At 67.7% G+C, this 55,761-nt stretch carries 55 protein-coding genes and 6 pseudogenes (1 of these 61 only partly in view); 36 read left to right on the forward strand and 25 right to left on the reverse strand.

The genetic code is table 11. The features are described from left to right. The 5 genes and pseudogenes from ABZ824_RS24845 to ABZ824_RS24865 all read left to right on the forward strand — a co-directional run. Positions 1-97 (forward strand): annotated as a pseudogene (locus tag ABZ824_RS24845) (cytochrome P450); the annotation flags it as partial. Continuing rightward, the gene (locus ABZ824_RS24850; protein WP_356965589.1) at positions 97-903 is read left to right on the forward strand and encodes an SDR family oxidoreductase; all 807 of its coding nucleotides are present in this window, start codon (positions 97-99) and stop codon (positions 901-903) included. The pseudogene ABZ824_RS24845 and the gene ABZ824_RS24850, both read left to right, overlap by 1 nt. Before the next feature lie 9 nt (positions 904-912). Then, positions 913-1,110 carry a ferredoxin gene (locus tag ABZ824_RS24855; protein ID WP_356965590.1) on the forward strand — a complete coding sequence of 66 codons (198 nt, stop codon included), beginning with the start codon at positions 913-915 and terminating at the stop codon, positions 1,108-1,110. 139 nt (positions 1,111-1,249) lie between these two features. Further along, positions 1,250-2,842 carry a succinic semialdehyde dehydrogenase gene (locus ABZ824_RS24860; protein ID WP_356965591.1) on the forward strand — a complete coding sequence of 531 codons (1,593 nt, stop codon included), beginning with the start codon at positions 1,250-1,252 and terminating at the stop codon, positions 2,840-2,842. Between the two features lie 65 nt (positions 2,843-2,907). Next, on the forward strand, positions 2,908-3,393 hold the full coding sequence (locus ABZ824_RS24865) for a glutathione peroxidase (protein ID WP_356965592.1): 486 nt from the start codon (positions 2,908-2,910) through the stop codon (positions 3,391-3,393). A 155-nt stretch (positions 3,394-3,548) separates the two neighbouring features. Here ABZ824_RS24865 and ABZ824_RS24870 read toward each other — a convergent pair whose 3' ends face one another. The 3 genes from ABZ824_RS24870 to ABZ824_RS24880 form a co-directional block, all read right to left on the reverse strand. Next, positions 3,549-4,913, reverse strand: coding sequence for an NtaA/DmoA family FMN-dependent monooxygenase (locus tag ABZ824_RS24870; protein WP_356965593.1), 1,365 nt, complete (start codon positions 4,911-4,913; stop codon positions 3,549-3,551). Positions 4,914-4,932: 19 nt separating this feature from the next. Continuing rightward, complete coding sequence (locus ABZ824_RS24875) at positions 4,933-5,967, reverse strand: LLM class flavin-dependent oxidoreductase (RefSeq protein WP_356965594.1); 1,035 nt, start codon at positions 5,965-5,967, stop codon at positions 4,933-4,935. Positions 5,968-6,138: 171 nt separating this feature from the next. Then, positions 6,139-7,578, reverse strand: a complete 1,440-nt coding sequence (locus tag ABZ824_RS24880) for an MFS transporter (protein WP_356965595.1) — start codon at positions 7,576-7,578, stop codon at positions 6,139-6,141. Between the two features lie 255 nt (positions 7,579-7,833). On the opposite strand from ABZ824_RS24880, the gene car reads away from it, so the two are divergent. After that, positions 7,834-11,307 (forward strand): carboxylic acid reductase, encoded by a 3,474-nt coding sequence (gene car, locus ABZ824_RS24885; RefSeq protein WP_356965945.1) that lies wholly within the window; start codon positions 7,834-7,836, stop codon positions 11,305-11,307. Positions 11,308-11,310: 3 nt separating this feature from the next. Here the strand turns inward: car and ABZ824_RS24890 are convergent, their stop codons facing one another. Next, complete coding sequence (locus ABZ824_RS24890) at positions 11,311-12,969, reverse strand: sulfatase-like hydrolase/transferase (RefSeq protein WP_356965596.1); 1,659 nt, start codon at positions 12,967-12,969, stop codon at positions 11,311-11,313. Positions 12,970-13,165: 196 nt separating this feature from the next. Beyond that, the gene (locus ABZ824_RS24895) at positions 13,166-13,855 is read right to left on the reverse strand and encodes a TetR/AcrR family transcriptional regulator (protein ID WP_356965597.1); all 690 of its coding nucleotides are present in this window, start codon (positions 13,853-13,855) and stop codon (positions 13,166-13,168) included. A gap of 149 nt (positions 13,856-14,004) precedes the next feature. Between ABZ824_RS24895 and ABZ824_RS24900 the strand changes: the two genes are divergently transcribed. After that, positions 14,005-14,946, forward strand: coding sequence for an NAD-dependent epimerase/dehydratase family protein (locus ABZ824_RS24900; protein WP_356965598.1), 942 nt, complete (start codon positions 14,005-14,007; stop codon positions 14,944-14,946). 441 nt (positions 14,947-15,387) lie between these two features. Further along, a complete protein-coding gene (locus ABZ824_RS24905) occupies positions 15,388-15,831 on the forward strand; it encodes a nuclear transport factor 2 family protein (protein WP_356965599.1) in 444 nt (147 codons plus the stop codon). Positions 15,832-15,952: 121 nt separating this feature from the next. Here the strand turns inward: ABZ824_RS24905 and ABZ824_RS24910 are convergent, their stop codons facing one another. Next, entirely contained in the window at positions 15,953-16,609 is a 657-nt protein-coding gene (locus ABZ824_RS24910) for a serine protease (RefSeq protein WP_356965600.1), read from the reverse strand. A 316-nt stretch (positions 16,610-16,925) separates the two neighbouring features. On the opposite strand from ABZ824_RS24910, the gene ABZ824_RS24915 reads away from it, so the two are divergent. Next, the gene (locus ABZ824_RS24915; protein WP_356965601.1) at positions 16,926-17,504 is read left to right on the forward strand and encodes a hemerythrin domain-containing protein; all 579 of its coding nucleotides are present in this window, start codon (positions 16,926-16,928) and stop codon (positions 17,502-17,504) included. 237 nt (positions 17,505-17,741) lie between these two features. Then, on the forward strand, positions 17,742-18,791 hold the full coding sequence (locus ABZ824_RS24920; RefSeq protein WP_356965602.1) for an FAD-dependent monooxygenase: 1,050 nt from the start codon (positions 17,742-17,744) through the stop codon (positions 18,789-18,791). A gap of 61 nt (positions 18,792-18,852) precedes the next feature. On the opposite strand, the gene ABZ824_RS24925 is transcribed toward ABZ824_RS24920, so the two are convergent. From ABZ824_RS24925 to ABZ824_RS24935, 3 genes are all read right to left on the reverse strand, one after another. Continuing rightward, positions 18,853-19,497 carry a TetR/AcrR family transcriptional regulator gene (locus ABZ824_RS24925; RefSeq protein ID WP_356965603.1) on the reverse strand — a complete coding sequence of 215 codons (645 nt, stop codon included), beginning with the start codon at positions 19,495-19,497 and terminating at the stop codon, positions 18,853-18,855. Continuing rightward, a complete protein-coding gene (locus ABZ824_RS24930) occupies positions 19,494-20,471 on the reverse strand; it encodes an NADP-dependent oxidoreductase (protein WP_356965604.1) in 978 nt (325 codons plus the stop codon). The genes ABZ824_RS24925 and ABZ824_RS24930 overlap by 4 nt, the downstream gene beginning before the upstream one ends. A 208-nt stretch (positions 20,472-20,679) precedes the next feature. Further along, positions 20,680-21,363, reverse strand: a complete 684-nt coding sequence (locus ABZ824_RS24935) for a PAS and ANTAR domain-containing protein (RefSeq protein WP_356965605.1) — start codon at positions 21,361-21,363, stop codon at positions 20,680-20,682. Positions 21,364-21,708: 345 nt separating this feature from the next. On the opposite strand from ABZ824_RS24935, the gene ABZ824_RS24940 reads away from it, so the two are divergent. Then, the gene (locus tag ABZ824_RS24940) at positions 21,709-22,404 is read left to right on the forward strand and encodes a type 1 glutamine amidotransferase domain-containing protein (RefSeq protein ID WP_355075091.1); all 696 of its coding nucleotides are present in this window, start codon (positions 21,709-21,711) and stop codon (positions 22,402-22,404) included. An 84-nt stretch (positions 22,405-22,488) separates the two neighbouring features. Here the strand turns inward: ABZ824_RS24940 and ABZ824_RS24945 are convergent, their stop codons facing one another. Beyond that, positions 22,489-23,553, reverse strand: a complete 1,065-nt coding sequence (locus tag ABZ824_RS24945; RefSeq protein WP_356965606.1) for a glycerophosphodiester phosphodiesterase family protein — start codon at positions 23,551-23,553, stop codon at positions 22,489-22,491. Positions 23,554-23,816: 263 nt separating this feature from the next. On the opposite strand from ABZ824_RS24945, the gene ABZ824_RS24950 reads away from it, so the two are divergent. Genes ABZ824_RS24950 through ABZ824_RS24965 form a run of 4 tightly spaced genes read left to right on the forward strand, consistent with a single transcriptional unit; the run spans position 23,817 to position 26,249 of the window. Then, positions 23,817-24,455: an SgcJ/EcaC family oxidoreductase gene (locus tag ABZ824_RS24950; protein ID WP_356965607.1), complete on the forward strand. Its 639-nt coding sequence runs from the start codon at positions 23,817-23,819 to the stop codon at positions 24,453-24,455. Next, entirely contained in the window at positions 24,452-25,171 is a 720-nt protein-coding gene (locus tag ABZ824_RS24955) for an SDR family NAD(P)-dependent oxidoreductase (protein ID WP_356965608.1), read from the forward strand. Before ABZ824_RS24950 ends, ABZ824_RS24955 begins: the two co-directional genes overlap by 4 nt. Positions 25,172-25,182: 11 nt before the next feature. Then, positions 25,183-25,626, forward strand: a complete 444-nt coding sequence (locus tag ABZ824_RS24960; RefSeq protein WP_356965609.1) for an SgcJ/EcaC family oxidoreductase — start codon at positions 25,183-25,185, stop codon at positions 25,624-25,626. Continuing rightward, on the forward strand, positions 25,626-26,249 hold the full coding sequence (locus ABZ824_RS24965) for an NAD(P)H-binding protein (protein ID WP_356965610.1): 624 nt from the start codon (positions 25,626-25,628) through the stop codon (positions 26,247-26,249). The genes ABZ824_RS24960 and ABZ824_RS24965 overlap by 1 nt, the downstream gene beginning before the upstream one ends. 128 nt (positions 26,250-26,377) lie before the next feature. Here ABZ824_RS24965 and ABZ824_RS24970 read toward each other — a convergent pair whose 3' ends face one another. After that, positions 26,378-26,758, reverse strand: coding sequence for a cytochrome P450 (locus ABZ824_RS24970; protein WP_356965611.1), 381 nt, complete (start codon positions 26,756-26,758; stop codon positions 26,378-26,380). 259 nt (positions 26,759-27,017) lie between these two features. On the opposite strand from ABZ824_RS24970, the gene ABZ824_RS24975 reads away from it, so the two are divergent. From ABZ824_RS24975 to ABZ824_RS24995, 5 genes are all read left to right on the forward strand, one after another. Continuing rightward, positions 27,018-27,494 carry a hypothetical protein gene (locus tag ABZ824_RS24975; protein WP_356965612.1) on the forward strand — a complete coding sequence of 159 codons (477 nt, stop codon included), beginning with the start codon at positions 27,018-27,020 and terminating at the stop codon, positions 27,492-27,494. 4 nt (positions 27,495-27,498) lie between these two features. After that, positions 27,499-28,086, forward strand: a complete 588-nt coding sequence (locus tag ABZ824_RS24980; protein WP_356965613.1) for a hypothetical protein — start codon at positions 27,499-27,501, stop codon at positions 28,084-28,086. Positions 28,087-28,547: 461 nt separating this feature from the next. Beyond that, on the forward strand, positions 28,548-29,519 hold the full coding sequence (locus tag ABZ824_RS24985; protein ID WP_356965614.1) for an ATP-dependent DNA ligase: 972 nt from the start codon (positions 28,548-28,550) through the stop codon (positions 29,517-29,519). A gap of 201 nt (positions 29,520-29,720) precedes the next feature. Then, positions 29,721-29,936, forward strand: a complete 216-nt coding sequence (locus tag ABZ824_RS24990; RefSeq protein WP_356965615.1) for a hypothetical protein — start codon at positions 29,721-29,723, stop codon at positions 29,934-29,936. A 92-nt stretch (positions 29,937-30,028) separates the two neighbouring features. Further along, positions 30,029-30,787, forward strand: coding sequence for a hypothetical protein (locus ABZ824_RS24995; protein ID WP_356965616.1), 759 nt, complete (start codon positions 30,029-30,031; stop codon positions 30,785-30,787). A 558-nt stretch (positions 30,788-31,345) separates the two neighbouring features. Here the strand turns inward: ABZ824_RS24995 and ABZ824_RS25000 are convergent. Together ABZ824_RS25000 and ABZ824_RS25005 are read right to left on the reverse strand one after the other, a co-directional pair. Further along, positions 31,346-32,593 (reverse strand): hypothetical protein, encoded by a 1,248-nt coding sequence (locus ABZ824_RS25000; RefSeq protein ID WP_356965617.1) that lies wholly within the window; start codon positions 32,591-32,593, stop codon positions 31,346-31,348. Between the two features lie 385 nt (positions 32,594-32,978). Continuing rightward, positions 32,979-33,959 (reverse strand): zinc-dependent alcohol dehydrogenase family protein, encoded by a 981-nt coding sequence (locus ABZ824_RS25005; RefSeq protein WP_356965618.1) that lies wholly within the window; start codon positions 33,957-33,959, stop codon positions 32,979-32,981. A gap of 99 nt (positions 33,960-34,058) precedes the next feature. On the opposite strand from ABZ824_RS25005, the gene ABZ824_RS25010 reads away from it, so the two are divergent. After that, positions 34,059-34,628, forward strand: a complete 570-nt coding sequence (locus tag ABZ824_RS25010) for a TetR/AcrR family transcriptional regulator (RefSeq protein ID WP_355075111.1) — start codon at positions 34,059-34,061, stop codon at positions 34,626-34,628. Positions 34,629-35,001: 373 nt separating this feature from the next. Here the strand turns inward: ABZ824_RS25010 and ABZ824_RS25015 are convergent, their stop codons facing one another. The 3 genes from ABZ824_RS25015 to ABZ824_RS25025 form a co-directional block, all read right to left on the reverse strand. After that, entirely contained in the window at positions 35,002-36,513 is a 1,512-nt protein-coding gene (locus tag ABZ824_RS25015; protein ID WP_356965619.1) for a hypothetical protein, read from the reverse strand. A gap of 210 nt (positions 36,514-36,723) precedes the next feature. After that, entirely contained in the window at positions 36,724-36,873 is a 150-nt protein-coding gene (locus ABZ824_RS25020; RefSeq protein WP_356965620.1) for a hypothetical protein, read from the reverse strand. A gap of 71 nt (positions 36,874-36,944) precedes the next feature. Continuing rightward, positions 36,945-37,910 carry a DMT family transporter gene (locus ABZ824_RS25025; protein WP_356965621.1) on the reverse strand — a complete coding sequence of 322 codons (966 nt, stop codon included), beginning with the start codon at positions 37,908-37,910 and terminating at the stop codon, positions 36,945-36,947. A gap of 280 nt (positions 37,911-38,190) precedes the next feature. Here ABZ824_RS25025 and ABZ824_RS25030 point away from each other — a divergent pair, with 280 nt between their 5' ends. Together ABZ824_RS25030 and ABZ824_RS25035 are read left to right on the forward strand one after the other, a co-directional pair. Further along, positions 38,191-38,754 carry an RNA polymerase sigma factor gene (locus tag ABZ824_RS25030; RefSeq protein WP_356965622.1) on the forward strand — a complete coding sequence of 188 codons (564 nt, stop codon included), beginning with the start codon at positions 38,191-38,193 and terminating at the stop codon, positions 38,752-38,754. After that, positions 38,751-39,122 (forward strand): hypothetical protein, encoded by a 372-nt coding sequence (locus ABZ824_RS25035; RefSeq protein WP_355075117.1) that lies wholly within the window; start codon positions 38,751-38,753, stop codon positions 39,120-39,122. The genes ABZ824_RS25030 and ABZ824_RS25035 overlap by 4 nt, the downstream gene beginning before the upstream one ends. Before the next feature lie 244 nt (positions 39,123-39,366). Here the strand turns inward: ABZ824_RS25035 and ABZ824_RS25040 are convergent. Further along, positions 39,367-39,632: pseudogene (locus tag ABZ824_RS25040) on the reverse strand (CoA transferase); the annotation flags it as partial. 233 nt (positions 39,633-39,865) lie between these two features. Then, complete coding sequence (locus ABZ824_RS25045) at positions 39,866-40,762, reverse strand: LysR family transcriptional regulator (protein ID WP_356965623.1); 897 nt, start codon at positions 40,760-40,762, stop codon at positions 39,866-39,868. 100 nt (positions 40,763-40,862) lie between these two features. Here ABZ824_RS25045 and ABZ824_RS25050 point away from each other — a divergent pair, with 100 nt between their 5' ends. Together ABZ824_RS25050 and ABZ824_RS25055 are read left to right on the forward strand one after the other, a co-directional pair. Beyond that, entirely contained in the window at positions 40,863-41,705 is an 843-nt protein-coding gene (locus ABZ824_RS25050; RefSeq protein WP_356965624.1) for a TIGR03620 family F420-dependent LLM class oxidoreductase, read from the forward strand. A gap of 51 nt (positions 41,706-41,756) precedes the next feature. Next, positions 41,757-41,870: pseudogene (locus tag ABZ824_RS25055) on the forward strand (ABC transporter permease); the annotation flags it as partial. 133 nt (positions 41,871-42,003) lie between these two features. Here ABZ824_RS25055 and ABZ824_RS25060 read toward each other — a convergent pair. Further along, positions 42,004-42,561 carry a helix-turn-helix domain-containing protein gene (locus ABZ824_RS25060; RefSeq protein WP_356965625.1) on the reverse strand — a complete coding sequence of 186 codons (558 nt, stop codon included), beginning with the start codon at positions 42,559-42,561 and terminating at the stop codon, positions 42,004-42,006. An 83-nt stretch (positions 42,562-42,644) separates the two neighbouring features. Here ABZ824_RS25060 and ABZ824_RS25065 point away from each other — a divergent pair, with 83 nt between their 5' ends. Then, on the forward strand, positions 42,645-43,862 hold the full coding sequence (locus ABZ824_RS25065) for an FAD-dependent monooxygenase (RefSeq protein ID WP_356965626.1): 1,218 nt from the start codon (positions 42,645-42,647) through the stop codon (positions 43,860-43,862). Between the two features lie 69 nt (positions 43,863-43,931). Next, on the forward strand, positions 43,932-44,402 hold the full coding sequence (locus ABZ824_RS25070) for a DIP1984 family protein (protein WP_355075129.1): 471 nt from the start codon (positions 43,932-43,934) through the stop codon (positions 44,400-44,402). Positions 44,403-44,831: 429 nt separating this feature from the next. Here ABZ824_RS25070 and ABZ824_RS25075 read toward each other — a convergent pair whose 3' ends face one another. Further along, positions 44,832-45,023 (reverse strand): hypothetical protein, encoded by a 192-nt coding sequence (locus tag ABZ824_RS25075; protein ID WP_356965627.1) that lies wholly within the window; start codon positions 45,021-45,023, stop codon positions 44,832-44,834. A gap of 41 nt (positions 45,024-45,064) precedes the next feature. On the opposite strand from ABZ824_RS25075, the pseudogene ABZ824_RS25080 reads away from it, so the two are divergent. The 4 genes and pseudogenes from ABZ824_RS25080 to ABZ824_RS25095 form a co-directional block, all read left to right on the forward strand. Continuing rightward, positions 45,065-45,189: pseudogene (locus tag ABZ824_RS25080) on the forward strand (phenolic acid decarboxylase); the annotation flags it as partial. A gap of 630 nt (positions 45,190-45,819) precedes the next feature. Further along, positions 45,820-47,040 (forward strand): helix-turn-helix domain-containing protein, encoded by a 1,221-nt coding sequence (locus ABZ824_RS25085; RefSeq protein WP_356965628.1) that lies wholly within the window; start codon positions 45,820-45,822, stop codon positions 47,038-47,040. Positions 47,041-47,322: 282 nt separating this feature from the next. Then, on the forward strand, positions 47,323-47,547 hold the full coding sequence (locus tag ABZ824_RS25090; RefSeq protein ID WP_355075138.1) for a hypothetical protein: 225 nt from the start codon (positions 47,323-47,325) through the stop codon (positions 47,545-47,547). 37 nt (positions 47,548-47,584) lie between these two features. Further along, positions 47,585-47,783: pseudogene (locus ABZ824_RS25095) on the forward strand (CoA transferase); the annotation flags it as partial. A 56-nt stretch (positions 47,784-47,839) separates the two neighbouring features. Here the strand turns inward: ABZ824_RS25095 and ABZ824_RS25100 are convergent. Further along, positions 47,840-48,454: a hypothetical protein gene (locus ABZ824_RS25100; protein ID WP_356965629.1), complete on the reverse strand. Its 615-nt coding sequence runs from the start codon at positions 48,452-48,454 to the stop codon at positions 47,840-47,842. An 80-nt stretch (positions 48,455-48,534) separates the two neighbouring features. Here ABZ824_RS25100 and ABZ824_RS25105 point away from each other — a divergent pair, with 80 nt between their 5' ends. The 5 genes from ABZ824_RS25105 to ABZ824_RS25125 all read left to right on the forward strand — a co-directional run bounded on the left by ABZ824_RS25105 (position 48,535) and on the right by ABZ824_RS25125 (position 53,644). Further along, the gene (locus tag ABZ824_RS25105; RefSeq protein ID WP_356965630.1) at positions 48,535-48,666 is read left to right on the forward strand and encodes a hypothetical protein; all 132 of its coding nucleotides are present in this window, start codon (positions 48,535-48,537) and stop codon (positions 48,664-48,666) included. Between the two features lie 218 nt (positions 48,667-48,884). Continuing rightward, positions 48,885-50,735, forward strand: a complete 1,851-nt coding sequence (locus tag ABZ824_RS25110) for an SCO2524 family protein (RefSeq protein WP_355075144.1) — start codon at positions 48,885-48,887, stop codon at positions 50,733-50,735. 10 nt (positions 50,736-50,745) lie between these two features. Continuing rightward, a complete protein-coding gene (locus ABZ824_RS25115; RefSeq protein ID WP_355075146.1) occupies positions 50,746-51,660 on the forward strand; it encodes an SCO2523 family variant P-loop protein in 915 nt (304 codons plus the stop codon). Beyond that, positions 51,661-52,671 (forward strand): SCO2522 family protein, encoded by a 1,011-nt coding sequence (locus ABZ824_RS25120; RefSeq protein ID WP_356965631.1) that lies wholly within the window; start codon positions 51,661-51,663, stop codon positions 52,669-52,671. A 1-nt stretch (position 52,672) separates the two neighbouring features. Continuing rightward, a complete protein-coding gene (locus tag ABZ824_RS25125) occupies positions 52,673-53,644 on the forward strand; it encodes an SCO2521 family protein (protein ID WP_355075150.1) in 972 nt (323 codons plus the stop codon). 12 nt (positions 53,645-53,656) lie between these two features. Here ABZ824_RS25125 and ABZ824_RS25130 read toward each other — a convergent pair whose 3' ends face one another. From ABZ824_RS25130 to ABZ824_RS25145, 4 genes and pseudogenes are all read right to left on the reverse strand, one after another. Continuing rightward, positions 53,657-54,478 (reverse strand): hypothetical protein, encoded by an 822-nt coding sequence (locus ABZ824_RS25130; protein WP_355075152.1) that lies wholly within the window; start codon positions 54,476-54,478, stop codon positions 53,657-53,659. Position 54,479: 1 nt separating this feature from the next. After that, complete coding sequence (locus ABZ824_RS25135) at positions 54,480-54,956, reverse strand: GNAT family N-acetyltransferase (protein WP_355075154.1); 477 nt, start codon at positions 54,954-54,956, stop codon at positions 54,480-54,482. 191 nt (positions 54,957-55,147) lie between these two features. Next, a pseudogene (locus ABZ824_RS25140) lies at positions 55,148-55,418 on the reverse strand (hypothetical protein); the annotation flags it as partial. Between the two features lie 57 nt (positions 55,419-55,475). Further along, positions 55,476-55,761: the 3' portion of a TetR/AcrR family transcriptional regulator gene (locus ABZ824_RS25145; RefSeq protein WP_356965632.1), read on the reverse strand. 368 nt of this gene lie beyond the right edge of the window; the window shows 286 of its 654 coding nt (coding positions 369-654); its start codon lies beyond the right edge, outside the window; its stop codon occupies positions 55,476-55,478.

Below are 55,761 nucleotides of genomic sequence, written 5' to 3' on the forward strand. Positions count from 1 at the left end.
GCGGTCCTATGACGTCCTCGATTCCGGTGTCGCCCGGGTTCATTCGTCCAATGTGCGTGGCTTCGCGCACCTACCCATCACCGTGGAGACCCGATAATGCCAAGATTCGCACCCCATCCGGAGCGCAGGCCCGCGCTCGTCGCCGGCGCCTCCTCCGGGATCGGCGCGGCCACCGCCGTCGCCCTGGCCGAACTCGGCCACCCGGTCGCGCTCGGCGCGCGTCGCGTCGAGCAGTGCGCCGAACTGGCGGACAAGATCCGGGCCGACGGCGGTGCGGCGTTCGCCCATCGGTTGGACGTCACCGAGCCGGATTCGGTGGAGGAATTCGTGCGTGCCGCCGAAGAAGCGCTCGGCCCTACCGAGATCCTGGTCTCCAGTGCGGGCGACATCGAGTTCGGGCAGGCGTACGCGATGGATCCGGAACGATTCGTGCGCCAGGTGCAGGTCCATCTGGTCGGCGCGCAGCGTCTCGTGCACCGGGTGCTGCCCGGCATGCTCCGCAGGCAGCGCGGCGACATCGTATTGATCAGTTCGGATTGCGCCTCCGAGCCGCGTCCGCGCACAGGCGCCTACAGCGCGGCCAAGGCGGGACTGGAAGCGATGGCCGCGCAGATGCGTATGGAGCTCGAGGGTAGCGGCGTCCGCCTGTCTCAGGTGCGCCCCGGACCGACCTTGACCGGCATGGGCATGGACTCCACGCCCGAGATCGTCGGCCCGGTGCTGGAGGACTGGAAAGCGTGGGGGTTCGCCAGGCATCCGTACATGTTGCGCGCGAGCGACTTGGCCGCCGCGGTGGTCGCGGTGGTATCCACCCCGCGCGGCTCGCACTTGGTGCTGGTCGAAGTGCAACCCGAGGCGCCGATACGTCCCCTCCCGGACGGCGCGGGGCCGAACGAACAGTAAGGAGTCACGATGCGAGTGCTCGCCGATCTGGATCTGTGTCAGGGGCATGCCGTGTGCCAGGACGAGGCGCCGGAGGCGTTCCACGTCCCCAAACGCGGCAAAGTCGAGATCCTCGACGCCGCCGCGGACCCGCGGGCCCGCGGCGACGTACAGCGCGCGGTCCGATACTGCCCGACCCAAGCGCTGTCGATCGCCACGGACGAATGAGCGGAATTCGTCCCTCGCGGCAGGTAGGCAGGGCGCGGCCGGGCGAATACGATGAATCCAAAATCGGAACGTGTTCTAATTCAGTCGCGCGGTCCGGCCCGGCACCTGCGGCGATGCCCGACGTCATGGAGAAGATCCGATGAGCACAGCACACACCGACAAGGCCGAGAGCACCTTGCCCGCCAGGATCACCGGGGAACTGCTCGCCCGGTTGACCGGCCTGGTCGCCGCCGACGGTGGTGCGGCGCCATATGAGATGACCGAGGTCTACACCGGCGCGCCGGTCGGTGCGCTTCCGCAGTCGTCCCCGCAGGACGTGCTGACGGCGTGCGCCGCCGCCCGGGCGGCGCAGGCGGAGTGGGCCGCACTGCCGCTGCGCCAGCGGCTTCGGGTGTTCGAGCGGCTGCACGAGCTGATCCTCGGCGAGGTGGAGACCATCGCCGACCTCATCCAGATCGGGTGCGGCAAGACCCGTCGCATGGCCGTCGAGGAATCCTGCGACGTGCCCATGGTGATCAGCCATTACCTCAAGACCGCGCGCCGGGTGCTGCGGCCGAAGCGGCGCGGCGGCGCGATGCCGCTGATCACCTCCTCGATCGAGCAGCACCGGCCCAAAGGTCTCGTCGCCGTGATCGCGCCGTGGAACTTTCCCTTCGCCATCGCCCTGTCCGACGCCATGCCCGCGCTGATGGCAGGCAACGGCGTGGTCCTGAAGCCGGACAACAAGACCGCGCTGTGCGTGCTCTTCGGCGTCGAACTGCTGCACCGCGCCGGGCTGCCCCGCGGCCTGGTCCAGGTGGTGTGCGGTGAAGGGCCCGACATCGGGCCGACCCTGATCGACAACGTCGACTTCGTCATGTTCACCGGCTCGACCGCCACCGGCCGGATCGTCGGCGAGCAGGCCGGTCGCAACCTCATCGGATGCAGCCTGGAACTGGGCGGCAAGAACCCGATGATCGTGCTCGCCGACGCGAACCTGGACGAGGTGGTTCCCGGCGCGGTGTTCGCCGCCTTCGCCAACTCGGGGCAGGCGTGCATGCACATCGAACGGATCTACGTGCACCGGTCCCTCCACGAGGAATTCCTGCGCCGGTTGGTGGCCGCGGCGGCGGAATTGAACGGAAAGATCGGCGGGGCCTACGACTACACGCCGGAGTTCGGTTCGCTGGTCTCCCCGCAGCATCTGGAACGGGTCGCCGCGCACGTCGACGACGCGCGGGCCAAAGGCGCCACCGTGCACGTCGGCGGGCAAGCGCGCCCGGATGTCGGTCCCGCTTTCTATGAGGCCACCGTGCTGACCGGCGTGACACCCGAGATGACCCACGCGACGCTGGAGACCTTCGGCCCGGTCGTCACCGTGTACCCGTTCGACGACGAGCAGGAAGCGGTGCGCCTGGCCAACGCGACCGACTACGGTCTCAACGCCAGCGTGTGGACCCGGGATGCGGCACACGGCGAGCGGATCGCCGCACAGCTGCAAGCGGGCAACATCAACATCAACGACGGCTTCGTCGCGACCTACGCCGCCAAAGGCACGCCGTCGGGTGGAGTGAAGCAGTCCGGAGTCGGCACCCGGCACGGTGACCAGGGCCTGTTGAAGTACACCGATACGGTGAACGTCGGCGTGCTCAAGAAGCAGGTGCTCGCCGCGCGGGCCGGTCAGCCTTACGACAAGCAGCTGAAGATGACCTTGATGTCACTGCGGCTGATGCGCCGGACGAGGTTGCGCTGAGCCGTCGTGGGCTGATGCGCCCGCGGCGGGTCCGAAACCCGGTGATCCGGTACCGTGACGTACCTATGAGCCTTCGAGAAGTTCCGCTACGCACGCTGTCCGGCGAATCGACGACGCTGGCCGACCTGGTCGGCGACCGCGCCGTCCTGCTGGTCAACGTGGCTTCCAAATGCGGGCTGACACCGCAGTACTCCGGCCTGGTCGAACTGCACAATTCCTACGGCCCGCGCGGTTTCAGCGTGGTCGGCGTGCCGTGCAACCAGTTCATGGGCCAGGAGCCCGGCACCGCGGAGGAGATCCAGCAGTTCTGTTCCACCACCTACGGCGTCGACTTCCCCTTGCTGGAGAAGACCGACGTCAACGGCGACCAGCGCCACCCCCTCTACCAGACCCTGGCCGACACCCCCGACGCCGAAGGCAACGCCGGCGACATCCAATGGAACTTCGAGAAGTTCCTCATCGACCGCGACGGCAAGGTAGCGGGCCGCTTCCGCCCCCGGACGACCCCCGACGCGCCGGAGTTGGTCGCCGCCATCGAATCCGTGCTCTGACCGAACGTGAAACCGGAGCCGCCGTCCATCCAGGATGGCGGCTCCGTTCGTATCCCTGACGAGTGGCGCATCGCTGCGGCGAATCGCGAGTAGACCTCTCGATGGTGTGCCGTTCGACAACTTCGGGCGCGATCCGTCGCTCGGCTGTCGTGCGATCAGGAGCGGCGGGTGAGGGGTTCGCGTAGGCCGAGGTGGGCGCGGAGGGTGGTTCCGGTGTATTCCGTGCGGTAGACGCCGCGGTCTTGGAGTTCGGGGACGAGCCAGTTCACGATTTCGTCGAGGCCGGTCGGGACCAGGTAAGGGGAGATGTTGAAGCCGTCGGTCGCGCCGTGGCGGACCCAGCGGGCCAGTTCGTCCGCGACCTGGGTGGGGGTGCCCGCGAAGCCGGAACGTTCGGTGGAGGCGATCACGACTTCGCGCAGGGAGAGGTTTTCCGCCTCTGCCCTGGCCCGCCATTCGCGGGCGATGGCGATCGGGTCCTGTCCGGAACGCGGTGCGCCTCGGGTCTCCGAGATCGGGCGTGGCTGCGGATCGTCCGCGGGCAGGGGACCGTTGGGGTCGAGGCCGGACAGGTCGCGGCCCCAGATCTGCCCGGCCAGCGACAGCGCGGTCTGGCCGGTGTACTGGCCGCTCTTCACCCAGCGCACTTTCTCCTCGACCTCGGATTCCTTCTCCGCGAGGATGATCTGCGTGCCGGGCAGGATCCGGATGTCGTCCTCGGGCCGGCCCGCCGCGCGCAGGCGTGTACGGATGTCGTTCGCGAAGGCCAGCGCGTCGTCGAAATGCGTTCCGTGCCTGGAGAAGATGACATCGGCGTGCGCAGCGGCGAAATCGCGGCCGGTGGGTGAATCACCCGCCTGGAAGATCACCGGATGCCCTTGCGCGCTGCGCGGCAGCGTGGGGGTGATCGCCACGTCGAAGTGCGGGCCGGTCCGCACCACCGGATGGATCGCCTCGGCACGCGCCCACGACGGGCTCTGCTGCGAGGTCGCGATCGCGCCGTCGTCCCAGGCGTCCCAGATCGCCCGCACCGTGGCGACGAACTCCCCGGCGCGCTCGTAACGCAGCGCGTGGTCCAGGAATCCGCCGCGCCGGAAGTTCGCGCCGGTCCAGGCGTTGTCCGTGGTGACCGCGTTCCAGCCAGCCCGGCCACCGGACAGCAGGTCCAGGCCGCCGAGTTTGCGCGCCAGGTCGGCGGGCTCGTTGTAGGTGGTGTTCTGGGTGGCCACCAGGCCGATGTGCCGGGTGACGCCCGCCAGCGCGGCGAGCTGGGTGATCGCGTCGGGGCGGCCCGCGATGTCCAGTTCCAGGATCGCGCCGTCCTGCTCGCGCAGGCGCAGGCCCTCACCGAGGAAGAACGCGTCGAACAAGCCGCGCTCGGCGGTCTGCGCGACTCGGCGGAAGGTTTCGAAGTCGATCTGCGAGCCGCTGGACGGGTCGGACCAGATGGTGGTGTGGTTCACGCCTTGGAAGAAGACGCCGAAGTGGACTTGGGCGTCGGGACGCGGGAAGTCGGTCACGGAAACGATCTCCTGACGATCAGCGGGTGGTCGCGTAGCGGTTGGCGGGGCGGTTCAACCCGAGGTTGGCGCGCAAGGTCGAGCCGGGGATCGGGCGGTGCGCGACGCCGGTGCGCAACAGCGCGGGGACGACCTCGCGCGCGAGCACTGGCAGATCCTCATCGATCACGGCGAGGTGCAGCCGCACTCCGTCCAGGTGCGCGCTGAGTTCGGTCAGCAGATCGGTCAATTCCCCGGCCGATCCGGAGAACGCCAGGCGGCCCGGCGAACCGGAGGATTCGCCGAATCGCTGTGCTGCGCGCGTGCCCGGAACGTCCAAGGTCACTTCGACTTCGGCGAAGGCGAGCGCGGCCCCGCCGGAGTCCGCCGCCACGGCCGCCGCGACGGAATCGGCGGCGACGAGCCGGACGTCGACCTCGCCTTCGGTGCCGAACACCACGGGCTGACCCTGTGGCGGCCGCGGCACGATCGCGGGTCCCTTCACCGAGAAGGTCTCGCCCTGGAAGTCGATGTAGTGCAGCTTGTTCCGGTCCAGGAATCGGCCGCTGGCGTAGTCGCGGATCACCGCGTCGTCTTCCCACGAGTCCCACAGGCGACGGGCCACCTCGATCGAATCCCGTTGCTCGCGGGCCAGATCGGCGTCTTCCGTCACCGGTCGACGTCCCCAGGTGGCGGCGGCGCGCGGATCGTCGACGCGCTCGGCGATCCATCCGGCCCGTCCCCGCGAGGCGTAGTCCAGCGACGCCACCTGCGATGCCGTGTGGAACGGTTCGGCGTAGGTGGTGGCGACGGTAGGAACCAGACCGATCGTGCTGGTCGTCGCCGCGACGAAGGACGCCCGCGTCACCGCGTCGATGCGACCGGGAATCTCCTGCCCCGGCAGGATCGAGTCGGCGAACGTGGCCAGGGTGAACCCGGCGTTCTCGGCGGCGGCCACCCGCCTGTGCACGGTATCCGCGGTGAGCAGACGGTCCGGCGCGTGTGCCGCCCGCCGCCACGCCTCGGGGCGGAACCCCTCTCCGTCGAGTTCTACACCGAGCGCGAAAACGCCCATCCCGCACCTTCTTTCATCCCGCGAACGATGACGCGACGATCGGTGGCCCGAGCCGGGCACGATGCGGCTCGGGCCACCTTCGGCGCACCCCTTGCGAGCATGCGCGCAAGGGGCGGCCGATCGCGATGGTTTGCGTCGCGATGATTCGAAGGTTGTCGAACGGAGGGTCGGCTACCGTGCCGCACGAGCCGCGAAAGCGGCCGCCAGCAGGACCGTGACGCCCTCGGCGATCGCGGTGCCGCCGAGCGCATGTGCCGCACTGCGCACCGTGCTGCCCGCGAGGCCGAGGAACAGCGACCCGAAACCGGCGATCCCGACCACCACGCCGAGTTGCACGTTGGTCACCAGGATGCCGCTCGCGTCGGCCGCCAGGCTCATCGGGACCTTGGCCAGCGTGCGAGTCATGAGCGGACTGAAGGCGATGCCGTTGCCCGCGCCGCACAGGCCGAGCAGGGTCAGCGCGAGCGGTCCGACGTCGCCGCCGTCACGTAGCAGCACGCCGAGGGCGACCATGCTCACCGCCCCGACGACCAGGCCGAGCGGGATCATCACCGGATGGAACCGGGCCGGGACGCGTTCCCAGTTCAGGCTGGCGACGGCGAAGGTCACGCCGAGGGGGACGAACAGCAGACCCGCGTGCAGCGCGCTGTAGCCCAGCGTGCTCTGTAGGTGGATCGCCATGACGAACATCCAGCCGCCGAAGGTCGCCATGGTCACGAACAGCGCGACCGCGGCGGGCACGAGGCCGGGCGCGGTGAGTACCGCCCGCGCGAACAGGGGCTCGCCGCCACGGGTGGCGACGACCCGCTCGATCGCCACGAACGAGGCGAAGCCGAGCACGCTGGCGGTCAGGGCGATCCACGACCACAACGGCCAATCCAGCTCCCGCCCCAGGACGAGCGGCAGCACCAGCAGCAGCACCGACGCGGTGAGCGTGGCCAGTCCCGGCAGATCGAGCTTGCGCTCGAGCCGCTGGGCCGAGGACGGCAGGATGCGCGGCGCCGCCGCGAGCAATACGAGGCCGATCGGCACGTTCACCAGGAACACGCCGCGCCAGCTGCTGCCGAAGAGATCGGCGTTGACGATCAGCCCGCCGAGGACCTGTCCGGCGACCATGCCGCCGGAGATGATGGCCGAGTAGACGCTCAGCGCCCGCGCGCGGGCATCGCCGGTGAAGGTGCGCTGGATGAGCGTCATGATCTGCGGCACCATGGCCGCCGCGCCGACGCCCTGGGCGAACCGGAAGACGATCAGCGATGCCTCGTTCCAGGCCAGACCGCAGGCCAGCGAGGAGAGGGTGAACAGCGCGAGTCCGGCGATGAACGCGCGGCGTTGGGTGAATCGGTCGCCGAGGCGCGCCCCGGTGACCAGCAGGACGGCGTAGGCGATGACGTACCCGGCGACGATCAGCTGCAGCGCCGCGCCGCTGGTGTGCAGGGAATTGCGGATGGAGGGAATGGCGACGTTGACGATGGAGGCATCGAGCACCGCCATGAACTGCCCGGTGAGAATGACGGCGAGGAGGGCAAGCGAACGCCGCGCTCCCAGCACGGCCGGTGCGGCCGCGGCGGCCGTCGTCGCCGCGGGCCCCGGCGATATGGTCTGTGTCATGCACCGAGCATGCGGTGCGGCGGGCACCGGTAACAGGAGCCCGATAACACTGGTACCGGCAGCACCAGGCTGAGTGTGCGGCACAACGCAATACCGAGTAGTTTCAGGACCTTCCCGGCACCGTGTCCAGTGTCACAGACGTGCGCGGCGGCTATTGCCTGACCAAAGTACTTAGTCGAGCTAACGTGTTTATGGAGGCGCGTTCAAGGACCGAAGGAGGTCGTCGTGGCACCCGAAACACGCGGGGAGCGGCTCATGCGCCGCATCACCCGGCTATATGCCGAATACGACGACATCCGCAACGCCACACCGCGTGCGGACGTCGCCGAGAAGATTCGCGACCCCGGAGCGGGGCTCGCTCAGATCGTCGAGACGGTGATGGTCGGCTACGCCGACCGGCCCGCCGTCGCCCAGCGCGCGACCGAGCTGCGCACCGACGAGACCGGACGCGCCACGCTGACGCTGCTGCCGCGGTTCGACACCATCACCTACGGCGAGCTGTGGGAGCGCGTGCGCGCGGTCGCCGCCGCATGGCACGGTGACGCGGACACACCGCTGCGGGCAGGCGACTTCTTGGGCATCCTGGGCTTCACCAGCAGTGACTACACCACGCTCGACCTGGCCTGCATCCACCTCGGCCTGGTCGCGGTACCCATGCAATCCAGCGCCCCGGTCGCCCAGCTCACCGCGATCGTGGCGGAGACCGAGCCGCGGGCGCTGGCGGCGACACCGGAACTGCTCGACGCCGCGGTGACGTGCGCGCTGTCGGAGTCCGGGCCACAACGGCTGGTCGTCTTCGACTACCACCCGGAAGACGACGACCAGCGGGCGGCGTTCGACGCGGCCCGCGCGCGGCTGGCCGACGCGGGCAGCGCGGTGCGCGTCGAATCGCTCGACGAGGTGCTGGCGCGCGGCCGGACGCTGCCGCCTGCGCCGCTGTTCGTCGCCGAGCCCGGCGAGGACCCGCTGGCGCTGCTGATCTACACCTCGGGCAGTACCGGAACCCCGAAAGGCGCGATGTACAGCCAGCGGCTGGTCGCCAGGGGATGGGTGAACCGGCCCGACGTCGCCGCGATCAACTTCAACTACATGCCGATGAGCCATGTGGCCGGTCGCGGGTCGCTGACCGGCGTGCTGGCGCGCGGCGGCACCGCGTACTTCGCGGCCGAGAGCGATATGTCGACGCTGTTCGACGACATCGCGCTGGCCCGGCCGACCGAGCTGTTCTTCGTTCCGCGCGTGTGCGACATGGTCTTCCAGCGCTACCAGAGCGAGGTGGACCGGCGCTACGGGCCCGGCGTGGACCGCGTCGCGCTGGAGGCGGAGGTGAAAACCGAACTGCGCGAACACTTCCTGGGCGGACGACTGGTCATGGCGATCTGCGGGAGCGCCCCGGTGTCGGCGGAGATGAAATCGTTCGTCGAGTCGGTGCTCGATCTGGAGTTGCACGACGGCTACGGATCCACCGAGGCGGGCGGCGTGGTCGTCATCGACGAACGGGTGCAGCGGCCGCCGGTACTGGACTACAAACTCGTCGACGTCCCCGAGCTGGGCTACTTCCGGACCGACAAGCCGCATCCGCGCGGCGAGCTGCTGTTGAAGAGCAGCACCCTGATCTCCGGGTACTACAAGCGGCCCGAGGTCACGGCCGAGGTCTTCGACTCCGACGGCTTCTACAAAACCGGCGACATCGTCGCCGAACTCGCCCCGGATCACCTGGTCTACGTCGATCGGCGCAACAACGTGCTGAAACTCTCCCAGGGCGAATTCGTCGCGGTTTCGCGCCTGGAGTCGGTCTACGCGACCAGTCCGCTGATCCGGCAGATCTTCGTGTACGGCAGCAGTGAACGCGCCTATCTACTCGCCGTGATCGTGCCCACCGAGGACGTGCTGGCCTGGGGCGATCCCGAGAAGATGAAGACGGCGCTGAGCGACTCGCTGCGACAGCTGGCCAAGGACGCCGAGCTGCAGTCCTACGAGATCCCGCGCGAGTTCCTGATCGAGCCGGAACCGTTCACCACCGCCAACGGGTTGCTGAGCGGCATCGGAAAGCTGTTGCGGCCCAAGCTCAAAGAGCACTACGAGCCGCGCTTGCAAGCACTCTACGCCGAGCAGGCCGCCGGGCAGGCGAACGAACTGCTCGACCTGCGCCGCACCGCGGATCACCTGCCCGTGCTGGAGACGGTGAGCCGCGCGGCGAAGGCCGTACTGGGCTGCGCGGACGCCGATCTGCGCCCCGACGCGCACTTCGGCGACCTCGGCGGCGATTCGCTCTCGGCGCTGTCGCTGTCGAACCTGCTGCACGAGATCTTCGAGGTCGAGGTGCCGGTGTCGGTGGTGATCAGCCCGGCCAACGGTCTGCGCGAGGTGGCGGCTTACATCGCGGCCGAGCGCGCCTCGGGGACGCGGGGCGCCACCTACGCCTCGGTGCACGGCGCCGGGTCGCCGGTGCGCGCCGCCGATCTGACCCTCGACAAGTTCCTCGACGCCCGCACCCTCGCCGAGGCGCCGAATCTGGCGCGCCCCTCCGCAACCGTGCGGACGGTGCTGCTGACCGGTGCGAACGGCTACCTCGGCCGTTTCCTTTGTCTGGAATGGCTGCGGCGGATGCACGACAGCGGAGGCACGCTGGTCTGCCTGGTCCGGGGTTCCGACGCCGCCGCGGCGCGCAAGCGACTCGACAGCGCCTTCGACACCGGAGATCCCGGCCTGGTCCAGGAATTCCAGGATCTGGCCGCCGCGCATCTGGAGGTGATCCCCGGCGACATCGGTGATCCGAACCTGGGGCTCGACGATCGGACCTGGCAACGGCTGGCCGAACAGGTCGACGTGATCGTGCATCCCGCCGCACTGGTCAACCACGTGCTGCCGTATCGGCAACTGTTCGGCCCCAACGTGGTCGGCACCGCCGAGTTGATCCGTCTCGCCCTGACCACGCGGCTCAAGCCGTTCACCTATCTGTCCACGGTCGCCGTGGCCACGCAGATCGACCCGGCCGTCTTCGCCGAGGACGGCGACATCCGCGAGCTCAGCGCGGTGCGCGCGGTGGACGACAGTTACGCCAACGGCTACGGCAACAGCAAGTGGGCAGGCGAGGTGCTGCTGCGCGAGGCCAACGACCTGTGCGGGCTTCCGGTGGCGGTGTTCCGGTCGGACATGATCCTCGCCGACCGGCGTTACACCGGTCAGCTCAACGTGCCCGACATCTTCACCCGGCTGCTGCTGAGCCTGCTCGTCACGGGGATCGCGCCGTTCTCCTTCTACCGCACCGACGCGAACGGCCAACGCTCGCGCGCCCACTACGACGGCCTGCCCGCCGATTTCACCGCCGAGGCGATCACCATTCTCGGCGCGACGGCGGGGACGGGTTTCCACAGTTTCGACGTGCTCAACCCGCACGACGACGGCCGCTCGCTCGACGAGTTCGTCGACTGGCTGATCGACGCGGGCCATCGCATCGAGCGGATCGCCGATTACGACGAGTGGGTCACCCGATTCGAGACCTCCCTGCGTGCGTTACCGGAAGCTCAGCGCCAGGCCTCCGTGCTGCCGTTGTTGCACGCCTATCGACGACCGGCCCCGGCCGTTCGTGGCTCGGCATTGCCCGCGGACAAATTCCGTGCTGCCGTCCGAGCCGCGAAAATCGGCGCCGATCAGGATATTCCGCAGATCTCCCGGGAGCTGATCGAGAAATACGTCACCGACCTGGGCGTGCGGGGCTTGCTGTAGGAGCTAGGACGGCTTCGGCACGGCATCGAGCAAGGCGTTGCCGATGCGTTCGGCTTGGACCAACACGTTCGTCTGCGCCGAGAGGTAGTCGCCGATGCCTTCGTCCTGCGCGGCCCGCAGATACGGCGGCAGCGGTTGCTGGATCTCGGTGCGAATGACGTTGTCCAGCAGCGACTCCATCTCGCCGCGCAACGGATTCCCGGTGGCGGCTTGGTTGTCGAGTTCGAGCCTGCCGCCGTCGGTGCTGTAGTCGTAGAGCTCGAATTCCTGTGCGGCCGCCGGGTCGATCTGGATCCGGCCGTGCACCCAATGGGAATAGGAGGCGAATTTCGCGTCCGGGGTGCGCACCATCGCGACGTGGCCCGGGGCGTTCTGATCGAACAGCATCGCGGCTTCCTCGATCGAAGCCTCGTCGGTGGTATGGGCGACCCACGGCCTGCCCGCGGCTCCCGGGTTGCGGCACAGCGCGGCGATGTCGAGACGCCCGCTGAGATGTTCGTAGCGTCCGTCGCCGCGCCATTCGTCGCCGCCGGTGCCGATGGTGAGCAGCAGGGGAGTGAAATCGACACTGGAAGTGAGCTGGTCCCTGGTGCTCGTCCCGTTCACCGGGCTCAAGTGGCCGCGCGGATCGTGGACGTAGAGCGGGACGCGCAGCGCCTCGTCGTAGGCGGCGCCGCCTTTGCCGTGCAGGCCGTGGGAGCCCGCGTAATCACCGTGGTCGGAGGTGAAGACGACGACGGTGTTGGCGGCGACGTCCGGACGCGACTGCAAGGTGTCCAGCACGCGGCCGATCTGGATATCGACCTGCTGCTGCGCCCACAGATACAGATTGCGCATCTCGATCCAGGCCTGCATGGCTTCCGGCGTTCCGTAGGGCGCCGCTCCGAACGCCACCGCCGAGACCTCCACCAGCGCCATCTGCAGGCGCGGTTTGCGCGAAAGTTGTTCGAGCGACTCGAAATTGGGCGGCAGCTCGTTCATCCAGCGTGGGATGTCGGCGTTGAACTGGTCGCGACGGGTCCAGCGCGGCCACCATTGGATGTCGTGCGGGTTGACCAGCGACACCGTCGTGCACCAGGGCGCATTGCCGGAATCGTTGTGGAACCAGTCGACGAATTGGTCGACGATCTTCGGATCCATTTGCAGCCCTTGACCCGGCGCGCCGTTCGGTGAGGGATAGGTGCCGCCGTGGAATCCGTAGGCTTCGAGCGCGCCCGGTGTGCGATCCGGGTAGCTGCCGAGATGCCACTTGCCCCAGTAGGTGGTGTCGTAACCGTGGTCGCGCAGCATGGACCCCCACGTCGGGAACAGCGGCGACAACGTCGACTCCGACACGACCATGACCCCGGTCTGCTGCGCGTAGAGGCCGGTCAGCAGGCAACCCCGGGCGGGCGTGCAGTCGTTGGCCGCCGTGTAGTGGTTCTCGAACGACACGCTGCCCCGGCGGATCCTTGCGATGTTCGGCAGCACGGCGTCCAGCGTCTGCTGGTCGGGAAACCATACGGGTGTCCGCATCTCGTCCACGATGATCACCAGGATGTTCGGCTTGTCCGGATCGGTGTCCGCTCGGGCCTTGCCCGGCGCGGCTCCGGTCGTGACGGCGGCCGTGGCCGAAGTCGCCGCGCTGGACAGAAACCCCCTGCGAGTGAACGAGCTCGGCAATGTTCCTCCACGAATGAGTCGTGCTCGGGCGAATGGAACGCGGAGAATCTCGGTGCTGTGTACCGTAGCGCCGCCCGGCGTGCGCTACCCGCACGCCGCTGCGGACACGCCGCCATGTCGTCGTACAGATGAGCTGGTCGGACCGGATCGAGGCCGGGCTGCGAAGAAGGCGGCGAGGAGACCGCCGGAGGCCGGGTTACGGCAGGCCGACCAGGTCGGCCATCACGTTCATGTGGTGACCGAAGTATTCGTCGCGGGCGTCGATGGTTCCGTTCAGGCGGCCGAAGATCTCGAAGCTGATCAGGCCGAACAGCTGGGTCCAGCCGACGAAGACCCGGTCGAGTACGTCTTCGGGCATGTCGGCGGGCGGCTTCTGCTCGATGAGTCGGCGCAGGTCGGTGCGGACGGGCGCGGGCAGCGGGGCCGGAAGCGGTGGCGGCGTCAGTCTTCCCGCCCCCTCCTGCGCGATGGCGACCAGCCGGAAGACCACGGCCGTGGCGGGGGCCACGGTGTCCTCGGGTGCGAAGTATCCGGGTACCGGGCTGCCGTAGAGCAGTCCGTATTCGGCCGGATGGGCCAGCGCCCAGTCCCGCACCGCCGAGCACACCGCCAGCCACCGGCCGCGTAGATCGGCGGCGGGAACCTTCGCGTCGGCGGTTTCGGCTTCGGCGGCCAGGGCGCGGTAGGCGTCGAGAATCAAGGCGGTCAGCAGGTCGTCCCGACTCGGGAAGTAGCGGTAGAGCGCGGACGGAACGATGTCCATATCCCGTGCGACCCCGCGTAAGGACAGGTTCGCGCCGTCCACGGCCAACCGTCTGCGCGCGACCTCTTTGATCTCCTCGGTCATCTCGGAGCGAATGCGGGCGCGTAGGGATCGGGCGGACATCTCCCCAGTGTAGAGAACAAGCAACCGATAACAGAACATATGTTGGTTCGGTGAACAGTGCTCTTGACTTCGCACATTGTTCTGACTTACGGTGGAGCCGCATGGAGAACACTGTTCTCTAAACGGAACGCCCGACAGGATGGATTGCCATGGTTCTGCACGTTGTCATCGGAGCCGGCCCGGTGGGCGCGACCACCGCCGCGTTGCTCGCCGCACGCGGCGCCCAGGTGCGCGTGATCACCCGGCGCGGCGTCGGCCCGGATCATCCGCTGATCGAGCGCGTCGCCGCCGACGCCGCCGACTCGGCGGCATTGATCGGGCATTGTGCGGGCGCGGAGGTGATCTTCCAGTGCGCGCAGCCTCCGTATCAGCGCTGGGCGAGCGACTTTCCGCCCCTGGCCGCCGCCGTGTTGCAGGCGGCGGAGGCTACCGGCGCCGCGCTGCTGAGCGTCGGAAACCTGTACGGCTACGGTCAGGTCGACGGTCCGATCAGCGAACAGCACCCGCTGCGTCCCAACAGCGTGAAAGGGCGCGTGCGCGCGGAGCTCTGGACCGAGGCGCTGGCGGCGCACGAAGCGGGCCGCGTCCGCACCGCCGAAGTACGCGGATCGGACTACCTCGGCGCCGGAGCGACGTCGGCGTTCACCGTCGCGGCGCTGCCCGCCGTGCTGGCCGGCCGCCGGGTGCTGTTCCCCGCCGATCCGGACGCCGCGCACAGCTGGACCGACGTCACCGACACCGCACGTACTCTCGTCGCGGTCGCCCACGACGAAAACGCTTGGGGCCGCGCTTGGCACACGCCCACCGCGCCGCCGATGTCCCTTCGCGAACTCGCCGGGCTCGCGGCGACGGTCGCGGACGCGCCGCCCGCGCGGGTGAGCCGGATGCCCGCCGCGGTGCTCTGGGTCGGAGGGCTCTTCGATCCCAACGCCCGCGAGATGCGCGAACTGCGGTATCAGTTCGATCGTCCGTTCGTGATCGACTCCTCGGCCGCGACCGCGGCCTTCGGCATCGAGCCGACGCCCACCGCGGAATCACTGCGCGCCACGATCGCCGCCCTTCGCGACGAGGCGTCCGCATCCATCGACTGACGTCCGGCGGACGATTCGTGGAAGGGGACCGCGAACACGTCGTGGCGGACGAAGGCCAGGCGGCTCGGGTCCGAGGAGTCATGAGCGGACCGGGCGCCGCGCCGCTACCGGCTGTCGGGAAGCGACCTCGTGCGACCACAGGATGATCTCGACCTGGCTGCCGGGAACCACGGCCGTCACTCAGGGTCGCGGCCGCCGCGCGAAAGTAGATCTCGGTAGTCGCGCTCGCCGTCGGCGTGCTCATGCCCACTCCTCGGGTAGTCCCTCGATCAGCCGCGATGGGGTGTCCGACGCTGTCCGGACGGCGTCGGCCGGGTAGCGTCGACAACCTCGCCTATGACGAGAGACACCGGGGGAGAGGTAACACCACCGATCCCCGGTCTATCACGATGGCTGATTCCCGCCAGCGCGGGCGGGATGGCGGTGACGAGGATCGTGCGCATGACAGCTGATGTGATGAGCACCCTGAGGGCCTTCTACGCGTCGGAGGCGGCGTATCTCACCGACGGGTCCGGGTTCGAGGAAATGGCCCGGCATCTGGCGCCGGATGTGGTCATGCGCCAGGCGTCGAGCCTGCCCTATGGCGGCGATTGGCATGGACACGACGGATTCCGGAGATTCCTCGCCGCGATGCGAGAGAACTGGGACGGCTTGTGGTTCGACGAGCAGCATTTCCTCGACGACGAGGCCAGCGTCGTGGTCTACAGCCGGGGTCGTCTACGTGCGCGGCGCACCGGACGGATACTGGAAACCTCACTGCTGCAATGGATCAGCTTTCGAGACAGCCTGATCACCGAATTCCGGCCCTACTATCACGACACTTCGGCGGTCCTGGCCGCCCTGACCGAAGGGCCGTCGGCCGCGCAGCCTCCGTCAGCCGGTTGACCGACCTCTCTGCTCAGGACAGCCAGCGCCATTGCAGAGCACACCGTTTCTCGGACCGCGCAGGCGGTTGCCGTCCTGCAATGAGCGGTGCCGAAGTTCGTCGCTGGTCACGCTGCTGGGCTCAGATGGGACGGAATCCGGCGCCTACGTCGTCGCGGGAGTCGATGTCGGCGAGGATGGCGTTGATGTCGGTTCCCACCTCGGGCCCGAGACACCCCATGCCCCAGTAGGCGTTGACCATGCCGACCAGGGTCGAACCGATCACCACCGGCGCGCCGGAATCGCCCTTGAGCACACATATTTGGGTCCAGGTGTCGCTGCCGCGGCCCATCATGTCGCCCCAGGCGACACCGCAGGTTCGGCCGGTCGTGCGGCCCTTCTTGCACACCACGTCGGGAAATCGCGCGGGTGCGCCGAGGCCGTCGATGGCGAAACCACCGACGTCGCGGGCTGGAGCGACCCGCGCGTCATCGAATTGGATGATCGCGTAGTCCAGTTCGTGATCGGCGTAGACGAACCGCCCTAGCACCCCATAGCTGGGATAGGTCACCGACGCCACCTTCGCCCCGGGCTCGCCGCAATGCCCCGCCGTCAAACCGACCAGCCTGCCGGCCGCGTCGTAGCCGATGGCGGTAAGCGTGCACTCGGCCCGGTCATCGATCACGATCCCCGATCCACCGCCGATCGGCGGCAACGGCAACTGCGGTACACCGGCCGCCGCACCGGCTCCGACGGAAACCGGGCCGCACACCAGCGCGGCCGCGGAAATCACCTTCATCAGCGAACGAGACACCGTTCCTCCCACCGAGCCGAGCGAACCTCACCACCACCGAGCTACCCACACCTACCACGCGGAAACGGAGGATCGGTCGCAAAGCTGCCGCTCCCGAGGTTCGGTCAGCCGTTTCACGGCGGGGCACTTTGTCGTTGACGATCGCGATCGGGTATCCATGCGGGTTCCGCGGCGGAATGTGAGCGTCGGGCCGCGGCTCGGTAGTACGTTGTCGTCAGGTTCCCATGGACGTTCCGGCTGCCCGCGCGGCAGTCGGTCGTCGAGTCCAATGCTTACTCGAACGCGGCGTCAGGGAGGAAATGTGGACATTACCGAGCTGATTCTCGATGACCATCACGAGCAGCGGCGGCTGTTCGCGATCCTGGAGCAGATCGATCGCGGGGAAACCGCCGCGCTGTCCGCGATCTGGGACAGACTGGCGGCCTTCCTCGAGCTGCACGCGCAGGCCGAGGAGGAGATCTTCTATCCCGAGCTGCTCCAGGCAGGGATCGCGGCCCGGCGCGCGAGCGGGACGGAGGACGAGACACTCGACGCGATCCACGACCACAACGAGATCAGGGACGCGGTCGCCGAAGTAGCGCGACACCAGGTCGGCACCGACGATTGGTACGCGGCCGTAGCTGCGGCGAACCTGGCCAACAGCGACCATATGGCCGAGGAAGAACGTGGGGGGCTCACCGACTTCCGCCGCCTGGCCGGGTTGGCGCGCCGCCACCAACTCGCCGTCGCCTTCGCCGCCTACGAAGCGAGCAATTACGCCGGCGTCGAGCCCGTAGACAAAGACCCTCTCGGCTATGTCCGCGCGGCGGAGGCGACACTGCGCACCGGGGCGAGTGGATCGCTCAGTGTCGGCAGCCTGAAGCGAATTCCACCGAGCTGAGCACCGTCGATGCGATGGGGGAGCGCATGTCTCGACCCGTGCCCACTCGGATTCTTTGCCTCGAAGAGCTTTTGGATTGGTGGCCCGCTCTTCCATCATGAGACGTGCTCTGCGGTGGCGCCATCCGCGCTCGGTCGATCAGTCCTCGGCGAAGGTTCGGCCGAGCATGGCAATGTGGATGAGTGCCCCTCCCAGCGGGTGGCCGTCGGCACGACAACGCTAGGAGATCGCAGTTACATGGTCAGTGTTGTCGGTGGTGGGATCGCGGGCAGTTGCCTGGCCGGTGGTCTCGCGCGGAAAGGTCGTCAGGTAACGGTCTACGAACAACAGCGCCCCGGTCCCGGAGCCGGGGCGTTTCTGTTCATCGATGGTCGCGGGCACGACGCGATGGAGGCGATGGGCGTCGATCGTTCGGCGCTGCACGAGGTTTCGTATCCGCTGGCGGGGCTCGACTATGAAGACAGTCGCGGTCGGCGCAGCGAAATGCCCAGTCGCGGTCATCGCTTCTGGTTGCGCCGCAACCTCATGGGTGTGTTGTCGGAGTTCGTCGCGGGCTCCGGCGCGGAGCTGCGCTACGGCGAGCCGATCACCGAGGTGACCTCGGGTGACGACGGCCACGAGATCCGGCGCGGCGCGGACGTCGTCGCCGCCGAGGGACTGGTGGTCGGCGCCGACGGTATCGACTCCGTGGTCCGCGCGGGCCTGGAACCCGGCCGCATCCCGGTCTACGCCGGTGACGTCGTGCTGTACGGGATGACCGGCACGCCATTAAATTCTCCGCCGGCCACCGCACCCGCGGTCCTGCACTTCTTCGCCGAGGTCGCCGAAGACGGCAGTGCCGGCAGTACTTTCGGGCACATCTGGCGCCCAGAGGATCCGGCGGCTCTGTGGTTCGTGCGGATCCCGCGCGAACCCCTCCCCGCTACCCGCGACGATATCGGGATGCGGCCGACCGGTGAATGGGCCGAAACCATCTTGGCCGCAACGCCTTCCATTGAGGCGCTGGTGTCGGATTTACTGTCGCACACGGAACTGGTGCACGTCAGCAACGCCCGCGACGTTCCCCTGGACGGAGCGCGCGCGCCTCAGGATTCGGTGCTCCTGATCGGTGACGCCGACCACGCCATCACTCCGGCCGCCGGAGTCGGCGCACGTGACGCGCTCGAGGACGCACGCGCGGTGTTCGATGCGATCGTCGGGGCCGGCTCACCCGCCGAAGCGATGACGCAGCGCCGCAAGCAGATCATCACCGATCGCGAGGCAGCCCAGCGGGCCCGACGGCGATGATCCGGCATTCGGTCCGCCTCGGTACGGTCGCTCGGCAGCCTTGCCCACAGTGGCGCTGCACTCAGCGACCGAGATTCGCCGCCAGTATCGCGTCGAGGAGCGCCGGGAGTCGCCGCCCGGGGCCCGCGCTGGAGAACAGGCCCGAGGTGGTGAATGTGCCGACGATCCCCAACTGGAGCTGGTCGGCGAAGGAATCGGGGTCGGGCACGGCAAGGCGTCGACCTAGCCTGCGAAGGCGCATGCCCAGTTCCCGCTCGTGCTGGAGGCAGCGGTCACGGATCTCGTCATGGCTCTCGGAGAATTCGGCCGCCGTGTTGACGAAGGCGCAGCCTCGGTACCCAGGTGATGCCGCCATGTCGGTCATCCACGTGATCTGGGTCCGCAGCTCTGCCTCGGCATCGTCGGCGAACTGCTCCGCCACCTCGTCCCACCGTGCCCACAGTTGCTGGTCGATTCGGTCGAGAACCGCGAGGATGAGCGCGTCTTTGGTGGGGAACCACCGGTAGAGGCTGGCTTTGGCGATGCCGGCGCGGCGCACGACCTCATCCACACCGACGGCATGCACACCGTTGTCGTAGAAGAGTTGACAGGCGATGTCGAGCACCGCTTCTCGAAGCGCCGGCCCACGCAGCCGGGGGGCGCGTGAACCGGCGGTGCCCTGTTGCCGGGGCGGGGCTGCCGGCGTCCCGGTTCGCTGGGTGGTCATTCCGCTGAGTCCGGCATCACGATGACGGCCTTGCCGATGCCGGATCGGCTGGTCACCCACTGCTGTGCCCGATTCGCCTCCGCGAGCGTGAAGGTCGCTCCGATATGGACGCGCAAGGAACCGGCTTCCGCGAGTTCGGATAAGGCTCTCAGGCCTACGGGATCCGGGTCGACCAAGCAGGACACCGCGTCGATCCCACGCGCATCAGCTTCAGCCCGGTAGTCCGGGACTGCCCAGCCCAATGCGAGCGCAGCGCAGCCGCCCGGTGCGATCCGGTCGAACAGCCGCAGGGCCAGATCGCCGCCTACGACATCGCACAAGGCGTCGGCCATGTCGATGGCGGCCACCGCCGCGGCGTCCCGATAGTCCACGCAGTCGTCGGCGCCCCATGAGGTGACCAACGAGTGGTGCTCGGGCCGAGCGAGCGCGACCACTTCCGCATCGAGCGCGCGAGCGATCTGCACGGCGAGATGTCCGACACCGCCGGAGGCGCCGTTGATCAGGACACGCTTGCCCCGCTCCACCTTCGCCGCTCGGAGCATCTGCCAGGCGGTCAGCCCGCACAACGGCAGCGCGGCCGCCTCCACCATGGTGAGGCCTGCCGGAGCGCGCACCACGTGGTGTGCGGGAGCCGTCACGTACTCCGCGTAAGCCCCGGCCGGATGGGGGAACCGGGCCAAGCCGAAGACCGGGTCGCCGACGCGGTGCCTCGCCACGCCGTACCCGACCGCATCGACGGTTCCCGCCACGTCCCAGCCCGGGATGAGCGGAAGTGTCATCGACTGGACGTAGCCGTTCCCGCGACCGGTGTGCATGTCGACGGGGTTGACGCTCGTCGCCGCGACCTTGATCCGTACCTCCCCGGGGAGCGGAACCGGCCGGGGCAGTTCGCCCACGGCGAGCGGCGCGCCGAATTCGATGTGATGGGCGGCCAGCATCGTGGCAGGCGCCTCTTCGGCGGCTCCGATGATCATGCGCCCGCTCCGCGCCCGAGCAGGTCCTCTGCCGTCGATTCCGTAGCCATGAAGGACTCCCATCCGCCGTGCTTAAAGAGACAGATCTGTCTCGTTAAAAGATAGAGACAGATCTGTCTTGTTGGCAATGGGCACGGCCCAATCCACCTACACGGGAGCGGCGGCCGATGATCCGTTCGGCAGCGACCGGACCCCGCACACCGGTCGGTCAGTCCGCGACGGAATCCGTGGACGTGACCCGTCGGTGCAGGGTCAGCAGGAGATGATCGAAGCGGGTGCGCTGCTGAACCAGCGCACCACCCATCGCGACGACGTCGGCGACGAGCTGCTCGGCCAACGCGCGGATCTTGATGTTGGTCTCCTGCGAGCGCCAGCGCAGCACCCGGAACGCCTGATCGGCGTTGACGCCGTAGACGAACATCACGACGCCCTTGGCCTGTTCGATCACCGCGCGCGCGTCGATCACGTCCGGCAGCAGGTCGTCGAGGGCTTCCTGCCGGTTGTCTTCGAGCGTCTCGGTGACATCGATGAGGTAACCGGCGGAACCCACCACGGCGCCCTGCTCGTCGAACAGCTGGTCGCCGATGACGATCACGTCGTGCGTCTCGTTCTCGGTGTCGATGATCCGGTGACGGGTGCAGAACGGCGAGGCGGTCTCGATGGCGTCGGCGAGGGTCTGGGCGACGCGCTCGCGGTCGTCGGGGTGCAGGTGGCGTTGCAGAAGTTCGGTGGACGGCTCGGCTTCTCCCGGTGCGTACCCGTAAATCGTGGCGGCGTCGTCCGACCATTCCCACCGCTGGTCGGCGAACCAGAAACTAAAGCTGCCGATATCGGGGCAACCACCGAGCATCTTGCGCGCAGTCTCCTGCTCGCACTGACCTATCTCCGTCACCGGTCCAGTATGGCGCGTAAACAAGTCCAGGTCAGGCGGGAGGGGCGGCGCTGCGTGACCGACCGGTGACCGGCTCGCGGCTGTGCGTAGCCAGGCCGAAGGAAAAAGTGAAACGGGAACGGCCGCGAATCGAAGTCGTCTGCGAAGATCCATCCAAAAATCGATGTCTGAAATCGGTCATCTTATTGGTATTCCATGGTTGCCGAAGGCTAGCGTCGACAGTGTCGTCGCTGAGGATCCAGACGCGTGGGATCGATACCTCCAGGCGCCACGTGGACCAGCGCGACGGGACTCGATGACGCGAACCCCGACCGAGCGGGTTCCGGACGACGGAGACAACACACCATGTCGAAGATCCTTTTCGTGATGACCGGAGTCGACCACTGGACGCTGGCCGACGGGACGAAGCACCCGACCGGCTTCTGGGCCGAGGAATTCGTGGTGCCCTTCGAAAAGCTGAAAGGGGCGGGACACGAGATCGTGGTGGCGACGCCCGGCGGCGTCGTACCGAGCGTGGACAAAGGCAGCCTCGCGCCCGAGGCCAACGGCGGTCAGGAGACCGCAGACCATCGAGCGCGGGTGATCGGCACGAGCGCCGAGCTGAACAACCCCGTCGACCTGGCGAAGGTGGATCTCGCCGACTACGCGGCGGTGTTCTACCCCGGCGGGCACGGGCCGATGGAAGATCTCGCGGTCGACGCCGACTCCGGTCGGCTGCTCGCCACCATCCTGACCTCCGGCAAGCCGCTGGCGGTCGTGTGCCATGCGCCCGCGGCTCTGCTCGCCGCCAAGGGTGAAGATGGCGCGAACCTGTTCGCGGGCTATGCCTTGACCGGGTTCACCAATGCCGAAGAGACCCAAGCGGGCTTCGCGGACAAGGCCCGATGGTTGTTGCAAGACCGGCTCGTCGAGATCGGCGCCGACTTCCGGGAGGCCGATCCGTGGGCGCCGAATGTGGTGGTGGACCGCACGCTGATCACCGGCCAGAATCCGGCTTCCTCCGCAGGGGTGGCGGACGAACTGCTGAAAACTCTCGGTTGATCACCGGACCCGTCTACCCGATCGCTGAAAGGTGAGCGGCGGCCGCGTCGCCGTCCCAATGCCAGGTCGGCCGCGCGGGATCGCTCAGGATCGGTGGTATGCCGGTGGTAGGCGGTACCCGCGGTCGGACAGCAGTGTGCGGAGTACGTCCGGGCGATTCGTGATGAGACCGTCCACCCCGAGGTCGAGCAGAGCGGTCATGGTGGGCTGGTCATCGACCGTCCATGGCACCACCCGCATGCCGCGGCGATGTGCGGCGCGGACGAGTTCGGGCGTGGTGAACGGCCGGTAGTCGGGGTCGGTGACGGTGCCGTCCTGCGGAGTGCCGTGCACCGGCGAGATCGCGGCCGCGGCGATGGCCGCCGCGGCCGCGACGTACTTCTCCTGCAACGATCCCGGAAAGTCGTCGATATCCATACCACCCAGCCACGGTGAGCCACCCGGCTCTCCGGCTTGCAATTTCGGCCGGCCGTCGGTCAACGCGACGATCGGCAGCTCGGGGGCCACCTCCCGCAGGCGCGTCAAGGCGCCGAAGTCGAAACTCTGGACAGTGACCTGCCGCCCGATGCCCGCCCGGCGGATCTCCGCCACGACGACGTCCACGAACTGCTCGCGCGGCGCGGTCTGTTCCGGGGCGGCGGCCTCGACCTTGGTCTCGATGTTCAGCATCACCTGATCGGCGCCATACGCGCGCACCAGATCGAATACCTCGGCCAGCAACGGCATTCGCGCTCCCGGCGCCCTGCGCTGCTCCGGGTGATCCGCGGACGGCACCGAACCGCAATCGATCGTCCGCACCTGAGCCAGCGTCAGGTCCCGGATGTAGGTGGTCCCCGGCACATACGGGAACTTCGGGTCGCCCGCGACGGCCGGCGCCGTGTCCACGCACTTCGCCGGACTCGGATCGCGATCGTGGGTGACCACCGCGTATCCGTCCGCGGTGATCTGCACGTCCAGCTCCAGCGTGCTCACCCCGAGTTCCAACGCGTTCGCGAACGCGGGCAGCGTATTCTCCGCCACCAGCCCCGCCCCACCTCGATGGGCTTGCAGATCGAACGCGGCCGGACCATCGGCCGCCACCGGTCCCGCCGTCAGCGCACCGCCCGCCACAAGCCCCGCTACCACACCGGCTGCGCACATCCGCCGCATCACTTCATCGTGCCGCTCTGCGACCACTCCGGGGTGAAGAAGCGATGAACGGACAGGCAACCGCCGACGCGCACTCGGCCTCGACGAGACCGGGCCTGCGCACGTTGCCACCCCAGAGTGGATGGGGCAGCGCGGTCGGGATCGGCCTCATGCGGACGTATTGACAAGGCTGAGGCATCTTCTCTAATCTCTTCTCCAACGAAGAAACTGCACCAAAGATGAAACATCTTGTAAGCAGTAAATGCTGTGGGAAGGATTTCACCATGACGTCGGCTATCGCAGGGACCGAACCGACTGCCTCGCGCGGGCCGCGACGACGCACCGTGGTGCGAGCCGTGGGGGTCGCCGCGCTGACGCTGGGCGTCGTCGGCGGAGGCGGGTACCTGTGGCTGGACCGGACCTCGGATGTCCGCAGTGCCGGCGTCATGGAGTGCACGCGGGTCGTCGCCGATGGTGGCAGCGCCGACGACCTGCGGGCTGTGTGCGGGACCATCGCCGCCATGACGGCGGCCTGGGGCCGCAACGACGCCGACGCGTTCGGCGCGACCTTCACCGAAAATGCCACCTACACCACCTTTCTGGGCACCCACTACGTGGGCCGCCGCGATCTGACCGAGGCGCACCGGGCCCTGTTCTCGGGATTCCTGAAGGGCACCGAACTCGCCGACTCCTTTCTCGGAGTGCGCTTCTACGGTGCCGACGTGGCGATCGTCACCAGCCGAGGTGACCGCTACGAAGGCGATCGCCCGGCGGAGTTGTCCAAGACGCAGACTTACACGTTGGTGCGCGAAGCCGACAGCCAGTGGCGGATCGCCAGTTTCCACAACACCAAGCGGCAGCCGGTCATGGAGCGCATCTCGTTCCTGTTCGACCCGGCGACGAAGCCGGAGGCCGAACGGTGAGAGCGTTGGTGACCGGCGCCAGTGCCGGGATCGGACGCGCATTCGCGAAATCGCTGGCAGTACAGGGCTATTCGGTGACCGTCGTGGCGCGCGGGATCGAAGCGCTGGAGATGTTGCTCGCCGAACTCGGTGACGGACACGACTATCTCGCCGCCGACCTCGGCGCCGAAGAGGGACTGCGGGCGGTCGCGGAACGGCTTCGCGGCGGTGGTTACACGCTGCTGGTCAACAATGCCGGGACCGCCGCGCACGGCGATTTCACCGAGGTTGCGCTCGAAGCGTCGATCGCCACGTTGGAGGTGAACTGCCGGGCGGTGGTCGTGCTGGCCCACGCCTTCCTCGGTGCGGTCGCTCCCGGCGGCGTCCTGGTGAACGTGTCCTCCACGCTCGGGCACATACCGAAGCCGGGCCTCGCGGTCTACAGCGCTACCAAGGCGTTCGTCACGGCCTTGTCCGAAACGCTGTGGCACGAACAGCGAGCACGCGGCGTGCGGGTGCTGGCTCTGTGCCCCGGCGTCACCGCCACCGCCTCGCAAACCGCCACCGACGTACCGCCCTGGCTGGTCCAGACACCCGAGCAGGTGGTGGACCGTGCGCGAAAAGCTCTGTCCGGCGGGTCCGGTTCCGTCGTACTCACCAGCCCGTTCAACCGGGCACTCATCGCCGTATCGCGGCTGTTCCCCCGCCGGGCCGCCCTGGCCCTGCTGGCCGACTGAAGGAGATCGAAATGACCACCAGCACCGACACCGCCGCCATCCGCGCCCTCATCGAGCGCAGCAGGCAAGCGTGGGATCGCGGCGACGGCGCCGCCTACGGCGCCTGCTTCACCGACGACGCCACGGACATCACCTATGTCGGCACCGTCTACCACGGCGGTGCGGAGATCGGCCGGGCCCACCAAGCGCTGTTCGACAGCTTCCTGAAGGGCACGCGTCTGACCGTGGACATCGTCGAAATCCGTTGCTACGGACCGGATGCCGCCGTAGTCGTGACCCGCGGCGAATCCTCGAAGCGGCAGCCGGGCAAGCTCGGCAAACTCGCGACCTACACCGTCGTCCGCGACACCGACGGACAGTGGCGCATCGCTGCCGTGCAGAAGACCCAGCGCAAGCCGCTGATGGAGGCCGTGTCCTTCTCGACCCAGCCCGCCACCCGGCCCGCCGCGCGCTGATGGCCGCCATTGCGGTCCTGGGCGCCACCGGCCGAACGGGGCGGATGGTGGTCGACCGGGCGCTGGCACGAGGACATCGCGTCACCGCGATCGTCCGCCCGGCCACTACCGCGGCGCCCGCGCTCGGGGCGACCGTGGTGACGGCCGACCCGTGCGCCGCGGGAGCGTTGACCGGCTTGCTCGACGGGTACGACGCGGTGATCTCCGCGCTCGGCGCGACCGGGCGCGGCCCCGCCACCGTCTACTCCGCAGCCACCGCCGAGATCATCGCCGCCATTCGTCCGGGCGGGCGACTGCTGGTGATCTCATCGGCGGCGCTGGACGTCCCGGCGGACGCGGGGCCGGGCGCCAGAGTCCTCGCCGCCGTCCTGCGGAGGGTCATGCGGCACACTTACTCGGATATGGCGCGCATGGAACACATCCTCGCGCAGAGTGATCTGCGCTGGACCTCCGTCCGCCCCACGGGATTGACCGATGCGCAGGCCGACGGCAGTCCGCGAGTCTCGGTGGGAGCGAAAGGTAAGGTCGGCCCCCGCACTTCGCGCGCCGACCTCGCCGACTATCTCCTCGACGCTATCGACGACCCGCACACCTACCGGTCCGTTGTCGCTGTCTCGTCCTGATCGCGACCAACCTGCGAGCCGTTGGTCGAGGCTTTCCGGGCACGGCTGACCGAGCGTGAGGAGTGGGCGCCGTTCCTCGACATGGCTGTGTCGTCGTCGCGCAGACCGGCTTGTTCCGCCTCGTCCTGTCAGGTGCGGCGGTGGAGCTCGAGACGGAATCGGTGGGGTTCGAGGGTGATCTGCTTCCGGACGTCGAGCCGGTAGCCCGGTTCCGGTTCGAGGGCGAAGCTGTGGAGGATGCTGGTGAGGGCGAGCAAGATCTCGTGGTAGGCGAATTGCCCTCCGATGCAGGCTCGTTCGCCGGTGCCGAACGGCTTGTAGACGTAGGTGCCTAGCTTGCGGAGGTTCTCGGGCAGGAATCGGTCGGGGTCGAATTCGTCGTGGTCGGGGCCCCCAGACGGGGTCGCGGTGGGCTTGCAGGGCCAGCACGAACACCCAGTCGCCCTGCTCGAAGGTACAGCGGCCGTCTCCGATAGTGGTGTGGTGGCGGGCCTCGCGGAAGTAGCCAAGGGGCGATCGGCCGCAGTCGCAGCGTTTCGTCGACGACGCGATGCAGGTAGCGCAGCTTCCCGATGTCGCCGTAGCCGCTGTCTACCCGAGATGCATGACACGTGAATTACGTGGCGATGGAACCGATCACGGTTCGAGTGCGTCCAATGAATCGACTGCCTTTATTCGCAGCTCGGGGGTGTCTCGTGCTCGGAGGTGACACGAAGATGCCGGGATGGGCAAGTCGATTGATGCTTCGACGAAAGAGGGGGATATCCCATGAAGGTTCGCAATGACCCATCAGCTACGCCGACGAGCCGAGCCAACCGAAGGCTTCTCTTCGCAGCGACACTGACGATCGCTATGATCGCGAGCGTGCTGGCCTCCGGTTCCGCACAAGCCTCGTATCAGCCGTGTACCAACTACAGAGTCACGACCCAATGGGGCAGAGTTGAAGTCGACACCAGGCCGAGGGACGGGGACCCCATCGGCAACATCGCTTGGGCCATGTTCCTCAACAACATCGGCGACGTCCCCGGCAGGTACGACTACCAGATCTTGGTCAACGGCAGGGTCATCGAGACGGATAACAGGTTCAAGGACGACAATTTTCACATGACAATCCCCCGATATTTGGATGGGCATTACCGGTACGAGGCGGGGGATGAAATCCAGGTCATCGCCTCCCACGCCGCCGGCAAGAACCTGTACGTGACCCCCATCAACCGCTGCACCGTCCCCTACACGGCAGGATAGCGCTATGGGTCAGGAGACATCACGGCGAGGCGCCGACCTGCTGGCGGCCGACATCGAGTCGGCTCTCGGTTTCGAGGTACACATCGATGAAACGATCCCCGAGCGGCTTCGCCGCCTGCCCGATCCACCGGGATGGCGGATCGAATTCACCGTCCCGGCCTTGAGCGTCGTGGTTGGCACCACCCCCGTCGAGCGCACTCCCGAGGGTGTGGCGTGCAGACTGGCCCGGGAAGTCCACGACGACATCCTGTCCCGCAGTGGAAAGATCTGGCCCGCCGACCCCGAGGGTGGGGACCAACCGTTGCTCCCCACTCTCGACGGATGGCGTGGGGCAGGCGGCTTGGTACCGTACGGGCAGGTCGACGCGGCGAAGGATCCTGAGCCGAGCCTCGATGGTGTGGTCCGATGGTGGCTGCCCGACACCTACGACGGACTCATCGCCAGCCACTCCGGCGACGTATGGTTCTGCCTTTGGCAGTACCAGGGCGACGAACAACTCATCACACCGGGCATGCCGGTGACATGGGTCATCGGCGAAGGCGGACACGGAAAGTACCGCAAGGCAAGCGAAGTCCGACCAGCTCAGGCGTAGCCCAGACGGTTCGGTACTCGGCCACGGAACCCCGAAGCCTGTCAGGCAGTGTGCGGTACCGACGTGGTCGGTCGGTGTGCCGCCGATGGCGCGGATGGCGTCGTCGACGGTGCGCATCGCCAGCCGCCGGTGGCGGGGCCTGACCGTGCGGGTCTTGCCCTCCGTTGGCCGACATCGGCTCGCGCATGCCGGAAACGATGGGTGACATTGCCACCAGATGGGAACGATCTGTTCCGAAATGCCTGGGGACGGGGCCACCAGGGAACGTGTATCGTCGCCTATCAGCGGCACAGCGGCAGTTTGCGCAGGCCTGAACAGCAGTTTCCTCTCAGGCCATGGATGCGTGTGTCGCTCATTCGGTTCGGGCATCGGCAATTTTCGTGAATGTGCGAGAACGAGCGGGAAACCAGTTCGCCACCCCCGGTGATCGACCGGCGCACGGTGGTAGGGAGAGTGGAGAGATGGCGGGAGGCGAGCTGCGTCACGGGGTCGAATTGTCCAATCTCTATCAGCCGTTGTTCGACGAGGCCGAGGCGAGCAAAAGGGATCTGGTGGACTATCTGGAGTTCGCCGGGGAACGGTTACTGGGAGTGTTGCGCGGACGGCCGCTGTCGGTGGTAAGGGTGCGGCCGGGGCAGGAGCCGTTCATGCAGAAAAACCTCCCGAAGTACACGCCGGAGTGGGTGGCGCGGACGAAGGTCTGGGCGGAGAGTTCGCGGCGGGAGATCACCTACGCGCTCTGTGACGACCTGCGGACCCTGATCTGGTTCGGTAATCAGCGGGCGGTCGAATACCACCCGACCCTGTTCCTCGCGGAATCCGCACCGGAACCCACACATCTTGTGCTCGATCTCGATCCCGCACCGGGACAGACTTTCGCCGACGCCGTGGCAGGCGCCCGGCTGATCCGGGAAGCGCTGACTGCGGACGGGCTGTCCGGAGCAGTGAAGACGAGCGGTTCCAGAGGATTGCACGTGTTCGTGCCGGTGGTCCCGGGGACCGATGTCGAGGACGCGGCCGCGGCGACGCGGGCCGTGGCGGCGCGAGCCGAGCGGATCGATCCGTCGGTCGGCACGACAGCGTTCATCCGGGAAGACCGCCACGGCAAGGTCTTTCTCGACGCCACCCGTGCGGGTGGTGCCACCGTGGCCGCCGCCTACAGTCCGCGTATCCGTCCGGGTGTCACCGTGTCGTTCCCGCTGCGCTGGTCGGACCTCGACGAGGTGACGCCGTCCGATTTCACTGTGCGGACCGTGCCGGACCTGCTCGGCGACAACGATCCGTGGCAGGCGGAGATGCCTGCCCCGCAGCATCTTCCTCCGGATCTGATCGAGGAGGGACACACGATTCCAGTGGCCCGGGTTCAGGCCATGCACGAGGGCAAACGGCGCGCCCGGGCACGCCGCGCGGCGGACGCGCCCCCGACCAGCTGATCCCGTCCGTGTCGGCACCGAACACGCGCGAGTACGCCAGGAAGTCGCCGGTCAGCATGGACTTCACCGCTTCGAGATCGTGGTCGAGGGTTTCCGGCGTGAGGCGGCATCGAGCGCCGCCGCGGCGTGGCCGTCGGTTCGGTTGTCCGCCCCGTATTGGAGGAACAACAGCATCTGGCCGAGGTAATCGAGGTACCGGGCGTGTCGAGTGGGCAGCGGTTCGAGATCGTGTCCGCCGCCCTGCCCGGCGGCAACGCCGAAGCCCGCGCACCGGTATCTCGCGGTGTACGAGCTGAGCGACGATCCGGACACGGGGTCGTGCAAGCGTTCCTGGCCCGGGCGGGCAACGGGCAGATCGAACTCAGCAACGCCCTGGATGTCTCGACGCTCGCCGTGTCGGTGTGGCGCGCGCGGTGAGCGGCAGTCGGTGACCGACTAATTGAGTGGTAGGTACTGATCGGCGCGGGGATCATAGCGTTGTAGTAAGTGTCCCCAGGAGGAAAACGCGTATGCCCACGGTGCGGCGGTTCTGGATCGAATTCGACGGGGAGCGCGAATCGAACTTCTGGGTGGAGCTCTGGCAGGGCGTTGGTGTGACCGGATTCGATGAGCGGGACTGCTTGTCGATGGTGGCGGATCTGCTCCCCCGCGACGCGGAATTACCCCCTGTGCGCCGCATCACGGTCGACATCTCACTGGCCCAGCGACTTCGGGTGAACCCTCCAACTCTCGGAGTCCCGGTGTGGCGAGGCGTCTGGTATCCGCCCTGGAACCTCCGGACCGGGCCGACGTGGCGCCCCCGCGGCGTCGACCGAGCGATCGCCCCCCGCTACCCGAAACCCATCACGGATTCGCCCGCACATATGCGGGCCGGTGACACTCTGGGCCCACGGCCCGTGTGGTGGGACGAAATTCCGCATGCCGACAGTTTGCTGTGGCCCGTTGGTAATTTGCCCTACACCCACTTGGGTGAGCAAATGTGGCGTTATGCCCCGGTTCTGCGCGCCGCTATCGCCAACGAGCCGAGCTACGGGGACATGGTGCGCGAAGCCCTCGACTACGTGATCGCGCGCGGCGCGGCGCCGAGCGATTGGTTCGACCCGAACACGACCAGGTTTCTCGATCGACAAGAACAAGACGAGTATCTGCGGGCCTTCCGCGACTACTTGTTCGGACATCGCCCGCAGCCGATCTACCCTCCCGGCCCCGGACGGCTTCCACTCGATGCGGGACAACACGATCCGAGGAACCCCCGCTCGCCGGCGTGAGATGTTCGTTACATACTCCTCAAAGGCCCGATGTGGGACGGGTACGAAGATGTCATCTCTCTGCATCAGCCCCATAATCGGGCGCGGCGAAAGTGCAGATCCTGATTGCTCGGTATGCACTGGCGGAACAGGAGCCCGCCGGTCCGCCCACCCGGTACACCGGGTCGGCGCGGACGGATGTCCCACCTACTCCATATCGGTCTTCGACCACACCGCTACCGCCGAGTCGGTACAAGCACCCTGAAATGCCGATTACCGGATGTTCGTGACAGGCGCTCGGTCGGTATGGGCCGGGCGTGTCGTCGGTGCGGTCGCAGTGTTGCGAGGTGCGAGTTCCCGGCACATGGGCGGGGTCGTAGGCGAATTGGCTCCCTTCGACTTCTTCTCGGCGTTGGTTCGATCCCGGCGTGCCGCGGCGACTCGACGGCCGCGAACTGGACGACCCCGGGGACGATGCGGTGTCGCGACTCACTCGCTGCGGGTGCCGGTACCCTCTGCATCCCCGGGCTGATCCGGGGCAGCGTGGTCAAGCAGGTGGGATGCCGCGTCGCTGAGCGGTCACCGCAGGTCGCCTCCTCTGTCGACCCAGGCTTCCCACCCGTTGTTCGTGCGACGGCGTTGTCGGAGTCTGCCGTTGCTGTCGACGGCGAAGAGATGCACCCGTTCCGCACTGACGTGCGACGGAAAATAAATGCCGCCGCTTTCGAAACCGGGCTCGTACCGGGTGTACTGGCATGACGCGGGCGACCATTCGAGCGTCGTGAACGTCGACCACTGCTTCGGTGCCAGCCAGCCGCCGCTGCCCTGGTAGTACTCCCAGATACACCCGTCCATCCCGCGGACGTAGATGTACTTCTGCTTCGGGACACCGCGCTCGAAGTGCACTGGACGCACCGGGGTCACGACGCCGGAATTGGCCGGGCGGCCCCAATTCGGGCTCCAGTTGTAGCCGTCCCAGTAGCGGTCGCGGACATAGCCGTTGCCGTCGACGAGCATCGGTTGCATCCGCCCGAAGCTGGCAGGGGTCCGCGCATCGATATTCGGACCGAACGGCTTCCAGGGGCTCCAGTTGTATCCGTCGAAGTACCTCTCGTACACCCGTCCGCCGTCGTTGGTGGTGGGGGCCAGGAGATTGATCTTCTTCTTGTCGCGGACGTGAACTGCCGCAGCAGTAGTGGCGTTCCGCGCGAACGTGGTCCAGCCGGGCGACCAGTTGTGGCCGTCGTTGTATCGCTCGAGCACATCACCATTCGGCCTGACCGCGAAGACGTTCAGCTTTCCCCTGCGTACCGCCACACACGGCGAGACCGGAGCGAAACCGGTGCCGAAGACCGTCCAGGCGGGCGACCAGTTGTATCCGTCGAAGTACCGGCAGTAAAGCGTTCCGTTCCTGCCCATCGCGAACAGGTGGATGATGGTCTTGTTGAACAGGTTGCCCAGCACCGTATCGATGAGGTCGAAAACGCGCTCACCACCATCTGGCTGCTCCGGGGGCGGCGCGTCCGCCGGCAGTGCGTCCTCGACGAACTGTCCCTCGGGCTGGTAGACGTCGTCGTCCCCGTCGGTCTGTGGCGGCGGGTCCTGTTCAACGGTCTGACCGTCCGCTCTGGTCCAGCCGATCAGCCAATCCCGATTCCGGGACGCCATGGCGATCGGCACCTGCGCGAAGTCCATGTCCCCGAAATTCAGCCACTTGTTGTCTTTCCCTGTCCAGCGCCACAGCGCTCCGGCCGAATTCACCCCGAACACATGAGGATGTGCATCACCGATCGCCGCGAAAATCCCTGGTTTCTGCGTTACCGCCATCTCGAACCACCCTTTCGAGCGTTGACTGCCGGGACGTGCCGATCTCACTCACGGTATACAGCGGTGCCGCGTCGACAGGGGTGAGGCGGTCGAATTGTCCTCCGCGCCGCGCCGCTGCCTGCGTTGACCGTGCCGGCCATCACGCCAGTGCTGGACCGGTTGAAGATCGCTGGGCCGAGCCGAGCTGAGGTCGGCGAACATCCGCTACTGCCGCTGATCGCTCGGGCTGCTTCACTTCTTGGGAGTGCAGAGTCGGCACCACTCACCGGGGTCTCGGTCGACTACTACGTGCGCATGGAACGGCGGCAGCCTCGCAGGCGCCTCCGAATCCGTCCACGACGCCCTGGCCACCACGCTGCAAGCCCGGCTGAACGCAACGCGAGGGTCAGATGGTGACGACGATTTTGCCGACCTGATGTCCCTGTTCCAGGTGGTGGTGTGCGGCGACGATGTCATCGAGGGTGAACACGCTGTCGATCGTGGGGTGCAGGGCACCGGTGCGGATGCCCGCGGTCAGGAATGCCGTGATGCGGCGCACCGCCACAGGGTCGAGGGTGTGCTCGAAGCTCATGTACCGGATCATCGTGATCGGGCTGGCCGGGAACGGCGCGGGCCGGGGATCGAGCCAGCCCACCGTGACCAGGGTGCCGCTGAACGGCTTTGCCGCGTCGGCCAGTTGGGCCAGGCCGGGACCCATGACGGAGTCCAAGACGATGTCGGCGCCGGCCCCGGCGGTGTGCCGGTGCGTGGCCTCGACGACATCGTCGTGGTCGGTGACGATGACAGCGGCGGCGCCGGTGGCCAGCAAGATGTCCCGCTTCGCGGCGTGCCGGGTGACGGCTAGGGGAACGGCGCCGATCTGGTTGGCGATCTGGATGGCGGCGAGGCCGACAGAGCTGGAGGCGGCGGTGATCAGGACATGGTGACCGGGTCGCATCGCGGCCTTCTCGACGAGCGCGCCGTAGGCGGTGGAGTAGGCCACCCATAGCGCTCCGGCGCTCGTGGCGTCCAGTCCGGCGGGTCGAGCGATGACCCGATCGGCGGGCAGGACGATGTGTTCGGCGTAGGTGCCGTTGATGTCCATGTCGGGCACGGCGGTGACGACGACCGCATCGCCGATCGCCCATCCCTCGACCTCGGCGCCGAGGGCATCGATCGTTCCGGTTGCTTCGACTCCGAGACGGGCGTGTGGCATTCGGATCGGCCGCGGGGACATGCCCGCACGCACCATCTGGTCCAGTCGGTTGACGCCGATGGCTTCGACCTTGATTCGCACCTCGTCGATGCCCGGGTCGCCGACCGGTTCGTCGATGATGCGCAGGACTTCGGGGGCGCCGGTCTCGTCGAAGACGACGACTCGTGACATGGAAGACTCCTGACTCAAATTTCTTGTACAGTCGTTCTAGGAACAATTTCTAGTACAGTCGTTTTAGGAATGTCAATCCGCGAACGAGGGAGCGCAACGATGGCAGGGCGGCCGGTCGACCATCGACACCGGGAAGAGCTGCTCGAGGCGGTGGTCGACTACACGATCGAGCATGGGCTCTCCGAACTGTCGTGGCGGCCGGTCGCGGCAGGCCTCGGGGTCTCACCGACCACCCTGGTGCACCACTTCGGCACCAAAGAACAAATGCTTCAGGCCATCCTCGAGCGGTTGCGGCGGCGCATGTTCGCTGCCACCGGTGATGCGGCGGGCGCGCATCCCGACCTGGCGACGGCAGCCCGCGCGGTCTGGACCCGCAGCTCCGACCCGCGGCGGTGGGCGGAGTTCAAGCTGTTCTTCGCCGTCTACGGGCGCGCTCTGCAAGCTCCGCGCCAATTCGCCGACTTCCTCGACCATGTCGTCACCGACTGGAAGATCGCACTGTGCGAAGCCCAGGCGTCCGACACCGACCCCGAGACCGCGGCTCGCACAGCCACATTGGTGATCGCCACGATCCGCGGCCTGCTGCTCGACCTGCTCGCCACCGGCGACCGCGACCGGGTCCAGGACGCCGCCGAGAGCTTTCTGGGAACCCTCGAGCGCCGGGCGTGACCTCCGGGGATCTCGCTCGGCTAGGCGTGGCGGCCGAGAGCCCAGGAGCTGCGGTTCCACCGCGCGGCTCAGCGCGTCCTCCACGGCAGCGTGCGCTCGTGCCCCAGTGAACCGTTGGCTACCCGCCAGCCGCCAGTTCGATGGCGACCTCCCCGATCCCGGCCGCGTCGAGATCCGCCGGACCTGGCGGTGAGCTCCCAACGGCGCGAACAGCGTCAGGATGAGGTGATCTCGCACCGTCCTGACGCTGTTCGGCTGGACTTCACCCTTCTCATCCGGGTCCTGTCGTCTGCTCAGCCTGCTCGGTTCCGTCTCGACGAATTCCGCGCCCTTCGGTGGGCATCGGCTCCGGATGAGTGGGTTGGCGACCGGGCTATGGGCGGGTCACCTCGGTGGCGTGGAGGTTGCGCAGGGTGCCGTCGCCCGCGTCGTACTGGGAGGGGTAGAGCAGTTGTACGGCGACGGTCAGGGGTGTCCCGGGCTCGATGGTGTGGGTGTCATCCGGCGTAGCGATCACGACCGATCCGTCTGTGCCGTCCTTGATCACGCTGTACCACTGACTCTGCTGGGGATTGATGCGGGTTCGTGGCGGGACGTCGAAACCGATCTCCCACCACACCACCCGCTGTTCGTGGGCGGCCAGAGTGAGTTCGTAGCTGATGACCCAGCCCTTCGCGTCGTCGGGCCAGGTCTGGGGCCACTGCCCGACGATCACAGGGGAGACGGTGACGGGCGGTCGATCGACATCGGTGGTGACCGAGCCGGAGTGTCGTTCGGCGGTATTGGCGCGTGAAGGTGAGGTGATGAGGCTGGTGCAGGTGAGTCGGCCCTCGAACTGCGGATCGATCGTGCCGGTCAGGTGGATGACCGCTTTGCCGCCCTTGAGCAGGTCGATCGGCATGTGCAAGCCGTCGCGAACCGAACCGGTGCCGCAGACAGCTCCGTTGTCGGCCTGGCAGGTCACCTCCAGATCGGTCAGCTCTGTCGGGACGGTGCCGTCGAGCACGGCGTCGGGGGCGTCGTTGGGGCCGAGATTCTGCACACCGATGGTGTAGGTGATCCGATGCCCCGACTGTGCTGTCTGCGGGCCGCTGATCTCCAGAGGCATTTCCGCGGGCAGGGTCACCTTCAGGTTCCTGATGCGGTGGTAGGCGGTCGCGGCGCCGGTTCCGGCCGCGAAGCCCAACTTGAAGGTCTCGGGCACGCGGGGCTGACCGTCCGCACCGCCGAGATCGAAATTGTCGATCAGCAGGGTGCCGTTCGGGTTGGTCTTGTCGGCGTGCCGAACCGTGAGCCGACCGCCGATGATGGAGACCTGGATGTGAGCACCGCGCTCCCAATCCGCGCGGAATCCGCCCGGCACCGCAACGCCGGTGAGCCACCTGAACCCTTCCCGCAGGTTGCCTGCTCCGCGTACCCCGAGGGTGTTGGGCCGTGATGTACCGCCTCCGGTACCGGCCAGGTGTGTGGCGAAGTTCCCGAAGTTGTCGAAGCCGACGCCCACGAATCCGGCGGTGACCCCGGGCGCGACGATCTGCCCCGACCCCGTTTTCGTGATGGAGTAGCCGAGTGCGGCGCCGATACCGCCGGGCTGGGTGGTGTGCGCGCCGTCGATCACGTAGACGCTGAAGCCGTCGCCGAGCATGGCTGCTCCCTCGCAGGAGTAGTCGAAGTCGATGGTGACCCCGAGCGTGGAGGAGAACGCCTGATCGAGAAACGCCGTCCCGGCCTGGGAGTTGGCGTTGGGGGTGAGTTCCAGGCTGCCGTCGTGCAGCCGCGCGCTGCCCAGTAGTTGCCAGTGCGGGTTGGTCACGGTGTCCTGGGTGAACGATTCGATGATCGGGAACTGTGCCTGCTGGATGGTGACCGGTGCATACGTCGTCATAGTCGTCCTCCTTGGCCGGATATGCCATGAGATGAGCGGTTGCGCCACATGGATCGGCTTCGCCGCAGATCCGGCGAAGCCCCGGTCTACTCATGCCGCCCCCGGCCGAGTAGCCAAGGGCCACACCTGTCGACTGTAGGAACGTTCGAGCGCGACCGATTCACCTCTTTCGAGTGAATCGGGGCAGCCACCGGCACCTACGCTTGTGCTTCAACGGCGCGACGCCGCCGGCTCGTCGTCCATGCGATATCCGGCATCGGGCGGTCCTCCCCGGCCGCCCAACTGCTTGCCGAGGTCGGTGTAGTTCGTGGTGCGCGAGACGCCCAACGGCCGGGCGACCGAGGAGCGACACCGGGGCATGCACCGAGAGTTCCAGCCGGAGCGTGGAAAACACCGATGGCGCCGTCGACGAGCCTTACCGGCTGCGGATTTCAGGCGGCGGCGTTTCGCGAGTCGCCCAGTCGTTTCCGGACGGTGGCCGTGATCCGGCGTCGTCCGGAGCCGGACGTCGAAGCCGCGTAGGCGCTGACGAGTATCAGTGCGCAGCCGGACAACTGGAGCATCGTGGGCTGCTCGCCGAGGACGACCGCCGCCAAGGCGAGCGCACCGACCGGGGTCAGCATGAGCATGGCCGCGCTCACCGTGCTGCTCAGGTGGGCGGCGGCCAGGGCGATCAACAGCCAGCCGCCGATCTGTCCGCACACCGCCGTCAGGGCCAGCCAGCCCAGAGCCGCCCAGCCCGGCGTGAATGTGACCCCTGGCCACAGCGCTCCGACGACGGCCGCGGACAGGAGCACCACCCGGTAGGACTGGACCACCTGCCCGTTGTGCCCGCCGCGGCGCAGGAGGAACAGGACCGCCGAGTAGCACAACGCGGCGAGGACGGCGTGGACCGTGCCCGATACGGGGTCGCTGCCGGAGGCTCCGGTCTCGAAGACGCCGCCGGTGAGCAGGATGCCCGCCACCAGGAACGGCGAGACGACGAGGAACGCGCCCCGGATCGGCTCGCGGTCGATGAGCAGCGCCAGCAGCGGAACGATGACGACCTGCGCGTTCACCAGCACCGCAGTCAATCCGGCGCCGACCTCGTAGATCGCTCGCGTCCACAGCAGCGCATCCGCGGCGAACAGCACACCGGCGGTGACGGCGACCGCGGCCTGTCGCCAGGACAGCACACCTTCCCGCCCCCGTTCACCACCGGCCAGCGGCCACAGCAACGGCAACGCGAGCGCACAACGGAAGAACGTGGCGGTGGCCGGTGCGGCGCCGGACAGATCGATGAAGACCCCCGAGGTCGCGACGCCGAGCGCGCCCACGGCCATCGCCGACCGGGGCCGTGCCCGAACTCCGCGCGACACCGCTCCCGGAAAACGCTGCCGCTGCGAACCATTGAGCATCGGCCGACGCTACAACCGAAGGATCGGCGAGGGCATCCGATTATCCGCGCGATGGCGAGGTGCGCAGGCGATTGGACCGGAGCACTGGTTCGAACGCGCGTGGCGTCGTGCTGAGATTCGGTGTGAATCCTTTTCCCGAGGTCGGTCCTCTCATAGTCGTGCCGGCAACCGGGTCGGCACGATAACGAGGAGGTCGTTGTGATCATTGCCGCTATCGCTGTCGCCGCCGTGCTGGTCGGCTGGTGTAGCGTGACGCTGCTTCGCCGCCGGAGCCGCTCCCGTGACTGACCGGATCTGGCCCGACGAACAATTGGTCGTGGCGGCGCGCGAAGGCGACGCCGCGGCGATCACCACACTGGTATCGGGCTCCTATCCGCATGTCCGCCGGTTCGCCCACACACTGTGCGCCTCCGCCGAAGACGCGGAGGACGCCGCACAGGAGGCGCTGATCATCCTCTACCGCAAGATCGGGACCTTGCGGGCCTCCGGCGCGTTGGCGTCGTGGATGTTCCGCATCGTCCGCAACGAGTGCCTGCGGCAGTGGCGAACGAAGACCAGGCAGCCCGAGCCGATTCCGGACGCCGCCGTGGCGTCGGCCGAGGAGGAGGCGGTGCGGCGGCTCGAAGCGGGCCGGGTGGCGGCCGTGATCGCGGCGCTGCCCGCCGACCAGCGGCGGGTACTGATCATGCGCGATGTGCAGGGATACAGCGGCCGCACGGTCGCGGGCATGCTCGGGCTCAGCGTCGCGGCGATGAAGTCACGGCTGCACCGCGCCCGCGCGACGGTCCAGCACGAGCTGCGGAACACACCGTGGCCGGACTCCGGAGAGGAGCGAACGAAATGACCGACGAGCGAAGCTTCGCCAGCGCCTCGGTGCCCCGGCACCTGGCCCGCGGTGTCGCGGGCTTCGGCGCGCTGATCGGCGCGATCGCATTGCTGCCGGTATTCGGGGCGTTCAGCTTGCTGCTCGCGCCGGTGGGTCTGCTCGCACTGCGCGGGTGCCCGACCTGCTGGGCGATCGGATTGGTGCAGACGATCTCCCGGGGCCGGTTGCGGCGTTCGTGCGTCGACGGTCAGTGTCGATTGACCCCTGCCGGGCACGGTCGGACAGAGCACACGACAGTCGATCAAGTGCCCGACTCGGCGGTATCGCTCTTCGCCGATCACCGTGTCGCGGTTCGGTCACCGCGGGACTTCTCACGCCGGGACTGACGGGGCCGTCGTCCATCGAGGCCGAGCGCATGATCGCGGGGTGCGCTCGGCTCGGTGCGGTCCGGGTCGCTGTGCGCTGCTGAGCTGCCGCATTCCCTCCGTACAGGTTGAACGAGGTCGTCGCGATGGACGGCGACATGGCGCTATCGCGGTGGCGATGTGGGTTGTACGCTCCGGCGACTCGAGTCCGAGTCCGCGATGATCGGTCGGACTTCACCGGCGACCGCGCGACCTCGGGAAGTCCCCCGATGACACCGTCGGCTTCCGAAGCGTGAATCTCCTTCTCGCTCAGACCGAGTGCGGTGAGCAGCTCCGTGTTGTGCTGGCCGAGCAGGGAGCGGGCCGACGGTGATCGCGGCGCGGGTTGCGGGAGAACCCGACCGGCACGGTGCTGTGACTGGCCGTCTCGGCGGCAGAATGGGCGACCGGCTCGAAGTGCTCCCGGAACCGCAGCTGCGGCAATTCGAACTGCCGGTGCGGTTGCATGACCTTCGCGACCGGCACACCGGCATCCGAGGTGCTCACCGCCGCCCCGCACTGGGAGCAGTGCTCGACCTCGAGCAAGTGCTCGCCCCGCGCGGGCAGGGGCGTCAGCCGCACGCTCTCGCGGTGGCCGCCGACGTCTGCGAATGCGATCGCCGGGCGCGCCGGGGTCTGCTGAAGGCGCTGGACGACGGCGGCGTGCAAGTGCTGTTCTGGGGTGAGTCTCGAACCGCCTCCCGCGCGGGCCCATTCCGCCCGCGTCACATCCCGTTGTCCGCGTCTGCCGTGGCGTCGCCGAACGCCGAAACCGCGCAGGCGACGGTGCAGCAGGCGTGGTCTGAGAGCTGCTCGAGGGTGATCACGCTGCCGGTGATCGCTATCGGTGGGGTGACCGGCAGTACGCGGACTCGGAGGGAATCGGTTTCGGCGATCTGGTCCGCCGGAAGCAAGGCCCAGCTGTGCGGGTCGGAACCGATCTCGACCACGGCGTCCTGGGTGGTTCCGATAGGCCGGCCGAACTTCGGACGCACTCCGGCTTCTCGGAACGCGGCGTCGATCGCGTCGTGCAGCGGCGGATCGGACTGCCGGGACGGGACCCGCAGTGCGTCCCCGGCCAGGTCGGTGATGGCGGCTACGCCGTGCGCCGCGGCGGGATGATCTCTGGAAACCACCGCGCGCAGCGGTTCCGACCAGGTCGGTGAGACGGTGAGCCCTGGCGCGGAGACCACACCGCGGGCCAGCGCCAAGTCGAGTTCGCCGCGCCGCAGCGCGTTCAGCCGCTCGACGACCGGCAGATCGACGAGGACGACTTCGAATGCCGGGGTGTGTTCGCGCAGCGCATCGATGCCGCGCTCGAGGCGGGCGGTCAGTCCTGCCGTGGTGCCGATGCGTACTGTCGCGGCGGGCCGACCGGCGACAGCGCGAACTCGGTCGGCGGCGGCGAGCGCGTCCCGCGCCGCGGCGAGCACGCGACGCCCCGCCTCGGTGAGCTGGACGCGGCGTGGCGATCTGTCGAACAGCCGGACCCCCAGTTCTCGTTCCAGTCGTGCGATCTGCTGGCTGACCGCCGGTTGCACGATGCGCAGCCGCTCGGCGGCCCGGCCGAAATGGAGCTCCTCGGCGACGGCGACGAAGTATCGCAGAGCACGTAATTCCACTGTGCCTCCCGTCGGTACCTGCGGCGATCACATCATGTTATTGCTGCGCAGCGGAATCGGGTCTGGCTGCCTCCAACCATCCCGTGCTGGAGTCGAAGTCATGAGCATCGAACTGGGTACGCTCGGAGCCCACCTGCGCCACAGCGAGGTGACCCTGCGGCAAGCGGCCGAAATCGAAAGATCCGGGTACGGCGCGTTGTGGCTGACCATCTCGCCACCCGCCGATCTGACCGTGGCCGAGCGGATACTCGACGCCACAGAGCATCTCGTGGTCGGCACCGCCGTGGTGAACATCTGGACCACCGACGCGAGGACGGTCGCCGCCTCCTACCACCGGATCGCGGCCGAACACCCCGATCGGTTGATCCTCGGGATCGGCGCCGGACATCGCGAGACGGATCCGGAGTACGCGTCGCCCTACGACGCGATGGTGGCTTACCTCGCCGAGCTGGCCGACGCCGGTGTGCCCTCGGACCGGGTGGTGCTGGCGGCATTGGGGCCGAGGATGCTGCGCCTGGTGCGCGACCGCGCCGCCGGGACGATCCCGGTTCTGGTGACGCCCGAATATATTCGGCGAGCGCGGGAGATCCTCGGCGCTCGCCCGCTGGTGTTGCCCGGCCAAATGGTGGTGCTGGACAGCGACGTCGAACGAGGCCGCACGACCGGCCGAGCCCACGCCGCGGCCCCTGCCTTGCACGTCGCCAACTACACCGCCAATCTGCGCCGCATCGGCTTCACCGACGCCGACCTCACCGAGCCGGGCAGCGATCGCCTGATCGACGCTCTCGTGCTGCACGGCGATCCGGCCACCGTGGCCGCGGGCATCCGGGTCTCCCTCGAAGCGGGCGCGAACCACGTCGGCCTCACCGCCCTCGGCGACGACCCGATCGGCACGCTCCGTACGATCGCCGACGCGGTATTCAGCGCCGTGCCACGGAACTGACACCGGCTACCCGTTCGTTCACGAACCGCCTGGCCTCATCGAATTCGCCCGATGCGGGCCGTCGGAGGGTTGTTCGCCATGTCGGCGGACGCGGTGCGGTTCTTGTTCCGGGGACCGTTCCAGACCAGAGAGTTCCTCGAGCAGTCATGGTTCATCGTGCGGGTTCGATCGGCGCGGAAACGCCACCGGCACCGTTGTGCTGGTTCGGCTTCGAACCCGGTCGCTCGACACCACTCGCCACTGGAACCTCACCCGGGCGTGTGGCAGGCGAAAGTGGCGGTGTCCCGTGTCGGCGATCTCAACGAGTGGGATCGGTGATGCGGCGCAGGGCTTCGGCGAGGTCGCTTCCGGTCGGCGCGCTCTCGGGGTCGATGAGGTATTGCGCCGCGACGCCGGTGAGCAGGGCTTGATAAAGGGTGCCGAGGCTGCGCGCCGCGGCGGTGTCGGTTTCGGCGACGCCGTCGAAGAGCCGGGCCAAGCCGGAACGGGCCTCGTCGAGGTTCTCGGCGAGCCGGGCGCGGGCCTCGGGGTGGGCCAGCGCGTCGAAGGTGGCCGACCACACCCCGCGATGGGCGGCGAGCGTGGCCAGCACCGCGTCCCAGCGGTCGGCGAAGCGCTGCCACGGGTCGGTCTCGTCGGGCAACCGGGTGAGCGCGTGTTCGAGATCGGTGCCCCATTCGCGGGTCGCCTCGGCCAGCGCTTCGGTGAGCAGGGCCTCTTTGGTGCCGAAGTGGTAGCCGATGGCCGCCATGCTCACCCCGGCGGCGGTGGCGATGTCGCGCACCGTGGTACGCGCGTAGCCCTTGTCGAACAGGCAGCGGCGTGCGCCTGCCAGCAGATCCTCACGGTTTCCCATATGGATCATGGTAGCGCAATCGCCTTAGACACTTGTCTTGCGCATATGCGCAACACGGTTGTACGGTTCGTGGCATGCGGCAGATGAGCAATCGAAACGTCCTGATCTCCGGCGCCAGCATCGCCGGTCCCGCCCTGGCCTTCTGGCTGAAGCGCTACGGGTTCACCCCGACGATCGTGGAGAAATCGCCGACCCTGCGCGAGGGCGGGCAGGCCATCGACGTGCTGGGCACCGCCACCGAGGTGGTGCGGCGCATGGGCCTGCTCGACCGGGTGCACGAGATGAGTACGGGCAAGCGCGGCACCTCCTACGTCGACGCCACCGGCAGAACGCGGGCCAGCATCAGCAGCGAGACGTTCAACGGTGTCGGTGCCAACGGGGACACCGAGATCCAGCGTGGCGATCTCGCGCGAGTGTTGTATGAGGCCACCAGCGACGACGTCGAGTACCTGTTCGGCGACTCCATCACCGCTCTGGTGCAGGACGAGGAGGGCGTGCGGGTGAGCTTCGAGCACGCCCGGTCACGCACCTTCGACCTGGTCATCGGCGCCGATGGTGTTCATTCGAACACGCGCACAATGGTTTTCGGTCCGGAGTCGCAGTTCGCGCGGCATATGGGCTACTACATCTGCATCTACACGATCCCGAACTTCCTCGACCTCGATCACTGGGAGCTGGACTACAACACTCCCGGCAAGATCGCCGGAGCCTACAGTGCCCGGGAGAACACGCGAGCCAAAGCGATTTTCGCGTGGGCATCCGATCCGATCGACTACGACTACCGCGACATCGAGCAGCAGAAGAAGATCGTCGCCGACACCTTCGCCGGCCTCGGCTGGCAGGTGCCGCAACTGCTCGCCCACCTCGATCCCGCGCCGGATTTCTATTTCGACGCGATGGCGCAGATTCGCATGGACAGCTGGCACAAGGGCCGCATCGCCCTCGTCGGTGACGCAGGCTACTGCGCATCACCGCTGTCCGGGCAGGGCGCGGACCTCTCCCTGGTCGGCGCCTACACCCTCGCGGGCGAGTTGGCCGCCGCCGCAGGCGATCACAGCATCGCGTTCGCTCGCTACGAACAACGGATGCGGCCCATGGTCGACGCCTGCCAGAAGTTCGCCGAGGGCGTGGGCGGGTGGTACGCACCCGCGAGCAAGGCGATGATTCGCTTCCGCGATCTCAACGTGCGCCTGCTGCCGTACCTGCCGTGGCGGGGCCTGATCGGCGGCGCCCCGCAGAAAGTCGCCCGCACCATCTCGGCCGGAGATTACGCGGACCTCGAGCGAGCCTCAGGGCGTTAATTCGGGTGACTCCTACCGTGACATGGTCGATACTCGACCGTTCATGGGTCGAGGTCCGGAGGTGGGGAAGTGAAGTTGGCGGAGGCGTTGGCGTTGCGCGCGGATTCGGCGCGCCGGATCGAACAGTTGCGTGCTCGGATCGTGAGTAACGCTCGCTTTCAGGAGGGGGAGGAGCCCGCTGAGGACGCGGCGGATCTGCTGGCGGAGGCGGGACAGGTGCTCGGTGAATACGAGACGCTGATCCGGCGCATCAATCGGACCAACGCCGCCGCGCGGATCGGAGACGACGGCACCTTGACCGACGCGCTGGCCCGCCGGGATGCGTTGCGGCTGCGGCACTCTCTCGTCACGGCTGCGGCGGACGCCGCGGCGGGCAAGGGGCAGCCCGGGTACGCGCGCCAGTTGCGATCCGAGTTGAAGATGTTCTCGGCGTTGCCGGTTGCGGAACTGCGCGGGCAGGCCGATGACCTCGCCAAGGAACTGCGGGAACTCGACGTGCGCATCCAGCGCTCCAACTGGGAGGTCGACCTGCTGGATTGACGCGAGAGGTGGAGCGGGTAGCCGTCACGGAGGCGTGCACGAACCCGACGGGCCGACGGGATATTCGGCCCACTTTCTCGGCGCACGAGGGGCAGTGCGAGGGGTTCGATTCCCCGTCTCACACCGCAGCCCAGCACCGCGCACACGAGACAGTGCACAGCACACAGCACACCACCATGTGCAGATCCGTGACGACGAGGGCGGGTAAGGGGCACTCCACCTCTCGCGTCGACCCCAGAGTGCGCCGCACGTCAGGGGCGGCAGGCCGGGCGTACGTCGTCGTCGACGGTGATGACGAATCCGCTGTGGGCGCCCAGGTCCGCGACGTCCGCGATCTGCGCCGTGCCCGCGTGGCACTCCACGGCGAAAGCGCCCGCGTCGAAGGTGCGATCGGATTTCCGGCGCGCTCCGTGTGGGCGGCCCGGGACATCAGGGTGCCGGTCGCGCGGAGCGCCTACGCAGCAGCAGGGCGAAGAGCAGCACGAGGACGCTGGCGAAGGCCAGACCGCCCAGCCGGGTGGCGCTGCTCGCACCGGCGGCTTGGAGCAGGTCGATCGGCTCGGCCGGTTTGCGCGCTGGGGTCTCGGTGGCCGGTGTCGCGGCGACACCGGCCACCGGCACCGCCGACAACGTGCCCGGCTCCGGCCCGGCCTGCGCCGAACCCGATCTACGTGGTCCCCGAGTTAGCCGAGGTCACCCTGTTCGAGTACGTCGGCGCGGACGACGACAGCGTCATCTCGGTGGCCCCGGCGACCTGCCGAAGGGCTGGTCCCAACGCACCAACTGAGCACGTGCTCGGTGATTCGACCGCTTGCGCACACGGTCCTCGACGTGCTGCTCTTCGCCGGCGCGGCTCCCGCTTCTCCCACTCGCGCCCGGCCGGGAGTGGATCGGGAGATGTGCCACAGCGCTCCAGCGCCGAGTAGGTGTGCGCCGGCCACCTCTAGGGCTTGGGTGACGCCGGCTCGATCCACCCGTGTCGATGGCCCGATGCGCAGCAGTAGGCCCGCTGGACCTTGATTAGGGAAACGAACTTCCATTGCTCGCATGGTCGACCGAGTTCCGCGCGGCCCAGGCAGACCGTGTCTGCGGCGGATGCGTACGCGAGAGGGCGTGGATTCGCGCCGTTGCACTCGCCGGTTACTCTCTTTTTGACCACTTGCCCCGGGCTATGCTCGAATCGTCGCTCGCGCCATCTCGGCCCATCGGCGGCAGTGCAGTCGAACCGTCATTGTGAACAATCACTATCGCTTGCCGACCGCGCTTGCCGAATATCACGTTACTCGGAGTAAACCGTTCTCTACGTTCTTGCGCTGGCTACGCTGGTGCAATAGCTCAGTTAACGGGGGTGGAAGGAAGCTCCACCATGGCTCTCACCTTCGCCGGACGGCAAGGACTCACTGTATCCGGTCGGCCCATGTCGCTGCCGCTGAAAGACGTGCGCGCCTTGTCGCGGCAGATGGTCGGGCATTTTGTCGAAACCGTCGCACCCTGCGGCACCTTGCCTGGTGACGCGATCCATGGCGACATCACCATCATCACCCGTGTGTGCTTGGAACTGGCAGTCAGCATGCTGGACGGCAGCAACATTTCGGAGAAGACCGGGCAACTCGAGGAGGCTGCGGCGCAATGGGCTCGCGAAGGTGTGCCCATCGGTACCATTCACCACGCAATCCATGAGGGTTTCAAGATCGGCTTCGACCTGGTGGTGTCCACAGCCTTGGCCGAGCAGCGTGCCTCCGGCTCAGCTGACATCGATCCGATGCTCGCCGTCAGTACGGCCGATTATCGAAGCATCCTCGACGGCGCCAAACTCGTCGTCGAAATGCTCGACACCATGACCACGGCGGTCTCGGCGGCCTATGTGCGTGAACTGCGCGCGGTCGTGTCGGAGCACCACACCGCGGTGCACACGCTGACCTCGGCGCTGCTCGGGGGCCATCCCACTTCCACCATGGCCCGAGAGTGTGGCATCGACATCTCCGAGCGCTATCGCGTAATAGCCCTCGCCATTCCGTCTCACCCGGACGAGTCCAATCCGGTGCTGGACGCGAAAGTCGTTGCCCGCCGCAAACTCCGGCGGGTGCAGGCGGAATTGGCCACCCGCTGCGACGATACCGTGCTGTCGCTGCTTTCGGTCGACGGTGGCACCCTGCTCATCCCCGCCGATCACATCACCAAGGGCGCCCTGAAGGAACTGATCGGGCATCTGTCGCGGGCGGCTCGCGTGCACATCACCGCCACCGAGGTGACCGCCTCTACCGACACCGTGCCCACCGCCGCGGATCAAGCCCACGAACTGCTCGACATGGTGACCCGGCTCGGGTCGGTGCCGGACCTGTACCACTTCGACGAGCTGGCTCTGGAATACCAGCTCACCCGCCCCGGCCCTGCCCGCGAACAGCTCGGGTCGCTGCTCGATCCCCTGGATGAATATCCGGAACTGCTGGAGACTCTGCAAATCCATATAGCGCACAACCTGAACCGCCGGCGCACTGCGCGGCTACTGCACGTACACACCAACACCGTGGATTACCGGCTCAAGCGGATCGGTCAGCTCACGGGTTTCGATCCGGCCGAGGCGAGCGGGCTTTGGCGCCTGCGTTCTGCGTTGGTCGCCCGCACATACCGCACGTGATCGGCGTGCGGTCGAGTGGGTGCGGAATCACTCCAGTCGATCAGCGTGCGCCGTTCCCGGTCGCAGCGCGGTAGCGCCGACGCCGGGCGAGCGTCAGTAGATGCGATATAGGGGCATGTTTGCATTCTCCATTCATGCCCGGACCCGACCCGACCGATTATCCGTGAACCAAAATCAGCAGGAGGCCGACATCGATAACGGTTGAAATGCATTGGGCCAGAGTCGAAGAGTTGGAAACCGAACATGAATGATATGCGAAGAACCGAGGTCGAAGGATTTCACGTGACATGGCGGCTGTTCCAGGATCACTTGATCTCCATCGTCGCCGTCCACGAGGCATCCGGCGTCACGCCGATCGTATCCTTCGGTCCCGAGAACTTTCCGGATCTCGCACAAGCGCGAGAACTCCTTCCGGAAATGACCAAGTTGTGGGACGCGGTACGCCATGACTTCTGGACGAAACTCATTCCGCCGCAACCGCGGTGCCGGCAGCGGCGATGGAAATGATTCCGAAACCAGATCAGTCCCGGCGTCAGCGAATTCGGCCGCCCAACCCTGGGACAGCGGCTTCGCCCGCTCGGCATTCCCGCCGCCGCGGTCCGCGACCTGCCGGAAGCGCTGGATGCCAGCCCCGAAATCGTTGCGACGGCGGGGAATTCCGTTTGGTCGGCAGCCCGATCCGGATCGCCGGCTACGAGCCCCGCTACGCGCCACCGCCGCGATTGGGCGAGCGCGGCAGCTGAGGCCGTGACCGGCGGGCCTGTGCGGGGCGGCCGCGATCACGAAGCCGGACGAGGCACTAGGCCTCGGGGCAAGGCGTGAGCCACCACCATCCGCCTGCCAGCTCCGTCGTTGGGCAGATAGGATCGCCGAACCCGTCGTACGGCCCGGCTCCGGGTGTTCCGGTGAAGTGTCCGTAACCGATTGCGCCGTCCGGGATTCCGACGTAGTCGGGCACGAACCGTACCGGCTGTCCACCGCTGGTACCGATGACCGCCACCTTGCAGTTCGCCGAAACGAAGCACAGGCGACGCGGTAGCGCGACACCGTAGTAGTCGCCTGCGCCATGCTCCGGCACTTCCACTGTGGCCGCCGCAGCGAACGCTGGGCGCTCGAGCTGAAACCGGGTCCACGCGGCGGCCTCGGGTTCGAGGATGAGGAAGACAGGTCCGCAGAGACCGATCACCGCGAGTACCGCCGTGACAGCCAAGGGCCACCGCTGCGCGTCGCGTCGCGCCTGCCACAGCGCGAGAGTGAACAGTGCGATCGAGATCAGGAACGCCAGCGCGGACAACGGCAAGGCGAGGAGCCACAGCTGAGTCAGTATCCAGCCGCGATGCAACGTATAGCCGAGTGTGACCACAGTCAGGAGAGCGGCCGCAAGAGGTGGCGTGGCCGAACGAAGCGTCTTCACGAACACAACGGCAAACCTACGTCGGCTGTGTGGAGAACTCGTGCGTGCGGTGTGCGGATGGTGTGTGCCGGGCGTGCTCGATGCGGTCACGACCGGTGGACGTCAGGGCGGTGCCGGCCGCCCTGGATTACGCGACGACCGCGGAGGATCTCTCCTTCCGGACCGCGGACTTCCACGCGGTGATCAGCAAACTCACCGCGGGCCGGGGCTGACGCCGCGTCGCCGGTCGCGGGCAGCGACGCCGGAACAGTAGCCGTGCAATAACCCGTCGGACGCGCGAAGATTGCGCGGAACCAGGTGCACCGCAGGATATCTCGCGGCAACCGGCGGTCCTGGAAAGGGTGCTTGGCTAAGTGAACATTCGCGGGGCACACTCTAGGTAACGACGTCCGGCGCCGCCGGTCGAATGCGGGGGCGAGGTCCGAGAAAGATGAGGATTCGGCCGAGGCAGCAGTTGCTCGAGCTGTGGCGAGCGGTGCTGGCCTACTCCTATCGGAACGGAACGTGGACGTGGGGCGGGCGCGACGGCGCCAACTCGATCAGCGACGCCGAACAACTGCTCTGCCTGCTGTATCCGGCTACCGAGATCGCGGCGTTCGCGCTGGACCAGCCGAACGACATGAGTCCCGACGTCCGGTCCGCGCTCGCCCCGTTCGGCGAGGAGACCCGCATCGGCGGCGTCCTGGTCGACTTGGTGGAGGACTATCTGCGCCGCTACACCGGACCCGACGGTGAACCGGTCTTCGCCAGCGGCTCCTACTTGCGCTCGGGCGACGACACTCCGCTCACCCCGGGTCAGCAGGCGGTGGAGGTCGTCGACTCGTACTCGATGTCGTTGAGTCTGTGCATCGCGGCGCTGCGATTCCTGCGCGGATTCATGCGCTTCGTCAGCGGTGAGGTCCGGCTGGAGGCTCGCCAGCTGCGCGAGCGGATCCCCATGGTGATCGAACAGGTCAGCGCGCGGCTCACCGCGGCGATGGCTGGCCTGGTCCGCAGTTTCGTCATCCACACACCGGAGCCGAAGACCGAATACGGTCAATCGATCGTCTACATGCTCAATCAGTCCCGTACGCCGTCCGACGAGGTCATCGAACGGCTGTCGACACAGCTGGAACGCCTGCGGGTGCAGGCGGCCAACGAGGTCAGGCTCAGCCAGACCACCGAGATCGATATCGCCGACGACGGGCGGCTGTTCGAATGCGGATGGAGCTGGGGCATCGTGCGCAGCGCCGAACCCATCGACCTCGTGCCCGGCCGGGTCAGCAGCACGCCCGGGCACGCCGAATCCCGTCCCTACCTGTACTTCACGGCCGTCGCACTGGACGGCATCAGCGACCTGTCGTCGCAGCGCATCCGGGAACTCGATCTGCTGACCGACGAGCAGCGCACGCTCGCCGACGCGCTGCAGTTGCGCTTCGAGCTGACCCGCAACTACTGGTCGAGGGTCGCCCGCTTCGACAGTGGCCGCTGGCCGCTGGAGGACATCCCGTGGCGTACCTCCGACGGCGAGGAATCGGAGTACTTCAGTCTCGTGGTCGCCGCCGTACTCATCCAGGACCTGGTCTACCGGGAGAGCACCGAGGATCTGGCGCGCACGGTGTCGGTGCTCGATCAGCTGGCCCGCCGGGGGCGCATCACCAGCCGGTTCACGGTCGATGATCCGGCCGCGCCATTGCACTTCCCGGGTGTGCGACTGAACCTGGCCGGCAGCGAGGACGTCGCCGACGGATCCCGATTGATCTGGTACGTCCCGGATTTCGCGACCTTGCTGCTCAAACGCTGCCTGGATGCCGCACGCCTGCGCACCGACGTGGACACCCGCGATCGGTTGATGGAACTCGCCGAGGCGGCGATGGATCACCTCGACCGGCGGGTGCTGCGGAACGGCTCGGTGGTCGGTTTGTGGGATGACATCGGCAGGCTGGTCGGCACGGGCGACATACGGACGGAAGGGCCGTCCTGGTTCGTCACGGAGCGAATGATGGAGTGCTTGGTTATCGCGTACAGCACCTTCGAGCAACCGCCGCTGGCTCCGCAGGCGATGGTCGCCCGCGCGGTGGACCTGCTCAGCGAGGCCGAGCATCTGCTCAATCAGGAGGAACTGGAGGTCGAGGGCCAGGATCGCTCGCCGAAACAGGCGGCGATCAACCGGATCCGGCAGTCGCTGGACCGGGCCCGCCGCGTGCTGCGCGAACGTCCCGGCACCGCCTACAGCCTGGCCACCCAGGCGTTGGTCCAGCTCGACGAACTGGCCTACGCCCGCCGGGACGCGACACGGTAGGGGCGGCATCGTGCTGGTGTTCTCCACTTCCGACAAGGGCGGCACCGGACGGTCGGTGACCAGTTGCAACATCGCCTACCGGCTGTGCCGTTCCGGCCTCAACGTCGTCTACGCCGACTTCGACCTCGGCTCGCCCACGGCCGGTGCGCTGTTCGAGATCGGCGCGGCCGAACGCGGCGTGCCCAGCGGCGGCGTGCATTCCTACCTGCTCGGCGAGAGCGGAACCGTCGCCCGCGTCGATGTGGGCGCGGCGACCGATCGGCCGGAACTGCGCCGGATCGGCCCCAACTCGGGGCGGCTGGTGCTGCTGCCGGGAGACGAGGGCGGCGCCGAATTCCTCACCGACGACGACGCGGTGGTCGAGCGCTGCGCGGAACTGCTGGTCGCGCTGGATCACGAGTTCCGGGTGGTGTTCGTGGATCTGAGCGCGGGTCGTTCCGCGGCGCTGCAGATCGTGTTGCAGGCGACCGCCTTACCGCAACTGCGCGGGCTGACCGCTCGATGGTTGATCTTCCACCGCTGGACGCGCCAGCACATCCTGGCCGCCGCCGGCCTGGTGTACGGCTCGCACGGATTGCTGAAGGCCGGAGCCGAGTGCGGCCACGACCCGGAGGAGTTGCTCGGGTCGGTGCGTTACGTGCGCACCGCGGTGCCCGACGCCAACTGGGACGGTGTCGCCCAGCGCCCGGCGCAGGCGGCGTGGCTGCAAGAGCAGGACACCGCGCTGCGGCGGCTGGCCACCGCCAAACGGCTCGGCACGACGGCGGTGCTCGGCTCAACCCCGATCGAGCCGGTGCTGCAACGGCGCGAGCAGCTCATTCTCGACGCCGACGTCAACGCCCAGATCGCCAACGAGCAGACCGCGCAGGCCTATGCCGAGCTCGCTCGACGACTGGTCGACAACGCGACCTGGGAGAGGCTGTAGATGGGGGAAACACAGGGCTACAGCGAGGCCACCGAACAGCCGCGAATCGCTCAGGTCCCGTTGTCGCACTTGTCGATCGAGGTCGGGCATTTCTATCTCAACGACATCAGCTCCGACATCGAACGGGTCGGCGCGGAGTTCCGCCGCATCGTCCCGCTGGTATCTGCCTTCACCGAGTCGGCCAAGGTGCAGTTCGGACCGAACGCCCGGGTCAGCACCTGCTACCTGATCGACGACTACTTCCAGCCCGACACCGACCCCGCCGCCATCCTCACCAAGCTGCTGGGCGCCGCGGACGAAGCCGGGTTGGTCATCGACTATCTGGCCCGGGAGTCCGCCTGCTGGCGGGCCTCGAGGTTCGTCGACGGTGTGGCGTTCGGTGAGCCGATTCCCGTGGCGGAGATGGTGGCCGCGCGCATCGTCGCCGAGCCCGCGCCGCCGAGCACGGGCCGCAGGCCGCCGACCGCGGAATCGGGCTGGCTGTGCAACGGGCGGCGGTCCTCCGAGGACGAACGCGGCCAGGCCATGCGGCAGCGGATCTATCAGCCGCCGGAGGAGTTCGGCCGCCGTGAGCATTCGATCTTCCTGGACGTGGAACTGTGGAGCAAGCACGTCGTCGACGGGGTGGCGGTGACGCGCTGGTCGTGCCCGTTCCTGGCCGCGGTCTGGCATCTGCTGCGGCTGGGCATGCTGCGCTACCACGGCGCCGCCGTGGTGGATCCGCAACCATGGCGCCGCGAGGATCTCGCGCCGCGCCGCTGGCACGACATTCCGCCGGTGGTGCGGCTCAATCCGTCCGCCGCGCCGTTCGCCGCTTACAAGACCTTGTCGATGCTGCCCAAGCGGTACATCGGCATCGAGCACGCGGTGCGGCTGGTGCTCGACCATCTCGATCTCGACGACGACGTGGTCGAACAGACGATCGTCCGTGGCGGCGGAGAGGTGCCACCGGTGCCGGTGTCGCGCGCGGTCAGCGAACGGCTCTCGCACCTGCTGCTCGACGGAGCCTGACATGGCCTCGACCACGCCTTTGGTCGTGCTCGGTGAAGTACGCACCTGCCTGCTGCCGTCGGCGACCGCGCTGACCGGACCCGAGGCCTGCGATCTGCTGGCGCTCATGCCGGGCTGCACGGTGCGCTGGCGGGAGCGGCCGGGCACGCTGGCGGTGTCGCCGACCACCGCGGTCGGCGTCGATTGCGATCTGGCCGTGGGCGAGCAGACCGCCCACATCGTCGGGACCGTGGCGACCAGCGCGGTCCTGTCCGGCGGCCGCGTGCTGCAGTCCAGCGCGCGCACCCAGGTGGTCCGCGCGGCCAACCGGCGCAGGCAGACGTGGTCGCACTACCTCAGCCGCAAGGGCGTGACCGAGGTCATCAGCCGCCTGCCCGAAAGAAGCGGCAGCGCCGAGGCTTTGGCCGAGGGTTATCTCACCGGTCCGGTCGGCTCCGAGACGTTGGACCTGGCTTCGATCAGCGAGCGGCTGCTGGCTCGCCTGCGCGCCGACACCAGGCTGGACCAGAAGCCGCCGGTGCGGACAGGCGCCACCCGGTTGCGCTGGGTTGCCTGGATCGGGGGCGGTGCGGGCCCCACCGCCAAGCTGCACCTGGACGACGCCACCGTGCGCACCGTCCGGATGCGGGTGCGCAACGAGGCCGATCTGCATGAGGCGCAGCGGTTCTGCGAGGACCTGGCCGCGCACGACTGGCTGCTGACCGTCGTCACCGACGCGCTGGCCGAGGCCGACCGCTTCCCCTCGCACAGTCGCGAACGCACCGACATCCTCGCCCCCGTGCTGGAGGATCTCACCGGACTGTGGATGCCGGGAGCGCACACTCCGGCATCGATGCGGACGTTGTGGCAGAAGTTGCAGACGGATCCCGGGTTGTCTCGCCAGTGGAACGCCCTCGTCGCGCGGTTGCAGAACCGTATCGCCATCGCGACGCTGGACGCGCTGCGGCACAAGGCTTTCGACGCCGAATGGTAGCGCCGCGTCGCGCTACATCCGGAACCACTTGCGCACCAGCAGCGCGAAGAACACCGACATCGACACCGTGCCCATCCACGCTTCCACGGCGAACAACGGCCGGGCGATCGGGCGCAGATCCTCGGTGTCACCGGGGCCCAGGGGATTGATGAAGCTGGTCACGCAGGTATAGACGGTGGCGGCGGGCGAGGGATTGCCGTTCAGGGCCAAAGCGGCGACGGTGAACAGCACCAGCTGCACCGCGACCCAGCCGAGCAGCCAGAACGGCCGGTACCCGTAGCCGCACAGCACATACGACAGTTGTCCGGTCCACCGCCGCCAGCCCGGCGGCAGCGCGAGCGTGCGCGCCCGCGCCAAGCGCAGACCGCAGCGGTCCTGCGCTTCGTCGTCCTCGTTCATCCGGTACAGCGCGGCGCCTCTGCGATAGGCGAGGGCGGCGTGACCGGGCAGACGCGCCGCGGAGAGCTGAGCGCCCAACTGCTCGTACACCTCGGCCAGCATGGTGTTCTGCCGACTGCTCAGCCGCAATGGGCCGCGGAATTCGAGTTCCGCGGCCAGCAGCGCCGCCGGGATCGCGCTCGGCACCCGCCAGCCGGCCTCGTCGGGTATCGGTTGCCGTGCGGCGGCGTACAGGTGCCGGAACACCAGGGAATCGGAGCGCCGCCGCGTGCTGGGCGGGTCGTAGTCGGCCAGAATAGCCTCGGCGTGCGCTGCGAACCGCTCCAGTTCGGTCTGCTCGGAGCGCTCACCCCGATCGAGTTCGGCGGTGTATTCGTCGGCGCGCCTTGTGATCCGGGTCGAGACGGATGCGACGAAGGGCGAGATCTCCCCCATGTCACGAGTCTAGCGGTCGGCCTTTCAGCCGGTATTCGAAAACGTCGCGGGGCTCGCCAGGGCCGAAATACCGGTCGTCGTGCTCGACGAACTCGAAGCCCGCTCGTTTGAACAGGTTGCTCGCGTGCTGATTGTCCGGCCGCACGGTCAGGTACACCACTTCGGCTCCCACTTTCCGGCACGTCTGCAGTGTGCGGCTCAGCAGGCCGCGCCCGTACCCTCCGCCCTGGTGCCTCTTGGCCACCGCGAAGGTGAACAGCAATGCCCGGCCCTTCTTCTCCAGGGTCAGCGCGTAACCGATCACCGTGCCGTCCACCTCCACGACCAGCCATTCGGATCCGTGCAGGTCGAACAGTTGGCGCAGCATCAAATACAGGTACGGCTCGGCGAACACCTCGGCCTCGATGGCCGCGATGTCGTCCAGATCGGCGAAGCAGGCCCGCCGGTATTCCGGCTGAGGCGCTTTGGCGATGTTCATCCGCTCCCTACTGCCAGGGCATAGGCCGTCCGATTCCAGCTTAAACGTCACTCACCGAGCGGGGTCAGTGTAGAACCAGCGAAATCGTTCCCCGGCGCGGCGGGCGGTCGGTGTCGCGTCCGCGCCGGACGACCCGTGCGATGCCGCGAGGCTGTGACGGAGGCAGTCGGGCTCGCTCGCCGCGCAGCGGGCTACTTCGGCGGGAAGCGCAAGGCGCCGTCGAGGCGGATGACTTCGCCGTGGGGTAGTCGTTGTCGATGATGGCGGCGGCCAGCTCGGCGTACTCCTCGGAACGGCCCATGCGCTCGGGGAACGGCACCTGCGGGTCCCAGTAGGGCCTCCTCCGTGGGTGTCGACCGAGATGCGCAGGGGCCCGAGCGATTCCGCTTCGGCGACGGCGGCGAGCACAGAGTCCTCTTCGGTGACGTCGGTGTGCACGTAGCGGATTCCGGGTTCAGTTTCGAAGATCGGGCATGCACCCGGGTGTAAGTTAAGCTCTCTACTGAGAGAATGGAACTCTCAGTCGCGAGCGAAACCGTGGGCGCAGAAGTTCCATACTTCGGACGCGGTGATCGGATGCTGCGTCTCGTCGTCGGCCGCTCCCGCGGATTGCGCGGTGAACATGACGGTCTGCATGACCATGGCCGCCGTCCGGCGCGAATCGACGTCCGGGCGCAGTTGGCCCGCGTCCTTGGCCAGGTCCATCAGTTCGGTGAACAGTGCCAGCATCGGCGCGTGCGCGACCTTCACGTGATCAGGATGCGAGATCAGCAGTTGCGGTGCGAAATCGGTGAACAGTGGGCGT

Origin of the sequence: Nocardia sp. NPDC047038 (assembly GCF_040644075.1) — a bacterium.
GTDB lineage: Bacteria > Actinomycetota > Actinomycetes > Mycobacteriales > Mycobacteriaceae > Nocardia > Nocardia sichangensis.

Coding starts and splice junctions, on each gene's coding strand:
- ABZ824_RS25105 (WP_356965630.1), top strand. CDS start 48,535: ATGCGGTCACGACCGGTGGACGTCAGGGCGGTGCCGGCCGCCCTGGAT.
- car (WP_356965945.1), top strand. CDS start 7,834: ATGCGCCGCATCACCCGGCTATATGCCGAATACGACGACATCCGCAAC.
- ABZ824_RS24945 (WP_356965606.1), bottom strand. CDS start 23,553: ATGCGGCGGATGTGCGCAGCCGGTGTGGTAGCGGGGCTTGTGGCGGGC.
- ABZ824_RS25135 (WP_355075154.1), bottom strand. CDS start 54,956: ATGAACATCGCCAAAGCGCCTCAGCCGGAATACCGGCGGGCCTGCTTC.
- ABZ824_RS24865 (WP_356965592.1), top strand. CDS start 2,908: ATGAGCCTTCGAGAAGTTCCGCTACGCACGCTGTCCGGCGAATCGACG.
- ABZ824_RS24930 (WP_356965604.1), bottom strand. CDS start 20,471: ATGATCATCGGAGCCGCCGAAGAGGCGCCTGCCACGATGCTGGCCGCC.
- ABZ824_RS24965 (WP_356965610.1), top strand. CDS start 25,626: ATGGCCGCCATTGCGGTCCTGGGCGCCACCGGCCGAACGGGGCGGATG.
- ABZ824_RS24910 (WP_356965600.1), bottom strand. CDS start 16,609: ATGAAGGTGATTTCCGCGGCCGCGCTGGTGTGCGGCCCGGTTTCCGTC.
- ABZ824_RS24925 (WP_356965603.1), bottom strand. CDS start 19,497: ATGACCACCCAGCGAACCGGGACGCCGGCAGCCCCGCCCCGGCAACAG.
- ABZ824_RS24995 (WP_356965616.1), top strand. CDS start 30,029: ATGCCCACGGTGCGGCGGTTCTGGATCGAATTCGACGGGGAGCGCGAA.
- ABZ824_RS25020 (WP_356965620.1), bottom strand. CDS start 36,873: ATGCCCCGGTGTCGCTCCTCGGTCGCCCGGCCGTTGGGCGTCTCGCGC.
- ABZ824_RS24975 (WP_356965612.1), top strand. CDS start 27,018: ATGAAGGTTCGCAATGACCCATCAGCTACGCCGACGAGCCGAGCCAAC.
- ABZ824_RS25085 (WP_356965628.1), top strand. CDS start 45,820: ATGTCGCTGCCGCTGAAAGACGTGCGCGCCTTGTCGCGGCAGATGGTC.
- ABZ824_RS25120 (WP_356965631.1), top strand. CDS start 51,661: ATGGGGGAAACACAGGGCTACAGCGAGGCCACCGAACAGCCGCGAATC.
- ABZ824_RS24905 (WP_356965599.1), top strand. CDS start 15,388: ATGACAGCTGATGTGATGAGCACCCTGAGGGCCTTCTACGCGTCGGAG.
- ABZ824_RS25035 (WP_355075117.1), top strand. CDS start 38,751: ATGACCGACGAGCGAAGCTTCGCCAGCGCCTCGGTGCCCCGGCACCTG.
- ABZ824_RS24920 (WP_356965602.1), top strand. CDS start 17,742: ATGGTCAGTGTTGTCGGTGGTGGGATCGCGGGCAGTTGCCTGGCCGGT.
- ABZ824_RS24985 (WP_356965614.1), top strand. CDS start 28,548: ATGGCGGGAGGCGAGCTGCGTCACGGGGTCGAATTGTCCAATCTCTAT.
- ABZ824_RS24850 (WP_356965589.1), top strand. CDS start 97: ATGCCAAGATTCGCACCCCATCCGGAGCGCAGGCCCGCGCTCGTCGCC.
- ABZ824_RS25005 (WP_356965618.1), bottom strand. CDS start 33,959: ATGTCACGAGTCGTCGTCTTCGACGAGACCGGCGCCCCCGAAGTCCTG.
- ABZ824_RS24875 (WP_356965594.1), bottom strand. CDS start 5,967: ATGGGCGTTTTCGCGCTCGGTGTAGAACTCGACGGAGAGGGGTTCCGC.
- ABZ824_RS24940 (WP_355075091.1), top strand. CDS start 21,709: ATGTCGAAGATCCTTTTCGTGATGACCGGAGTCGACCACTGGACGCTG.
- ABZ824_RS25000 (WP_356965617.1), bottom strand. CDS start 32,593: ATGGCGGTAACGCAGAAACCAGGGATTTTCGCGGCGATCGGTGATGCA.
- ABZ824_RS24880 (WP_356965595.1), bottom strand. CDS start 7,578: ATGACACAGACCATATCGCCGGGGCCCGCGGCGACGACGGCCGCCGCG.
- ABZ824_RS25130 (WP_355075152.1), bottom strand. CDS start 54,478: ATGGGGGAGATCTCGCCCTTCGTCGCATCCGTCTCGACCCGGATCACA.
- ABZ824_RS24860 (WP_356965591.1), top strand. CDS start 1,250: ATGAGCACAGCACACACCGACAAGGCCGAGAGCACCTTGCCCGCCAGG.
- ABZ824_RS24950 (WP_356965607.1), top strand. CDS start 23,817: ATGACGTCGGCTATCGCAGGGACCGAACCGACTGCCTCGCGCGGGCCG.
- ABZ824_RS25110 (WP_355075144.1), top strand. CDS start 48,885: ATGAGGATTCGGCCGAGGCAGCAGTTGCTCGAGCTGTGGCGAGCGGTG.
- ABZ824_RS25010 (WP_355075111.1), top strand. CDS start 34,059: ATGGCAGGGCGGCCGGTCGACCATCGACACCGGGAAGAGCTGCTCGAG.
- ABZ824_RS25125 (WP_355075150.1), top strand. CDS start 52,673: ATGGCCTCGACCACGCCTTTGGTCGTGCTCGGTGAAGTACGCACCTGC.
- ABZ824_RS25025 (WP_356965621.1), bottom strand. CDS start 37,910: ATGCTCAATGGTTCGCAGCGGCAGCGTTTTCCGGGAGCGGTGTCGCGC.
- ABZ824_RS25015 (WP_356965619.1), bottom strand. CDS start 36,513: ATGACGACGTATGCACCGGTCACCATCCAGCAGGCACAGTTCCCGATC.
- ABZ824_RS25050 (WP_356965624.1), top strand. CDS start 40,863: ATGAGCATCGAACTGGGTACGCTCGGAGCCCACCTGCGCCACAGCGAG.
- ABZ824_RS25060 (WP_356965625.1), bottom strand. CDS start 42,561: ATGGGAAACCGTGAGGATCTGCTGGCAGGCGCACGCCGCTGCCTGTTC.
- ABZ824_RS24960 (WP_356965609.1), top strand. CDS start 25,183: ATGACCACCAGCACCGACACCGCCGCCATCCGCGCCCTCATCGAGCGC.
- ABZ824_RS24980 (WP_356965613.1), top strand. CDS start 27,499: ATGGGTCAGGAGACATCACGGCGAGGCGCCGACCTGCTGGCGGCCGAC.
- ABZ824_RS24895 (WP_356965597.1), bottom strand. CDS start 13,855: ATGTCCGCCCGATCCCTACGCGCCCGCATTCGCTCCGAGATGACCGAG.
- ABZ824_RS25065 (WP_356965626.1), top strand. CDS start 42,645: ATGAGCAATCGAAACGTCCTGATCTCCGGCGCCAGCATCGCCGGTCCC.
- ABZ824_RS24855 (WP_356965590.1), top strand. CDS start 913: ATGCGAGTGCTCGCCGATCTGGATCTGTGTCAGGGGCATGCCGTGTGC.
- ABZ824_RS24900 (WP_356965598.1), top strand. CDS start 14,005: ATGGTTCTGCACGTTGTCATCGGAGCCGGCCCGGTGGGCGCGACCACC.